Origin of the sequence: Paenibacillus sp. ALJ109b, from assembly GCF_010747435.1 — a bacterium.
Taxonomy (GTDB): domain Bacteria; phylum Bacillota; class Bacilli; order Paenibacillales; family Paenibacillaceae; genus Paenibacillus; species Paenibacillus taichungensis.
The window spans coordinates 115,344-158,022 of sequence record NZ_JAAIFP010000011.1; the positions used below are offsets into that span (position 1 = coordinate 115,344).

The following is a 42,679-nucleotide window of genomic DNA, read 5'->3' on the forward strand; positions in this document are numbered from 1 at the left end:
ACAGGCAATGGTCTGGGAAATGCTTGGCCATCATGGCTGGACAGGGATTACAGTAATCCGAACAGCTTGTCTGTCTATAAATTCGGAAATCCGTCCCAAGGCTCCTTCTTTGGTCAGCCTCTGCTTGCAGGAGGACCAACAGGACCGCAGGAAAAAGGCGCATTAACGAATGATGTTATTTTAGATTAGGCGATGATTAACGAGGGGACTCGCTTTCACATGAAGCGGGTCTCCCATGCTTATTGTTCAAGTAAACAGTACTAACTAAGAATCTAACAACGGAGGCTCAGACAACGATGACTAACCGTAAAAAAGTACATGTTGTTTTTAAAACTCACCTGGATATCGGATTTACGCACTTGGCAAAAAACGTTGTAAAGCAGTACATGGAAGAGTATGTACCCAAAGCTATCGCTTTGTCCGCGCAGTTGGAAGCAGAGGGAGGACGAGAGCAGTTCATATGGACCACAGGTTCCTGGCTGATCCGTCATTATCTGAATCATGCGTCCGAAGAGGGCAAACAGGCCATGGAACAAGCGATCCACAAAGGTCATATCGTATGGCATGGATTACCGTTCACGACGCACACCGAGCTGATGGACCCCTCATTATTTCGCTACGGATTGTCCATCGGATTGGACCTGGATAAACAATTTGGCAAAACGACCATTGCAGCAAAAATGACGGATGTACCCGGGCATACCCTGTCCATGGTGCCTTTGATGAGTGAAGCGGGTCTCCGGTATATGCATCTTGGAGTTAATCCAGCTTCCATGCGCCCGGATGTGCCTAAACTGTTCAGATGGCAGGCAGCGGATGGCAGTGAGATCATTGTCAATTATGCGGACACTTACGGAGAGGCAGTCGAAATTGAAGGTATCGATGATATCTTGTTGTTTGCCCATACGGGCGACAATTGCGGACCGCCAAGCGCAGAAGAGATTCGTGAACAATTCCAGCATATCCAGGAACGATACCCTGATGCAGAGATTATGGCTTCTTCTCTTGATGCATTTGCGGTGCACCTTGATCAGGTTCGGGACCAATTACCTGTTGTACGTGAAGAGCTCGGGGATACTTGGATTCACGGAGGCGGTACCGACCCGCTTAAAATAGCCCGATTCCGCCAGTTGCAGCGGTTAAGAGACAAGTGGTTGACCGAAGGCCGGATCCATCTGGCAAGTGCTGAATATAAAGGCATGAGTGATGCCATGCTGCTGGTTGTGGAGCATACGTGGGGACTTGATGTGAAGAAATGGCTTCCGGATTTCCGGAATTATGCCAAGCCTGACTTCAACCGGGCGCGGGAAATGAATGACGTCGATGTGGAGGATATTCCTGCAAAATTTCAATATATCGGTGCCTTCGCCATGGATGAGTTCGACAGTCATTCCAGCGGACTGTTCTCTTCGGAGACGAGCCGTCGTACCTATTCCATGATAGAGAGCTCTTGGGCGGAACAGCGGGGATATTTGGACACGGCTGTGGCGTGCCTGAGTGAAGACAAGCAGAAGGAAGCGCAGCTAGCTTTTGCACAACTAAATCCAGTTAAAAGTGTATCTTCCGGTACTGTATCTGCGGCATTTCATCAAGTTTATAGCAGTGGCGGATACCAGCTGGCCTTCAATAACAATGGTGCACTGATTCAGCTGACGGACGAGAAGGAAAAGAATTGGGTGGAAGCGAAGCATCCGTTCGGAGCCTATGCCTATGAAACCTTCGGGACGGAGGATTACGCCAGATATTTCCGTACCTATATGCAGAACCTGCCTGTGACGCATCCTTGGGCGGATGCCGACTTCAGCAAACCTGGCTTTGAATTTGTGCGCCCGCTGCCAAGCCATCAGGTGTACTTGCCAATCGTGACCGATATGCACAAGTCAGGCAATGCTCATGGCGATACGTATTGGTTCCGGTTGTCCATGCCAGCAGAAAGTCATGAATTGTACGGAGCACCCAAGGAACTGGAACTGGTATATACGTTTTCACAGGCAGGAGTGGTAGAGGTTAGCTTGCAATGGTTTGGAAAAGAAGCGAATCGTCTTCCGGAGGCTAGTTGGTTTGGATGCGGACTTAAGGTGGATAACCCCAATCTGTGGATGATGGACAAGCTTGGAGGACGAATCTCTCCGTTGAATGTTGTAAAAGATGGCAACCGCAATCTGCATGCTGTAGACAAGGGAGTATTCTATGAGGGCACAGATGGCCAGGCCTCTATTGAAGCATTGGATTCCGCTTTGGTCGCACCTGGACAGAGAAGACTGCTGCAATTCGACAACTCGTTTGTTTCGCTTGAATCCGGATGGCAGTTTAATCTGCATAACAATATTTGGGGTACCAATTTCCCAATGTGGTACGGAGAGGATGCCAAATTCCGCTTTCGACTAAATACAGCTGCAAACCGCAAATAAGAGAAGTTGATGTAGAATTTTACCAAAAATTGATGATCAGATAATAATCCTAGTACAATTGGAACCTATACTTGGATTTGTGAGTGAGGGTGCTGTTTGAGCAGACCTGAACTGTTCGGAACTATTCCTGAAATGAATTTGAAAAAACAGAATTTTTTTGTAAAATCCCTATTGCTTGAACGTAGTCATCCATGTATTATATACAAATAAAGCGTTTACATTTTCCTATATGTCAATTAAACCGGTTTAATTCTATGAGATGTTTTCCCGATTGAGAACCTCTGTTACATAAAAATTAAACCGGTTTAATTGTATCTACATATGTACATAAAGGGTTTATTTCGTTAGGGAGGTGAGCGCCAACCAGAGCATATTTAGGCAAGTTAATGGCAAATCCAAACGTGGAGGGGTTTAGCTTGAAAAGGAAAAGCAACTTGTTAATTGTTCTTGTCCTAATCACGACAATACTGGGGGGATGCTCTGCATCTTCGTCTAACAACGAAAATGAGGAATCAACAGTAAAAGAACCTGTTGTTACGGACAACAGTGCCAAAGAGGCCCCAATGCTGGCAAAGCTTGTCGATGAAGGGAAATTGCCTGCCCTGGCTGAGCGCCTACCGGCTTCCAAAGACATTATGGTTGAAGAGGTCGTCGAGGAAATCGGGCAATATGGTGGGGATTGGAACATGCCTTGGACTGGTGTTCCTGATAAGTGGGGGATAGGCCAACCGACAGAGGAAGCGCTGTTTCGTTTCAACAAGGAAGGAAACAAGGTTGAGCCAAACGTAGCCAAGAGCTATGAAGTGAATGATGATTCCACCGTGTTCACCATCCATTTGCGAGAAGGCATGAAATGGTCCGACGGTGTTCCTTTCACAGCGGATGATGTTCTCTTTTATTGGGAGCATATGTTGACCAAAGAGACCTTTGGTAAAAAGATCTATGACGCTTATTATTCCGTTGACCCTGTTACCGGGGATAGAGCGTTGGCTGAAGTGAAGAAGGTGGATGACTACACGTTTACCGTAACTCACAAATATCCAAGTGTGCTCTTCCTGGAACGTGTGGCCATCGATAACAAGTGGTTCTTCGCTCCTGCACACTTTCACAAAACCATCCTTCCTGAGTTCGTAGGGGATGCCAAAACATTGGAGATTACGAAGCAATGGGGTTATGAAGATCCCAAAGTATTCTTGATGGAAACCGGGTATACCGACTGGCTGCATTACCAGATTCCTACACTCCGGGCATGGGTGCCAACCAATGATCCTAATGGCGATCAGTTTGTCATGGAGCGGAACCCGTACTACTGGAAAACAGATAAAGAAGGCAAACAGCTTCCGTATATTGACCGGATTGTAGCGACTAAGATTCAAGATCCGAGCCAAAAGGTACTTGGAACGCTTGCCGGTGATTACAATCTCGTGATCTTTGATTCCAAAGACTTCACGGTACTGAAAGAGAATGAGAAAAAAGGTGACTACCGTATCATCCCTTGGACACAACCAGCTTGGTCCAGCGCGGGAGTACAGTTAAACCAGACTACCGAAGATCCGAATCTCCGAAAACTTTTCCAGGACATCAAGTTCAGGGAAGCACTCTCCATTGGGGTGGATCGTAACCAGGTGTCTGAGATTGTCACCAGTGGACTGGGAGAACCGATTCAAGCTTCCGTACCCGAAGGCGTAATGGGCTATCAGGAAGGGTGGGCCCAACAGTGGGCGGAATACGATCCTGAACGCGCAAACCAAATTCTTGACGAGTTAGGTTTGAACAAGCGGGATAAAGACAACTTCCGTCTGAACCCTGATGGTTCCGAGTTGACGCTTACGGTGATTGAGAGCACGACCGATACAGCACCATTCCTTGAATTGCTTAAGAAATACTATGAGGATATGGGTCTGCGAACGAACCTGAAAGTGGTTGACGGAGGCACACATTTTGATATGAAATATGCCAACAAGATTCCGATGACTACCGAGAATATTTCCGTCGTCAACGTAGCCTTCAGACCGGATACCATGGTTCCGCTCCGTGTTATCACACCATGGTTCGGCCATTACGGCTTATACAGCCAATCTGGCGGCAAGGAAGGTGTCAAGCCTGAAGGGGATGTCGCTAAAATCCTTGAGTATTGGGAAAAAGTGAAAGCAAGCAAGACACTGGATGAAATCAATCAGTATAGCAATGAGATCGTGAAACTGCACCAGAAGAATCAGTGGGTAATCGGATATGCGGGACCAACTCCGGTGCTGATTACAGCCTCGAATAAAATTCATAACATCCCTACGGATCTTATCTGGTCCGATGAGTATCGCTCGCTGGGTCAAGGCCATCCGGCACAATTTTTCATCAAGCAATAGCTGGTGAAGCATTTAGGTAAACAATAGTGAGGAGAGGACTTATCCTTGCTATTGTTTCCTTTTGTATCATTCACGCGGTGCAGAGGAGAGGAATAGATGTTTGAATACATTTTAAAACGAATCCTGTTGGCCATTCCTGTTGTTATAGTGATCTCCTTTATCGTCTTCTACATTATTCAATTGCCACCTGGCGATTACGTATCCTCCTACTCGGCCAAGATGTCCGCTTCCGGCGATATCATGACCCAGGCTGAGATGGATGACATGCGGGCGAATCTGGGGCTCGATCGGCCAATCTATGAACAATATTTCGTCTGGGTAAAGAAAATCATTCTGCATGGCGACTTTGGTTTCTCGTTCAATTACAACAAACCGGTGATGGCGGTAATCCAGCAGTATATGGGACTGACTCTGGTCGTCTCGCTGGTGACAATGGCCTTCCATTATATAATCGCGATTCCGGTTGGGATCTACACGGCGGTAAAGCAGTATTCTGCGGGCGATTATTTCTTCTCCGGCCTGAGCTTTATCGGAATGGCAACGCCCAACTTTTTGTTAGCCATTATTCTCATGTTCTTTTCCTATAAGTGGTTCGGTAATCCATTGCTCGGCTTATTCTCCAACGAATACGTGAATGCGCCGTGGTCCATGGACAAGGTAAAAGACTTAATGCAGCATATGGTGATTCCGGTTATTGTTATCGGACTTTCGGGTACTGCGGATCTGATTCGGATCATGCGCGGACAAATGCTCGACGAGTTGAACAAACCGAATGTCATTACAGCCCGTGCCAAGGGCTTATCAGAGATGCAAATCCTGTTCAAGTATCCGACACGTGCAGCCTTGAATCCTATTGTCAGTACCTTTGGCTGGTCACTGTCCTCCATCTTTACCGGCGCTACCATTACAGCAATCGTATTGAACCTGCCCATTCAAGGGCCAGTTATGCATAATGCATTACTCGGTCAGGACATGTATCTTGCTGGAACCTTTTTATTGATCATGGCTTTGCTGACGGTTCTCGGAACACTGATTTCCGATATTTTGCTGGCTTGGCTTGATCCCAAAATACGTACAGAGTTCAGAGGATCCTAATGATGAGACCACTACCGTTATTTAAAGGTCAAAGGCCGGCAGTCCCAGTTACAGCAGCACCCAAAGATACTGTATACAGCTCGCAGTGGCGGCTGATATATCAGAAATTCAAGAAACACAAGTTGGCCCGGATCAGCATGTACATTCTGGGCGCATTTTACATCATCGCACTGTTCGCACAGTTTATCGCGCCGTATGGACTGCAAAGCTATGACAGCAAATACGTGAATGCTCCACCAATGGGACTTCGATTCGTTGATGCGGACGGCAAGTTTCACATCAAGCCGTTTGTATATGAATTGAAGAGCGAGCGTGACCCCGAAACATTGCGTAAAATGTTCGTCCCGGATACCGAAAAAAAGCATTTCTTCAAGTTCTTTGTGAAGGGAGAAGAATATAAGTTTCTTGGTCTGATCCCCATGTCGACGCATTTGTTCGCTGTAGATGAGCCAGGGCGGATATTCCTGCTGGGTACGGACGGTATGGGGCGTGACCTGTTCTCCCGGATCGTGCTGGGCAGTCAAATCTCACTAAGCATCCCGCTGGTCGGCGTAGGCATTAGCTTTATTCTGGGTTTGATTATTGGAGGCATCTCCGGGTATTTTGGCGGTTGGATTGATTCCATGATACAGCGCATCATCGAAATCATCCGTTCCTTTCCGACGCTTCCGTTGTGGATGGCACTGTCTGCTGCAATTCCGCCACGTATTCCGGTCGTGACCATGTATTTATACATCGTTATCATCTTCGCTTTTATTGGCTGGACGGATCTGGCACGGGTGGTCAGAGGCAAGTTCATTTCGTTGAAGAATGAAGATTATGTAATAGCTGCAAAGATCGCTGGTGTAGGGGACGCAAAGATTATTGTCAAACATCTGCTGCCAGGATTCATGAGTTATTTGGTCGTGGCGACAACACTGGCGATTCCGAGCATGATTCTGGGTGAGACGGCTATGAGCTTTCTCGGTCTTGGCGTTCGTTCGCCAGCAACAAGTTGGGGCGTGCTGCTTCAGGAGGCTCAGAAAATTGAAAATGTGGCCCTGTATCCATGGAAGCTCATTCCGCTCGCTTTTGTCATTCTGACTGTATTGACCTATAACTTCATCGGCGATGGCTTGCGCGACGCGGCTGATCCGTACAAAAAATAATTGTCCAAATACTAGGCAAGCGAGGGGATAGCATGGCAACTCAAGCTGTTGATAAGGAGCAACCTTTACTGTCCGTTCAAGACCTGAAGATTCGGATTCAGATGGAAAATGGCGTCATGAATGCCGTGGATGGAGTCGACTTCAATATATACAAAGGCAAAACCCTTGGGCTTGTGGGGGAATCGGGCTGCGGCAAAAGCCTGACAAGTCGATCGATCATCAGTATCAATCCCAAGGAATGTGAAACGAGTGGAACAATCACTTACAATTCCGACTCGGAATCGACTCTCCATGGTCTGAATCTTTTGTCTCTTAAGCCGACAGGCAAGCAGATCCGCTCCATCCGTGGCCGCAAAATCTCGATGATCTTTCAGGAGCCGATGACGGCCTTCTCACCGATGTATACCATCGGGAATCAAATCATGGAAGCGATCCGAATTCATCAGACGAGGAATAAGAAAGAGGCCAAAAAAATCGCGTTAGAGATGCTAAGCAAAGTCGGGATTTCCGATCAGGCCAAGCGTTTCGATCAATATCCGCATGAATTCTCGGGAGGTATGCGTCAGCGGGCGATGATCTCCATGGCATTGTCCTGTAACCCCGAAATTCTGATTGCGGATGAGCCCACGACAGCGCTCGATGTGACCATTCAGGCTCAGGTACTGGAACTTATGAAAAGTCTGCAGGCGGAGTTTGGCATGGCCATTCTGCTGGTGACCCATGATCTGGGTATTATCGCCGAGATGTGTGATGAGGTTGCGGTGATGTACCTCGGGAGAATTGTTGAGCAGGCTCCAATGAGGGAAATCTTCAACAATCCGAAGCATCCCTACACGAAAGGGTTACTTAAATCGATGCCCAGACTGGGAGGGAATAAAAGCAAACGGCTGGATTCCATTGAAGGTTCTGTTCCGATGCCGATCAACATGCCTCCGATGTGCGGATTCTATGATCGCTGCAAGGACAGGATTGAAGGTGTATGTAATCAACAAACTGTACCGAAAACCGCGATTTCCGACCAGCATATGGTCAGATGTTTCTTGTACGCGGACCAGAGAGAAGGAGAAGCATAATGACTAAACCCATTCTTGAAGTCCTCAACCTGAACAAAAGCTTTCAGGTCAAATCCAAAAAAGCCCTGTTCAAAAAGCCAAAACCCATTCATATTCTGAACGAAATTTCATTTGAACTTCTTGAAGGGGAGACACTCAGTATTGTCGGCGAATCCGGATGTGGAAAAACGACGCTCGGACGCTGTATCGTCAGAGGTGTGGATGCTTCTTCAGGCAGTGTAGTCTATCATGCGGAAGATGGAAAAGAAGTGAATTACCTAAACTTGAAGGGCAAAGAGATCAAAGCATATCGCAAGGATATCCAGATGATTTTTCAAGACCCGTATTCCTCACTGAGCCCCCGGATGAGCGTATTCGATATTATCGCCGAACCGCTGATTGCGAACTTTAAGCTGAGCAGGACTGAAGTGGAGACGAAGGTGATGGAAATTGCCGAGAAAACAGGTCTGAATGTGAGTTATCTGAAACGATACCCACATGCATTCTCGGGGGGACAGCGGCAGCGGATAGCCATTGCACGTGCGCTGATTACACAACCCAGACTGATTGTCTGTGATGAAGCGGTCTCTGCTCTGGATGTATCGATTCAGGCTCAGATTATCAATCTGCTCAAAGATTTGCAGGAGCAATTCAAGATCACGTATATCTTCATCTCGCATGATCTTTCCATCGTACAGAACATTTCCGACCGGGTAGCAGTCATGCATCTGGGCAGAATTGTGGAACTGGCGACAACGGAATCATTGTTCTCGAATCCTCAGCATCCCTATACGGAGGCGCTAATGTCGGCCGTGCCCCAACCGAATCCGGATTTTAAAAAAGAACGAATTATACTGGAGGGGGAAGTACCGAATCCGGCCAATCCGCCAAGCGGCTGTCATTTTCATCCCCGATGCTCGTATAAGACGGATAAATGCATCCAGCACGTTCCTGAACTCCGTGAAGTAGGATATAATCATTTTGCTGCCTGTCATTATGCAGAGCAGCTTCAGCTTCGCGGCGTTCCAATCGAGACTGAGGATGAGATGCAATCCAGGACATCCTAACCATCGACATGAACCTGACGGTACCATCAGTCATCTTTGAACTCGCGAGGACGAAATCGAACTAGTGTTGAGGAGAGGTTGTTCCTAATGGCAAAGATTGATGATGTAGCCCGTCTGGCGGGTGTATCCAAGGGAACGGTATCCAACGTATTCAGCCAGAAAAGGCCGACGAGCAAAAAGGTAACCGAGAAAGTGCTGCAAATTTCGAAGGAATTGAATTACGTGCCGAATCATATTGCAAGAAGCTTGGTCACCAAGAAAACAATGGCGATCGGGCTTACGATTCCGCACGGCAAATTCTTTTTCAGCGTGTTCCATAATCAGTTCATCAATGGTGTCATTCTGGAAGCTTCCAATTACGGATATCGGGTGCTTCTGGACATGATTGCTGCGGAAGAGGTGAAAACACCTTCACTTGCAAGCTATCCTATTGACGGGGCCATTGTGCTGGGACCAACAGAAGAGGATGACCGGATCAATCTGCTGTATCAGCATGACATTCCGTTCGTCACGATCGGCAAAATCATTAACAAGGGACTCCAGGGTGTTTCTACCGTCAATAATGATAATAAACAGGTTATGCGCGATATTTGTGATTATTTGCTTGGACTGGGGCATCGGAACATCATGTTTCTGAACGCCGGGGAGCAGATGACTGTTTCCATTGAGCGGTCGGAAGAGTTCGTCCGGGTACTGCAGGAGCATGGTGTGACGATCCAGCCCGGAATGATCCATTATAAACCAGGTATTCATTCAGACAAGTATATTAAATACGGCTATGATGAGACCCTTCATAATGTGAAGAATCCTATGGGGAGGGTTACGGCCATTATTGCAGATGACGACCGTACTGCATTTAGCGCTCTTAATGCCATTAACGACGCTGGTATTCGTGTGCCGGAAGATATCTCATTGTTTGTAATCTGTGGTGATCAGTCCATGATGCACCAGGTAAGACCTTCATTGACGGGAATGGATCTGCAACCATCTGAGCTGGGTGTTCAGTCGGTAAGGCTGCTTATGCATAAGCTGGGTATTTTGGAGGGATCGTACGAGAATAACAGGATCGTGCCTAGTAAAATAATAGAAAGAAACTCTTGTTCCTCGATCAAGAATTAGCAAGAATGAGTTTCGGATGTCGTGAGGTTAAAAATGATAACGTTTACATCCTGGATGGGCAACTCTATACCTTTTGAATATTATGTCCGAATTCTGATCAGTGCTGTGCTCGGGCTGTTAATCGGATTCGATCGGACCCATAAGAATAAACCTGCGGGCGTAAAGACGTATACATTTGTCACGGTCGCTTCAGCACTCATTACAATCGTATCCATTGAGAGTGTTGAAGTGTACGGACAACTGCACAACCGAACGATGATGGACCCAATGCGTCTGGCGGCTCAAATCGTCTCTGGCCTTGGTTTTCTCGGAGCAGGACTCATTATGAAGGCCGGATTTGAAGTGAAAGGTTTGACATCTGCAGCGATGATCCTATTTGCAGGTGGGGTCGGTATTGGTACGGGCGCCGGTTTCTACGGAATTGTGACCTTCTCGATGGCGGTAGCTTTCTTTTTCATCCGGGTTGGGGGTTGGATTGAGAAGTGGGAGCACAAGAAGCTGGTGGCAAAGGAAGAAAAGAAAGACTTGAGTGCTTAAATGGTTGAGTATTTTCTGCAAACGAATAAGCGTATTCGATGGAAAGTTTTGAATACGCTTATTTATTCAATTAGCGACGAATGCATAGTTATCCCTATCCTTATTTAAAACACTAATTTATAAATTACATACCCTATCACCAATAATATAATAAGAATTCCAGTGCCTTTCCATCCCAAACCGCCAACTAAATCTGCGAAGCTTCCAAATTGAGCACGATTTATGCCATCACCAAACGTACCCATGGGGTTTCCCTTTAATTCTTCTTGTCTCAGACGTTCTCTTTTTTCTTCAGGTGTTTCTTCTCGAAAATCCATGTAACCACCCCTGCAATATGATTTTTTTGGTAAACAGAACCTATATTCAAAAAGAGCACAGGTGATCCAAAGTAAGTCAGGAACGCTTTGTGCTCTTGTTGTATTCAAATGATGTAGGAGTTATGGTTCGATACTAAGATCGAAATTGGGTTCGCACATATAGTCGATCGGGTAGAGATCGTCTCTCGCCGAGATTAATGCACGGAGTTGAAGGTAGCGATTATGGGGTTGCACCACAACACCACCGACAGAATAGGGGACAAGCTCGGCTACAACGAAAACATCCTCTGCATGGTTACATTTGAAGATTACGTTGTTCGGGTTACACACTTCCTCCATATAACTGTAGGTCATGACATGGAAGGAACGACCTTTCCAATTCGTCTTAATCACTTTATAGGACTGCGTTCGGACAAGATCAAGATAACGCTCCAGTGCAAAGGTATGCTCGAACTGAGTGATATACCCCTTTTTATCCACATCAATCGTAAATTCCACATCATAGCTTACGTGAAATTCTTCCTTGTACGTTCCCTTCATCATCTTCATCGCATCAAAGTATGATCCGAATTCGGGATCTTCCATATAGGGAATGGCAATGAGTTCAGCGTTAATGTGATGAGTAATCTCGCTGTTGCTGGAAACACCCATATTAAACTTGGTAGGCTGAAGGTCTATTGACCCAATCATGCTCCCGAGGAAGCCGGGATTGCAACTTATTCGCATAGTCATCTCCTTCGTTGTTAGTTAATCATTAGACGAAAGAATGAAGGTAAAGTTGCTCCAGAATAAGGAAAGGCATAAGAGTCATATCGATTAGAATTTAGATTTGTTAATTTCGTGTTAACCAGCTTACGAACTATGGAAAGACCATTTCAAGCCCGCGTTCATTGCGGGCTTTTTTTCATGCAAGGGATAGTATAGTGGAGATGAATTCTTACTCTTGTTTGGGGCATTTTGTTATATTCAGAAAAACATAAATACTTTTGATCTTTTATAGTCTAGGTTTCGTTAAATGTTTTAGAGGGGGTGAGGGAGCGTTGAATGATGAAGAGCTTATTCAGGAGATTCGTGAAGGTAGCCGTGCTGCCATGGAAGTGCTGGTAAAGCGGCATTATAAATCGATATTTGCTTACGTGTATCGAAAAACTGGAGAGTACCATACTGCTTATGATCTAACCCAAGAGGTATTTATAAAAATGATGAATTCATTAGATCAGTATCGGGACACTGGGAAATTCAGTCACTGGCTGCTGAAAATTGCTGTTAATCACAGTACGGATTATTTTAGGGGACGCCGATTTAAACAACAACATAGAGAAAGTGAGTTAACGGAAGAGGCGCTTCCTGCCAGTGACCAACACAATGTGTGGAACATCTTTCATAAACGGCTTCAGAATGAACAAGTTAGGCAGGCAGTTATAAGTTTGCCTGAGCACCAGCGAGATGCGGTTATCCTCAATTATTATAACGGACTTAAAATCAGAGAGGTAGCCGAGCTGACGGGGACAAATGAATCGACAGTGAAATCACGAATCCGCTTAGGCATATCGAAATTAAGGGAGATAATTGTAGGAGGTGAACGGGATGAAACGTACAGAAAACAGCGATAAAAGGAATTGGGTTTCTGAGCTTGAGATGGAGGAGTATAACGAGATTGTTCCTTATCTGGATGAATATGCGGTTAACTTTCCATCAGAATTGGAGATCGAAAAGACGATCAAAGCTTTGAATGTCCATATGCCAGCTCAGAAGAGAACTCATTTGAAACATTTAAAGGAGAAATCAATAAGAGAATTGTTTCAACTGGTTTGGGGTGAAGTTGCCATTTTTCGCAAATCCTATTTTCTAATTTGTTTAATACTCCTGTTTATTGGCTTCTGGCTAGGAACCCAGTCTAAGCTTAATCCTTACATGAATTCGTTTATTTTTGTACCTATCCCTTTTGTACTAGGATTACTGGAAGTATTCAAAGGTCGCGATCAGGGACTGATGGAAATAGAACTGACATGCAAAGTTACAGCCCAGCAGCTGATGCTTACACGCCTGATCATAGTATTGGTTGGGAACATGGTATTTATATTGCTACTTATGTTAGTTACATCCGGAGGAACAGGAAATTTAATTTCATGGAGTGCCCTCGGTCTGTGGTATACCCAGCTTATCATTGCGGCAGGGACAAGTTTGTGGTTGGCTATGCGTGTTCGGGGTGGGGTTGCCGTCAGTATCTTTTTGATAGTGTGGTTTGGGCTGGTGTGGCTTGCATTAAGTAATCCAAGATTAGTTTTTTTATTTCAACAGATCCGGCCTTCGTTTCTTATAATGATCACATTATGTGGAGTGCTGTTACTGATCAGTCAGGTCTACCAGATGGCGCGAAAATATACATCACAAACGGAAAGAGGTTATTCCTTTGATATTGACCATGGATAACGTATCCAAGAAGTATAGAAAAAAGTGGGCCGTACAATCGCTCTCGCTGGAGCTGACTAGTGGTGGTGTATATGGTTTACTCGGGCCGAACGGAGCTGGAAAAACAACGTTACTTCGTATGTTGGTAGATATATCGAAGCCAACTTCTGGACAAATTTTGCTGGATGGGCAGTCTATCGAACAGATGGGAGACCGTTACCGCAGTATATTGGGCTACATGCCACAACGCTTTGGATTTTATAATCGATTTACCGCTTATAAATTTCTTATGTATATGTCCTCTTTGAAAGGACTGAATGTGAAGCAAGCTTCTGTCCGTGTAGAGGAGACATTACGTATGGTAGGCCTGGAGAAGCAAGCAGAACATAAAATTCGTACGTTTTCTGGAGGTATGAAGCAGCGACTTGGAATTGCACAAGCATTGCTGAATGATCCACATATTCTGATTCTTGACGAACCCACAACTGGACTGGATCCAAAAGAGCGTATTCGATTCCGCAACATTATCGGCGAGTTGGGAAGAAATCGCATCGTATTATTATCTACCCACATCATTTCCGATTTGGAGTTTTCGTGTAAGGAGATGATCCTGATGAACGAGGGCCAGGTGCTTGTCCGGAACACACCGACAGAGATTATAAAAAGTTTGGAGGGAAATGTGTGGAAAGCGAAATTAACGGAGCCGCAGCTTGCCGAGCTTACATCTCATTTCAAAGTAAGTGGACTGTCCTATCAGTATGACGGAATTGTAGCCAGAGTTCTCTCCAAAGAGCAACCTGTTCCACAAGCAGTGCCAGAGCCCCCTCGACTCGAAGATGTATATATGCACTATTTCGACGAGGAGGCGACAGTTTGATTCGTTTAACCCAATTTGAATTTTATAAAATTATGATGCGTAAAAGTATTTTTATTGCAATCGCTGTACTTCTAGTTTTTTTTGTTCTATACGTTTTTTTAAGACATCCTGGATTAATGGACGGTACTAATTATTACAAGCCTTATGAAGGCCCCATTACAACCGAGAAAGTGAAAATTGCGCATGATCAATTGGATAAATTAAAGTACAGTGCGGAAAATGAGCATAAATATGGTGTTCTGTATGATATTGCTGTTTTTTCGCCAGAAGAGATCAAGAACACCACAAGTTATGATGATCGTGGTAACATCAAGGAGCGAACGGTAAATGTGTCGGGAATTTACTACAATAAACCGTGGGGCTACCTGTTAGAATACATTGATCAATTTGGTGTAGTCTTTATGATCATTATGATATTGCTGGGATTGGCCCCGGTATTTGCAGAGGAGTATGCAATGGGAACAGCGGCATTACTGCGTAGCAGCAAACGTGGTAAGGGCCAGCTCGTATCGGCAAAGTTCATGGCTTCCATGTTATATATTGTGGTATGTGTTGTATTGTTCACTGGTGTTAACTTGCTTGTTTATTGGCTTAGGTTTGGTAACTTGGCTGGGGCAGATACATCTATCCAGAGTGTAGGGATGTATTTTTATAGCTTTGACTATGAGTTTTCACCTTATAGATTCACTGCAATTCAATATTACATGGTTCAGTTAGTTACCCACTTAATAGGAGCCCTTATCTTTGGGTTTATTGTGTTGATGGTATCCGCTCTCAGTTCAACGTCGTTTGTTGCAATGCTCGTAAATGTTGCGATTGTGGGTGTGCCTTACCTAGCATTTGATGTGTTGAATTTAAACCCAGGTTCAATGATGTGGATAAAGAAATTTTCATTCAGTACGGTGGTTCGGGTAACGAAACTTTTTCAAACTCCAACAACCTATTCCATATTCGGATTGGAGTTATCCTATTTAAGCTTATATACAATCGTAATGTTGCTCATTACTGTGGGGGCTGTATTTGCCACATACCGTATATTTCGTAGTCGTGAAGTGTTTGGTTGAGTGGGTATATAATTGATAAATTTTTTGAGAAATGGAGGTCCGCAGTTCCTGCGGGCTTTTTTAGATGGAGGAAAATGAAGTGATATTTCCAATCGTCTTGCTCTTTTGATAAAGTATCTATAGCAAAACCCGGGAGGATATATTGTATATGGAACAATCGCTTCAGGAACTCCTGCGCAATGCGCGTGCGGAGGAGAATACCTTTTTGTACATGCTGCACGAAGAAGCGCGCGTCGACCAGTTGTTATTCTGGAAGTATGTGAACAGTATTGTGGAATTGACCCGTCTTACCGCGAACCAGCCGTTGGATCGGGAAATGGCGAGCGCCGTTAGCTTCACGTATTCCAAAATCATGGAACATCTGCAATGGCATCATTCGGATCGGGATGTGTACGAGATCCAACAGTTTCCCTATGAATATGCAAATCTCATGGTGGATCGTCTGGGCAGAGTGGTTGATGGTTTCTTAAGGGCATCGTGCTGGAAGAAGAGAGATTTGACGAGGAGTTTCCTAATCCGACCTCCACAGGGGAAATGGCAGAAGAACAACCAGCCGTTCTACAGCTGGGTTATTATAAACAAAATACGAATGTGCACGCGATCGGTTTCCGAGAGGAAGATGGGACGTACCGAATTGTTTTGAATGAAGAAGAGGATAGGGAGCTTTTTGATTCCAAGCTGAGCCGCCGAGAGGTGGAGGGAACGTATCTCTTCATGGCTCCGGATACCAGCAGCGCCCACCAATTATTTCATGAATGGGTGATGGGCAACCACACTCCATATCGTTCTGCACTTGATCTGAAAGGAGCCCATTCCATGAATGTGAAAGATAACTTGATTGAACAGCATGCCCTAACTTTCGTAGGCATCAAAAGAACGTTCTCTTGTGTGGATGGCGAGAATTTGAGAGAGATTCCAAAGATGTGGCAGGAAGCTTTGGCGGACGGAATAGAAGATCGTTTAAACGAGTTTAATAACGGGGCCGTGTCCGGTTTGGTCGGCATTTGTATAGACCAAAGGGAATTACACAGCGGTCAAATGGAATACTGGATCGCAACTTCACACTCCGGGGAAGTACCAGAGGGTTTGTTTTCAATAGAGATTCCAGCGTCCCACTGGATGGTGTTTGAAGCCGATGAATTGGCGCCAGAAGCAATACAGAGGTTGTGGAAGTATATTATGAGTGAATGGTTCGGAGCCACCCCTTACAAGCATGCGGGAATTCCGGAACTTGAGGTATACCGTGGTCAGGTTCTTCCTCCTCAAGTATGGATACCTGTTAAACCTTTGTCGTGATTTAACGCATAACAGGCTAGGTTATATCGTTATATAGGTACAGATAAACTAGTACCAGAGGCTTTACTCATCATGGCTGCATCATGTTCGATTCATTAGGAGGCTTAATATGTTATCCAATAAAGTGATTGATTATTGTCAAAATCAGGGCTGGTGGCATGAAGATGTGCCAGCAGAGTATGAAGAAGCTTTACGTAAACTGGGTATTGATCTTGCATCTGATTTTGCACATTTTTATTTGCATGCTGATGATGGTCCGACCTTTTACAGCAGACATCAGGAAATCTATCAGATCTGCTGGGTTATGGAAAACACCGTATATTTGGAGGACATGACGGTGGCTCAACTCACGTTAGGATTGCCAGAAGCCTACATCCCGCTGGACAGCTTTGAGGGCGAGGGTGGATTCTTTTATAACCGCCAAACGGGAGATGTGGCTCTGGTGGAGCTTGGTGAATCGATCGAACGTTTCCTGAGTGGTGAAAGTACACCGCAGTGGACGAACTTCAATAACTTTCTGGAATGGTATTTCGAACTGGAGGAGGAGATTACGGAGTGAAAGATTTGACGCCGGAACATCCCGAACTGGAGAGACAAATTATCGAAACGGTAGAAGCAGGCAATGTTCTGGATGAAACGCAGCAGCATGAGCAAGCCCTGATCTATTATGATCAGGCTTGGGGGATGCTGCCCGAGCCGAAGACGGACTGGGAAATGGCAAGCTGGATCGCTTCCTGTCACGTGAATGCACATATGGACATGAAGCAGTACGCACTGGCGAAGCCGTGGGCTGAAATAGCACTGCAAACACGAAGTTCGGATATTAATACCGGGCCGTGGATTGAGCTGGGTATAGTCTGCATGAGGCTAGAGCAGCATGATGAAGCTTTTGCTAATTTGGACCTGGCGTATGCATATGGCAAGGAAAGAGCGTTTCAAGGCAGTCCGCGTGACGTTTTGCAATATTATAAGGAACAGAAGGCGAAGCGTGAACGAAACTGATTCCATTGGATTTAAAAAAAAGGGTACCCTGTCTGCCAGATCATTGGCTGTGGAGTACCCTTTCTTTCGACTTTATATAGATGAATGGTCCATCATCTATATAGGTTGAACTAAACATTTACACAGAAACGGAGAGGACAGAAAAAACCTGAAAAAGCGAAGCGTTCGCCTTTATCCCCGGATTTCCCCTTTGAGAAAAGGGATAAAAAAAATCTGGGGATAACAGCGATTGGAAGGTTATTCTGTCATCGGAGTGCTTGTGTAAATAATCTTTAGTTCCTTATATGGTTAATCTTTCGATCCGTAAGGGAAAAATTCATCTACGAGATCCTGCGGCGATATGGACACAAAGACGTGATCCAGGTCGGTTTTGCTAGCGAAATCCACGATGTCTCCCGTATAATACCGTGGATCAATTAGGTAAATCTCAGACACGACGGTCGACAGGAAGGAGATCATTGGCACTGCGAGAGAGTCCTTAATGAACAGTACCTTGAGTCCGTTCGGTTTGTCTTTGTTCACCACATGAACGATTCCCTGATTTCCGTACAGGTACGTAAAGTACTTGTCAGCGGTTAGATCATAGGTAGCTCCTTGCACATTCAGCGGATAGGTCGTAAGTAGAGCGTCCTCAAAGCGGCCGTTCAATGTGGCTTCCGTCTCGCCGGTCTTGAAGTAGAAGGAATAGTCCGTTTTGAACTTCGGATAAATCAGGTCAAAGTCATCGTCACCAGCAAAGTATTTCCCGGCTTTTCGACCCTGTGATCCAATGAAAATATCCTGATACGGAACCACATTATAGTTATTTAAGTCCGTGAAATAATGATCTGGGTCCAGCGGTTTGTCGTACATGCCGTCCAGATGATTCACGAGCTGGCCGAAGGCCCAGAACGCGGTCTTGATTTTCCAGTGGTGATCTGTGGTGAAAAAGAGATCCTTTGCCGGAATGCCACTTTCCAACAGACCTTCGCGCAGATCCACCGTATCGATGCCATCCTGCTTGAGATTGGCCAGAAAGCCGTCAGCTGTTTCATTGTTATAATTGTAAGGAATGCCTTTCGGGAACTGGGTATACCCACGTACGTATTTGTCTGGTGTCATCACATAGGTCAGTTTAGTTTTGGGGTCCAAATGTGCTCCCAGCGCTGCAACCCGATCCGACAGATCTTTCGTATCCGTTGGCCCTGTAGCGAAGTAGGTATAGTGCAGCTTGCCCTCCATGTCTTTTACGACCTCGAAGTTGTTCTCCTCGTTCTTCCACATGAGTGACTGCATATATCCATATGCTTCCACGAAGCCGAATTTATCGAAGACATGTTCATTAATGTCGTCATCCAGTTCGTGAATCAGTTCTTTGGCTTCTGAATAATGGTAGTCCGCTGAAGCCAGCGTCTTTTGGATCGGCCCGAAGGATTGAATAATGTTCAGAACAGAGAATGTCACGAGCACGAGAATGAAGAGGAAAGCCGTGATTCTCTTTTTGGCAAAAAAGTTGTGCATGGTTGTGCCTTCTCTCAGAAATTGAAATAAATAAACGGATTGTATGTACCTTTGACCAGATACGATACACAGACCAGGAATAAAACGATGATCGTGACCGGGTACACCAGTTCCAATGGTTTGCTGAAACGGGCGCCGTCGACCATCAGTTTGTTCATTCTCGTGGCAATCGGCATGCAGAACAGAATACCGAGGATGAAGAAGAGTGCGTACTCTTTCAGAAACATCCAGGTTGTATCACTCCAGAATCCATTGCCGTACAGTCCGAACATGTTGCCCAGATAGTTGCCAGCTTGCAGCAGATCCGATGAACGGAAGATCACCCACCCGATGACCACAATAAACATGGCATAGATATGCCGAAGCGGGTTGAAGCGTGTACCTTTATCAAAGTTAGAGATTTTCTCCAGCGCAATGAATGCGAAGTTAATTAATCCCCAGACTACAAATGTCCACTCCGCACCATGCCACACGCCAGTCAATCCCCAGACGATGAGCAGATTGCGAATCATTTTATCCTTGTTAGTGACACGTGATCCCCCGAGTGGGAAATAGACATATTCCTTGAACCAAGTGCCGAGCGAGATATGCCAGCGGCGCCAAAATTCAGTGATGGAGCGGGAGATATACGGATATCTGAAGTTCTCTTCGAACTTGAACCCGAACATGAGGGCGAGGCCAATCGCCATATCGGAGTATCCTGAGAAATCAAAATAAATCTGCAACGTATAGGCAATGGCTCCAAGCCATGCCAGACTTGCCGGAATATCCGAGGTGCCCCCCATGCTAAAGATGTGATCCGCGACAATCGCCATGCTGTTGGATAACAGCACCTTTTTACCCAGACCCACAATGAAGCGGCAGCAGCCCAGTGCGAACTTGTCCCAACTCTCCTTACGGTTGACCATCTGATCTGCAATCGTGTTATAGCGCAGAATCGGTCCGGCAACGAGCTGAGGGAAGAAGGAAATATAAAGCGCCACATAAAAGAGATTTTTCTGCACGGCACCATGTCCACGATACACGTCGATGACGTAGGAAATTCCGTGGAAGGTGAAGAACGAGATCCCTAGCGGTAACGCAATATTCGGGATATTCAAGCCAAAGCTTGTATTTTCATTCACAATACGCAGTGCAAAAGCCATGTATTTAAAGACGAACAGCATACCTAGATTGACGATAAGCATCAACGTAATGATGGTGTAGGCGGCATTCCGTCGTTCCCTGAACTTGTCCACAAGCAGGGCGAAGATATAGTTGAAACAGATGGAGGCCAGCATGATGAGGACAAACCACGGTTCACCCCATGCATAGAAGAACAGGCTAGCCACAAGTAGCAGCATGTTTTTGGCCGTAACCGAGAATCTCAGTATGTAATACAGCCCCAGAACAAGCGGCAGAAAATAAAAAAGAAAGATTACACTGGAAAAGAGCACTGCCTTTCCTCCTTGAGGATCATATAAGGGAGCACGTTGTATCTATTGATGCAACAGGCTCAAGTAAAACAGACAGACACCCGCATCTCAGGATGCGAGTTGGTCTGCAAGGGTGGTTTACATGCGAAAAGGACGCCGTGCTTGTCGATCATCCCGGGAACGTCGCTTTCTGGCGCCCTGGGTATTCCGTTGTCTTCTCCACATCCAGTAGAGAACGAGTCCATGGATTCCGGCAGCTGTTAACAAGAGACGAATAAACCATCCCACCGATGTTTTCATCAGTGGGTCCGCAGGGCTGAGCACCTTGGTAACTTCGGATGGGTCAGGAATAGAACGCGGTGTCCCGTCGTTCTCCTGAACATTCATGGCCGAAGAGCGATCCAGCATGATAGTCTTTGTCAGATTCCATTTGCCATCCACAAGTGCACGTATGGTGGCCTTCTCAGCATCGACATCGGTATGCAGCGTCAACAGTCCATCCGGTGTAATGGATGCTCCCTGCACGGGGGTGTTGAGCTGGAATTTTACATCGGGCATTTCTTCTGAGGAAGATTGAACACCGTATTGGACAATGGATTCACCAGCTACGGGCTTCACCACACGTTCGTCACCAGTCATTTGCAAGGTGGTGAGCCCGTTCTCGACCACAGCTTGCTTCTTGGACAATGGCTTGATGTTGCCGATGCGGAAGCTCAGCCTGGCGTTTTCGGGAGTTGTGGTTGTAATGCCCCAGCCAATTACTTTACCCAAGTTCACCTGACCTGCCGTGCTGGCCTTGTCCTGGACCATTAGGCTGGAAAAGGGGATGCGGATCTGTCCGACAAATCCCGGTTCCAATGCAATCAGGCTGGATACCGGGCGAACCAGTTCAGCCTGTCCGGTTGATTTCTCGACTACGATGACGTTTCGATCATCAGACACAGTAAGGGAGGTTTTATCCGCTCGGGTCAGTACGATATTAAGAGGCAACTTTCGGTCCGATTCATTGCGGATGGAGAATGTCAAAGCTCCATAGCCTGACCAGTCTCGATTCTGCAGCTCATAGACGTAGGCCGAATAGTATCCTTTTTTGAGCCCCTGCGTGGAGGTCTTAATCTGAATACTGCCTTGGTTATCAACGCTGGCGTCTACCTTGGCTCCATTGTTCCATTCATGGAGTGTACTCTCACTCACCTTAAGCTGCTCTGCCTGAACAGCCTGAATGGGATACACGTTCCATAACACAACAAGACTGGCGACAAGCGTTAGTTGTTTCCACTTCTTGATCATGCTTTCTTGCCTCCCTTCTATAGATAAGCCATCTCGTTCAGTTCGTCTGGAGAGATGTTGTTTTTGCCCTGGGATGCAGGGCCTGTTTTACCCAACTGAATATGTTCCTTATTCCACTGTTTCAGCAGAGCTTCCAAGGTTGGCATCTGATGGTTGCGAGCAATATCACGAATATTGGTCACACGGTACAAATTGCCTCGTTTGTTACGCAGGGACTGTACCCACACGCATTTCAGTGAGATGTCTTCGCTAAGCGGAAGTTGGATCTCATTGGCCAAATCATGAGGCTCCATCTCCACCAGCACGAATTCATAGTTGAAATCCATCAATGTCACGATTCCATGATCTGCCGTTGGCAATTCACGATTTAGCACAATTCGTGCCAGCTTCCGGTTGGACATGAATTCACTCTGACCCCGACGCACAAAATTCAAGCGAATGTCTTCAAAGGTACTGATATCCTTGTCCAGCTTCTGTGGCAGCGTAGGTTCGCGATCATAGATGATGTGCAGCAGCTGGCGCTGCTCTTGTTCCATGATATCCTTAACGGTAAAAGCATATTTCCAACGGTTTCCGATCGAAGCGACATGTGCCACCTTGCCTGTAAACTCGCTTGAATACCGGTCATTTACCAGTTTAATGCCAATCTCCATATCACTTGGAATGTACTTCGGTGTATCCAGCATGACGGAAATACCGCCTTCCGAAAGATCATGGGTGGTGCAGGAGATGATCTCCCCTTCCGTTGTGAGCGTGCAATCCACGGCAGCCATTGAGCGCTCGTGATTGCGGAACACTTTGCGTCCAGCCAGGAAGAAGATCGACATCATGATGTTGTAGAAATTAATTAACAACCAGTACAGCACAACGAGGAAACCAATTGTTCCCTGGCTAAATGTCCAGTGGATACAATTAACGATTCCGATAATGGATAGTACCGCCAGAATCAGATGAGGAATCATCTGTTTAATCTGATAGTTCCGATCATCATTTTGCGCACCGTCTTTGCGGGTAACGACGAATTTGTTCATCGTGATGCCCAGAGTTTCTAGAATGACGGCGGGCAAAAGGGAAGGGAACAAAATGGTCTCATATACATTGGTCCATTTGGTGGTTCGAATATTGCCGGATAACATTCGCAGACAGGTGTTGGTCAACAGATACATCGGCAACCAGAACACAAGAATCTCCAGAATGGTACATTTCACAACCAGAACGCCGAACACGGCAAACAGTATGGGTGACATGATGTACAGCAGTCGTTTTAACCCGGAGTACCAGTAGGTAATGGAAGAAATGTAGTTCAGTTTTTGCGCAAAACTAAGTCCCTTTTTGAAGAGAAGGTTCATTTTTTTACCTGTCTGGATACAACCGCGCGCCCAGCGCTGACGCTGTTTGATCAGACTTTTCAGATCACCGGGAGCAAGTCCGGAGGCCAGCACTTTATTGGTAGCGAAGCAGCGATACCCTTTGCTCTGCATTTCAATACCAGTGGCAAAATCCTCTGTAATGGAACCGGTATAGAAACCGCCGACGTCTTCCAGTGCCTGTCTGGAGAGTACGGTATTTGTTCCGCCATAGATGACGGAATTGGATTTGTTGCGTCCCACTTGTACGTCCCGATAGAAATAATCCTGTTCATTCGGTATCCGGTTCTCGGAGTACAGATTGTACTGGAACTGATCCGGATTATAGAAACTTTGTGGTGTCTGCACAAAACCAATTTTTTCTCCGGTCAGAAAATAGGGAACGCACGACGTCAGAAAATCATGTTTTGGAATCATGTCTGCATCAAAGGTGACGATTAGCGGGGAAGACGTATGCTTCATGGCATTGTTCAGGTTACCCGCCTTGGCGTGGACATGCTCTGTTCGCGTAAGGTAGTTGATACCCAGGTGAGCAGCAAGTTCCCGCATCTCGGGACGGTTCGAGTCATCACACAGATGGATATGTACTTTGGAGCGATCAGGATAATCCATGTTCAGACAGCCATTAATCGTTTTGAACAGAAGCGAAGTGGGTTCATTATAAGTTGCGATAAATACATCCACATCCGGATAAAAGGCTTCGTCAACAATGGGAAGTTCGGGATATTCGAGCCGGGTCATATTGTAAAAATGGACGGCGAGTTCGAACATACCTATAAGTTCGACAATGAGGAGGGCAAGACCTGCGGTTACGGCGAGAGGGCCATGTCCAAAAGGAATGGTGAAAAATGTACGCCAAATGACGTAAATACAAGACATAATCACAGTAGCTGTGACAAGTATCTTGTTGCGTGTACTTAAGTAGTTCAAGTGAATACCTCTTCCTGATTTTTCTGAGTAGTGCCGCCTATTGGAATAAAAAGAATGTGATCATTGTACTAAATGATTCTGAACAAATTCTGAAAAAAGAGATAAGACCTCGAAAAATATGGAACCATAGGTTCAATTTTTGATGGTTAATTTTGTCGTATCATAATAATTATTGTAGTTATTTGTCGAAATTTGCGCAATATGTTTATTTGTTTTTTTCGCATAAATGAAAGGTCGGATGTTATCTAAAAACACAAAAATGACGAGCTCAATGTGCAATGTCATTAAGTTAAGTAACTTAATGATATTGCCCCAAGGACTCGTCATTTCTGTTTCAGTCTTCTGCTAATGTGATCAGCAAAAGGCATATATTCATTTCAAATTTAGTCGGAGATGTTGCGCGTATAATACTCAATAATGTCCTTGCGACGGATAATACCGAGGAAGACACGGTCCACATCCACCACAGGCACAAAGTTTTGATCTGCTGCCAGCGTCAGCATATCTTCCATTTCTGCCTTAATAAAGACACATTCATTATATACACGGTTGTCGATCTCATGCACTTGGACCTGATCCATCGTCTCAAATGTCAGTCCAGGAGTGCTCCGCATTTTCCATAACAAATCGCCTTCGGACAGGGTGGCAACATATTTTCCATCCTGGTCAATCACGGGAATGGCGGTATAATGCTGCAATTCAAGCTGCTCGATCGCATCTTTCATGGAAGCGGAAGACTTGATATAGGCCACTTCGGCTTTGGGGAGTAAAAAATAGCTGATTTCCATCATCGGGCTCCTTTACTGTAATCTCACTCTCCTTATTTAAACATATTATGTGAGCTTTCGGCTATTTTTAATGATAAATTCGTCAGATTTGTTCCATTGTTTAATTGAGGCTGAAAATCTATAGTGTATATTAGAGGTGATATGATGAAATCGAAACGTAAAATTATTTATGGACTGCTTCCCATCTTATTTGCCGGTGGAATCGGAATGTACTTATACATGCAGAATAGCAAAACAGAGGAAGTAAAGCCTGAGGTAACCGCTAATCAGTACATAGAGCATTTGCAAAAGAAAGAATTTGATCAACTGTATACCTTGATGACGCCTGCTTCATTGAAAGAGTCCGGTATGAATCGTGAGCAATTTGTGGAAAAATACAATGCAATCTATTCGGGTATGGAGGTTTCTGCAATTAAGGCAGAATTGAAACCGAAAGTAATTGAAGAGACATCGGACGGCACGGGTAATGAAAATAAAAACCAAAACCCGGATGCCTATGATGTGGACTACAGTCTGCAGTTAACGACTTTCCTGGGGGAAGTGGATGAGACACATACACTGAAACTGGTGCGTGAAGAGCTTGAGGAGGGTGGCAAAGTCTGGCGGATCAACTGGAAGCCATCCATGATTCTGACTGACATGGTCAAGGGAAGCAAAGTTCGAGTGAGAACCCTTTTCCCGGAACGTGGAGACATTGTTGATCGTGAAGGGCTGCCCCTCGCAACAAAAGGAAATATATATGAATGGGGTATCATACCTGAGAAGTTGGGAGAAAACCCGGAGCCGATGATCGCCCGGATCGCGGAGCATTACAAAGTAACAGAAGCTATGATTAATACCGCGCTTTCACAGAAATGGGTGAAACCAGAATATTTTGTCCCGATTGCTTCAACAGAAGACTCCCGGGTGCCTACAGCACTGGCTGGTGTGCAAGTTCAATCCAAGGAAATACGATATTATCCTCTTGGTGAGGCTGCTGCTCATCTAATCGGTTATGTGCGCAAGGCCACCAAGGAAGATCTGGAGAAAGATACGGAAGGCTATTATCGTGCGGAAGATTGGATTGGCAAAGCCGGACTGGAGCAATCCCTGGAGAAACAGCTTCGCGGCGAACGAGGTGGCCTGATCGAGATCACCGATGAATCTGGAAACACTCGCTCTGAGCTTATTCGCAAGGATGCAGTGGATGGACAGAATATTCAACTGACAATCAGCTCCGAGCAACAGCGCAAGTTGTATAAGACATTATCGAGTGGCGGTGACGCCGGAGCCATGGTGCTGATGAACCCAACGGATGGTAATTTGCTGGCACTGGCAAGTGCGCCCGCCTATAATCCGAACAAGATGGTTACGGGACTGACACAGGCAGAGTGGGATGCCTATTCAGCAGATGAGAAGCTTCCTTTTATCAATAGGTTTACGAATCGTTATGCACCAGGTTCAACCTTCAAAGCCATTACGGCAGCTGCAGGTCTGATGGAGAAGGTTACCACAGCGGATAAATCGCATGATATCTCTGGTCTACAATGGCGCAAGGATGAGAGCTGGGGCGGTTACTATGTGAAACGTGTGAAAAGTGTATCTCCAGTGAACATGGTTGATGCACTGGTCTACTCGGACAATATTTATTTTGCGAAGGAAGCCGTAGAGATGGGCAGCGCCAAGTTCATAGATGGCATCCAGAAGTTCGGATTTGGAGACAACTTTGGACTGGATGAACTGTATTTGAAACCAAGTCAGTATGCAAACGAGGCCCATCTCGATCTTTCATCCGAGGTGCTGCTGGCTGACACGTCCTATGGACAGGGAGAAATGTTGATGTCGCCGATCCATTTGGCGTCCTCCTTCACTCCTTTTATTAATGAAGGAAAAATGGTGAAGCCTGTACTGATAGAGGAAAAGGAAACCGTCGAACCGGAAGTTGTGATTACGCCTGAAGTGGCAAATACGGTGAAGGATGCCTTGGGCCAGGTTGTGACCCGAACGGGAGGAACGGCTCATTCCTTGAACTCACTCCCTGAAGGACTGGCGGCTAAGACAGGGACTGCGGAGCTGAAGGCCAAGAAGGGGGAGAAGGGACAGGAGAACGGTTTTGTTGTGGTGTTTGATACCGAATCTCCATCCTTCCTTATAGCCGCGGTCATTGAACAAGTGAACGGACGAGGCGGCAGTCATTATGTTTTGGATAAATTAAAGCCTTTCCTGGAGAAAAAAGGAGTAACGCAGTAATTGGATTGCGATTTAGAAGTATCTTTAGTATTTGAAGAGCCCATCCACCATTCATGTTACTAAAATGGCGGATGGGCTTTATTTTGCCTTTATGTTATAAGATTTATTTCCGAGCAGTCAGCATAAAACGTGCCGAGTTCGTTCGAATCCCTTTATCGCAGCGATTTTGCTCAATAAACTGTTGGAAACACTCTAAGTCAGATTCCTTCTCCCCAAAACCGGGAATGATCGGTGCATGGGTCAACAGGAAAAGCAGATCATCAGGCGTGGCGTAATATTCTGTTGCATTATATTCGTGTGCCTCAATGTCTCGAAAACCCGCTTCCAGAAGTTCACGTTTGTATCGTTCCATTAATGTGCCAGGCTGAACGCCCAGCGATTGTTCACGGTCAAAAGCCTTTGAGAGATTATATTTATCATTTTCACTGACTTGTTGGGTAAGGAATACACCGCCATAGTCCAATACCCTGAATACTTCTGTAGCGCAGAAGTCGCAGTGTCTGGAGGACACCACATTAAAGAATTGATCTGGAAATGTCAGTTGCTCTGCATTCATATGCACAAAACGGACATTCGAACGGGAACCAGATGCCTTGAGATTACGCTGGGCAGTCTCAATCATTCCCCGGGAAAGGTCGATTCCAACCAATAACAATGCGGCTTTCGAGATGGAAAGAACAGCTTCTCCCCCACCTGTGCCAATATCAAGCAATAGATCAGACGGTTCGGTGCAGCGTATAACTTCCTCGTAGAAATTCCATTCGATGCCTTCTGAAGTCACTTTCAGGGAGCTGAAGTCCCAGCCATTCAATCGCCCAATACGTTCGTAAAAAGTAGTATAGTCCATCTTTTTCTTCATTATATGATTCCTCCAATGTGAGTTCTTGATTCTAGACAGATGTTGTGCCAAATCGTTACGATTAGATGCCGAACAGGCTCAAAAGGGCAAACGTATCCCATGTTAGCTGGTACGCGTTTTGACCCAGCCCGACGACTAATTACTTCGAACGATTCGGAATAACATCCGTTTCACCTCACAGTTTGGAATATCGTTATTATAATGAATTGACAGCGTATACGCGAGATGTTATTTTGAGGTGAAATCCATTCTATTAGATTGAGGTGATCGATGGTGGCTGTTCGCGCTAAGCAGATTTTTGTTAATTTGCCCGTTAAGGATTTGAAGAGGTCCGTTGATTTTTTTACCAAAGTAGGGTTTGAGTTCAATGTGAAATTTACAGACGAGTCTGCGACTTGCATGATCATTGGAGAGAACATCTATGCGATGCTGCTGGTGGAGGATCGTTTTCAATCTTTTATTTCCAAAAAAATATCCAATGCAGCGGATACGGCAGAAGTCATCGTAGCCTTGTCGGTGGAGAGTCGTGAACAGGTCGATCTGATTGTACAAGCTGCCCTAGATGCTGGCGCCAAGCCGTATAACGATCCTCAAGATCATGGGTTTATGTATGGGTGGAGTTTTCAGGACCCGGATGATCATCTGTGGGAAGTTTCCTATATGGATCTAAGTAGCTTTCCTACGCAAGAATAGAATACATTAGTCAGTGCAGTGCCTTCCCATTAACAGGGAGGCACTTTTTGCGTTCATATATCCCAATAACATATGGTGTAATTTACCTTTTTACTATATGATAAGTGTCGATTCATGTAAAAATAGCATAGTATACATACGTTCTTTTTGATGGAGGGATCAGGGTGTATTGTCACGTATGTGGGACCAAAAGCAATCCAGGGGACAGCACATGTAGAAAGTGTAGAACGAAATTAAAAGATTCAAGCTCTACAGATGAACAGATTTGGGCAGAAACAGCAGTTGGTCTGGAAAGTGGATCAGGAGAAGCATTAGATCAGTTATCCAGACAGCAGCAGTCTGCACCGAAGCAGAGCAACACGGCACAAGGCCGAGCATTTAGCTGGATTATTCCACTGCTTCTGGCAGCGGTGATGGGGGCCTTGTTGACTTATTATTACAAACAGGAGATAGGGATCAATGCGGAGGTAAAATCACTGCATCAACAGGCGGAGCAGGCGGCCTTAGACGGTAAATATCAAGAGGCGCTTCAACTTCTGGATTCGGCTCTTGTGAAACGGCCCAATGTTGATGGACTTGTGAAGGATCGCCAAATTACAGCCAAGGCCTTCAATCTGATGAATCAGCTGAACGAAGCTGCGACAAGCTTGAAAACGGGGAAACTTGCTGCTGGTGACAAGACACTTCAGGCTGTAGCAAAAGTGTTGAAAGAGCGAGAAGAACCGGTATTTGCCAAGGTGCGTACGACTCTAAACAACAACAAGGTGACACTGGCTGTCCTGAAGGTGAAGAAAGAAATCGATAGTTTGACAACCGTACAGGCACTTGCTGAGAAATTGGACACGGTATCGAAATTGAAAGGCAAGGAAGCAGAGGCGGTTCAGAAACAAATTATCGATAAGCTGGCTGGACTTAGCTATAAACAAGCTGAACAGCAAGTGAAGAAAAAGGATTTTACGGCTGCATTGCAAACCGTTGATCAGGGACTGTCCTACGCGCCCGAGGATGACAAACTGACAGCATATCGCGAAAGGGTGCTGAGCGAGAAGAAGGCTTTTGAAAAAGCAGAAGCTGAACGAATTCAACTTGCTGAGCAACAAGCGGCAGAAGAAGACCTGAAAAACCGCACAGCAGCGGTGAGCATTGTAGACGTAGAAGCGACGCTTGATATGTATGGCGACCTGTATATTAGCGGCTCAATCGTGAATAATGCCACTCGGCCTATCTCTTCCGTGACGGTTATGTTGGACATCTACAGCTCAGACGGGGCATATCTCGGTCAAACCTATGCGGATGTGTACCCGAGCTGGCTGGATGTAGGGGATCAGGGATTTTTTGAAACGTATTATTACGGTGTGTACGAGGAAGCTGAAGTTTCTGTAGTGAACGCAACGTGGTATCTGGAATAGGAGGACAGGTTGGAATGGCCAAACGAACATGGAGTACGATTATATCCAGTGCAATCATTATTGGAGCAGGAGCAGGAGGGGTGTTCTGGATTCATCAGTATTCAGCAGATCAACTGCAGGATGGACCAAGACTGGCTGTTGTCACTACGAAGGAAACGGCAACTACAGCGTCTAAACCGTCCTCCCAGACAACCGTGAAGAAAACACGTAAACAGATTATTGAAGAGAGTCAGAAGAAAGTGGTTACGATTGAGAGCAGCAGCGGACTGGGTTCTGGTTTTCTCTACAATGATCAGGGGGATGTGGTAACCAATGCTCACGTGGTGGAGGGCTCGAAAGAAGTAACGATTCGAACCCTGAATCATGAGGAGTATAAGGGAACCGTTATCGGGATTGGAGAAGAGACGGATGTCGCTGTCGTCAGGGTGCCTGATTTGAAAAAAGTTAACCCGCTGCCTATCGCCAAATCCAAAGCGGAGACGGGAGATGAGATTCTCGCTCTGGGCAGTCCGCTAGGTCTGGAGAACACCGTAACTACAGGCATTATCAGCGGTGTTGGTCGCAGCTTCGAAATTGCCCCGTATATCTATAGTAATCTGTATCAAATCTCGGCGCCCATTACACACGGCAATAGTGGTGGCCCACTGATCAGTGCGGACACCGGTGAAGTATTGGGCATTAATTCAGCCGTTGTGGAGCAGGAAGGCGGAATCGGGTTCAGCATTCCGATCACCAGCGTATTGAAGCAGGTCCAGGCCTGGTCTGAGAAACCATCATCTAAAACGGCGGTTCAGACGAGTGGCAGTCAGGGAGCGGGAGCAGACTCAGCTTCTTTGGAAGCGGAGGGTCTGGTGACCGAATTTTATATGAACCTGAATCTGAATGACTATGTTACCGCCTATGCCTTGCTTGGCAGTGAGTGGCAGAGCGGTATAAGTTATGCCAAGTTCCGTGAAGGTTACATCAACACCAGTTATGTTACCATCGCCGAAGTTTCGTCCTCGGATAAGTCAAATGATGAAATAGAGGTCACTGCGGTTATTACAGCGGATGAACGAAAAGATGGTGAATTGGTCACCACGAAATATAAAGTTACGTATCAAGTCGGTTATGAAAATGGACAACTGAAAATACTTCATGGCCAAGGGAAAAAAGTGAAATAAAGTTGTGGAGGGAGAATGGGCGCCAAGCCGATTCTCCTTTTTGATTGCTTAAGTTTGATGGTTCTGTTAAAATACAGAACGAACGTTCAGTATGCAAGAGGTGGAGTGAAATGTATGAGTATGAATAAAAAGCAAATTCAAACCGAGCAGACCAAGAAGAAACTTGCGGATGCCTCAAGAGCTCTTTTTGTGCAAAAAGGGTATAAAGCAACTTCCATTGAAGATATTGTGACTGCGACAGGCAGCAGCAAAGGCAATATCTATTACCATTTTAAAAGTAAAGAAGGCCTCTTTCTGTATCTGATTGATGAGTGGGACCGGGAATGGGAAGAAAATTGGGCGGCCAAGGAACATCTGTATCATACTTCTACGGAGAAGATCTACGGCTTGGCAGAACAATTAATCCTCGACGATATGAATCACCCGCTAACCAAGGCGGCAGATGAGTTCTTTACGGGGGAAAAGAAAGAAAATGATATTGAAGAACGAATAGCTTTGATGTTTGAGCGGCATATTCAATTTAACAAACAATTGGTGGAACAGGGGATAGAGAGCGGAGAGTTCAAGGCGGACAACGCTGACAATCTTGCTCTCATTCTGGAAAGTACCATTATTGGACTTAGTCAGCTGTCGCGCGGAATGGAGCCAGAACAGGCTCTTGCCTTGTACCGCCAAGCGGCTAGCGTATTCTTGTATGGAATAGCAAAAGATAAAGCTTAAGGCAACATTTTGACAACTACGGAGGATGGAATCATGGCATTACTTACACGGAACAGGGGCGCATTGCTGCTGTTAATGTTTAATATTTTTCTCGTTTTTACAGGTATAGGTCTTGTGGTACCTATTATGCCTGCGTACATGGATCTACTGCATATCACCGGGTTCACGGTTGGTTTGCTGGTAGCAGCATTCTCCTTCACTCAGTTTCTATTTTCTCCAGTTGCGGGCCGTTGGTCTGACATCTTGGGACGTAAAAAAATTATTGTTGGCGGGATGTTAATCTTTGCTGTATCGGAGTTTATGTTTGGTGCTGTGAATGCACCATCGCTGCTCTTTGCAGCCCGGATGCTTGGAGGGATCGGTGCAGCGATGATCTTCCCAGCAGTAATGGCCTATACCGCAGATATTACGACAGAAGAAGAACGCGGTAAAGGCATGGGATTAATCAATGCCGCAATTACTACAGGATTTATCATTGGTCCGGGGATCGGCGGATATATCGCTGACTTTGGTATTCGGATTCCTTTCTATGCCGCAGGTATTGCGGGTTTGCTGGCATCTATCATTACGTTGATTATTTTGCCGGAATCGACCAGAATTACCGGAGAGCAAACCAAACCTGTTGCGGGTGCACCGAAGGTCAAAAGCCCGGGTATGGTTTCCCAGTTGCTGCATTCGTACCGGGAGCCTTACTTTTTCAGCTTGATTATCGTGTTTGTTATGGCATTTGGTCTGGCGAACTATGAGACGGTATTTTCACTGTTTGTGGATCACAAATTTGGCTTCACCACCAAGGATATTGCATTCATTATTACGTTTGGTTCCATTGCGGGAGCCGTGGTGCAGGTCTCACTGATTGGCTGGCTGTTAAACCGGTTTGGTGAGAAAAAAGTCATTTCGGTCTGCTTGCTTTTTGTAGCTGTATTTGTACTGTTAACCTTGTTTGTGAACACCTACTGGATGATTCTTGTCGTAACGTTTATCGTTTTCCTTGGTATGGATATATTGCGTCCGGCAATCAGTACGCAGATGTCCAAACTGGCGGAAGAACAGCAAGGCTTTGTGGCCGGATTGAACTCAGCCTACACAAGTTTGGGGAATATCGCAGGTCCCATTGTAGCGGGAGCATTGTTTGATGTGAATATCAACTATCCTTACGTTTCAGCAGCTTTTGTTCTGGCAATCTGTTTCCTATTATCTCTGCGGGTGTTAAGAGGAGTTAACTCCACAGGCAACGCCAAAGCAGAAATGTAATCCTGATTTGAATAAGAATGCGTGAGTGAACCAACACAAAAAGCCAGTCGGCTACACATGAACCATGTGTAACCGACTGGCTTTTTAATTTACAGTATTAACGGACTTCTCCATTGGTTTCAATCAGTTTTTGATACCAGTGGAAGCTCTGTTTGCGGATACGTCTTAATTCCTTGATATCGAATTCTTCCCGATCCACGTAGATGAATCCATAACGTTTGCTTGATCCTTGATGTGTGCTGACCAGGTCAATCGCAGACCAAGGGCAGAAGCCGAATACATCTACACCGTCTGTAATAGCCAGTTGAATTTGTTCGATATGTTTATTGAAAAACTCGATGCGGTAAGGGTCGTTGACCACGTCGCCTTCCTCCAGTTTATCAAATGCACCCAGACCATTCTCGGTAACGATCAATGGCAGATGATAACGGGAGTAGATCTGACGAAGGGTAGAGCGGAAGCCGACCGGATCAATTTCCCAACCAAACTCCGTTTTTTGCAGGTTCGGATTCACAGATCCTCTATATGCGCCCGGTTCTCCTACGATTTCGTGCTGATCTCCTGTATGAGAGAAGTCATTACCATCATTCAGACTTTCACCGACGGTTTGGGAAGTATAGTAGTTGAACGCAATAAAGTCAGGGTCTCCTTGAGCCAGGATATCCATGTCTCCATCTTCAATGACAGGGGTATATCCTTTTTCTTCGAGATAACTCCAGGCAATATGATTGTAGCGTCCATATACCGCCATATCGAGATATAGCCAGTTGCGAATGGCAGCATAGTTATCAGCAGCGAGCGTATCTTCAGGTTTGGAGCTCGCGGGATAGATAACACCGATATTGGGAGCCGGGCCGATTTTGGCTTCAGGAAGCATCTCATGACACAGGACCATGGCTTTGGCTTGAGCGACCAGCATGTGGTGATTTTGCTGATACAGTGTTTTTTGCGGATCAACAAGCGTTGTATCCAGTGTACCCAGAGAGCCAGGATGTAGGATCAGCATATTTTGTTCGTTGATGGTCAGCCAATATTTGACCCGGTCACCGTAGTTCCCATAAAGTGTTTTGGCATATTGTTCAAAGGCATCTATCGTTGCGCGGTTGGACCAGCCCCCTTTTTCTTCAAGCGCATAAGGAAGATCAAAGTGATACATGGTCACGATGGGCTCAATGCCATATTTAATCAACTCATCAATCAAGGAATCATAAAATGCCAGACCCTTTGGATTTACTTCACCTGCGCCTTGCGGATAGATGCGAGTCCAGGCGATGGAGAAACGGTAAGCTTTGAAGCCCATTTCGGCCATCAGGGCCACATCTTCTTTGTACATATGATAGTGATCACTGGTTACCTTGAAGTCGGTTACGCCTTCCACATGATTGCCCATGTCGATGACAGAAGGGCCTTTGCCATCTTCATTCCAGGCTCCCTCAATTTGATAGGCAGAGGTTGAACCTCCCCAGAAGAAATCTTTAGGAAATGGTTTAAGTTGAGTATGCTTCATTGTTAGTTCCTCCTAAATTGAATACATATGATATAAGTTGAGTTAGACAACCAAAGTCAACAGGACATCGTTTTTCTGTACGTGCTCTTGAGTCGTTTCGAATACATCCACTTCCTGCTGCGTAAGAGTAACAATGACAGGAGTCACCGTTTCGTATCCGGCCTCTTTAATTTTATCGATTTCAAATTGGATCAACAGATCGCCTTGTCTAACGATATCGCCTTCCTGAACGACAGGATTGAAATGTTTTCCCTTCAGCGCCACCGTGTTAATACCAATGTGAATCAAAATCTCGGTACCTGCGTTGGTCGTTAATCCAATGGCATGTCCAGTTGGGAAGAGTGAAGTTACAACGCCATCCACGGGAGCGACGACTTCACCAATCTCAGGAACAATCGCCAATCCTTTACCCATGGCACCTGTTGAGAAAGCAGGGTCGTTAATGGTGCTTAAGGCTACAGCTTTACCTGTAAGAGGACTATAAATTTGTTCCTTTTTGATTTCAGTTGTTTTTGCCTCAGGTACGACAGGAAGTTCTTCCGGTGTACTTTCAGTCGATGTATTGGAAACAGATTCATTTTTGTCGGAAGCTGTGTCTTTGCTTTTGCTTTCATATCCGAACATCACGGTTAATACCGCTGCTACAGCAAAGGAGCAGGCGATCGCAATCACGTATACAACCGTTGGTGTATAGACAGGAATGGCAAATATATTGTGGAACACATAAGCAGTCATTTTAACACCGAAGTGACCATTAATGGCACCGCCGATCGCACCTGCAATGACAACGATAGGAATCACTCGTTTATAACGCAAGATCAGACCGTATACGATCGGTTCAGTGACACCTGCAAGTAAACCGGTGAGGCTGGTGGAGCCTGCAAGGGTTCTCAGGGTTTTGTTCTTTTTGGCTTTCAGGAAAATACCAAATGCTACACCAATTTGTGCAAACACGGCTGCAGCAGCCATAGCTTCAATTGGATCGCCGCCAACCCCGATATTCTGAATCGTGATTGGTGTGAAGCCCCAGTGGAGTCCGAAGACAACCATGAAGGTCATGAATCCACCCAGTACAATTCCTGACAAAATACCGCTGACGCCAATAAGCCAAGTTACGCCGGAGGAAATCCAGTCACCTACCGTGGTGCCAAATGGTCCGAAGGCCATTGCGGACAAAGGAACCATAATCATCAGTGCAATCATTGGTACCAGGAACAATTGCAGATCTTTCAAAATGATTTTCTTCAGTAGTTTGTCAAGTACAGCGTAGATGCTGATCGATATGAAGATCGGGAACACGCTGGCTGAATAATTCATCATGACAACCGGTATGCCGAGGAACGATACATCCGAGCCTTTATCCATCAGTCCGGTGAAGTTCGGCTCCATCAGAGCGGCACCAATTACACCGGCTACATAAGGATTGGCTTTCAGTTTCATACCAAGTGTGATACCGAGGAAGATAGGTAAGAAATAAAAGACTGCGTTGCCGGCAGCAGATAGAATCAGGTACGTGTCACTTGTATCAGACATCCATCCAAGCATGGTCAGGACAGTCAGCAAAGCTTTTAACATACCTGATCCTGCCATGGCCGGGATTAACGGTGAGAAACTTCCGGATATAATTTCAAAGACTTTGGATAATACTGAGGTTTTTTCTCCTGTGGACTCAGCGGATGAGGAAGAATCTCCTCCAAAATCTCTGTTCTTCATGATCTCTGCATATACATGAGCCACATTGCTGCCAATGACGACCTGGAATTGTCCACCGCTTTCGACAACGGTAATGATCCCATCGTGTTTCTCGAGCGTTTCTCGTTCTGCCTTTTTCGAATCCTTCAGATCGAATCTCAGCCGGGTTGCACAGTGGACAAGCCCGTTAATATTGGCTTCTCCGCCGACGAGGCGAACGATGTCATCCCCCATTTTTTTATGATCCATGTTCATTCTCCTTTGTTGTTAAGATTGCCTGAAAACAAAAAAATACCTAAACGAATGGCTATGATCATCGGAAAAATGACCCGTTGCCAATCATTTAGGTATCGCCTGCTTTACCAGTAACAATCCTTGTCGTTAAGTTGTGAGACCTACTATAAATGACGCCGAAATCGTTTGCAAGCTTTTTTTATTCAGCGTCCAGCATTTCGTTACGTGAAGTGACACGGTGGATGTGGATCGTCAAATACACTTTTTCATCAATGGACATGGCGCTTTCAAACTTCTCTTCAAGGTATTGATTAATCAATTGTGTACACTGAAAAGCCTTGGCATATTTGTCTTTAACCTGCTCATACAGGAAGTTATCACCCGATGCAAATTGCTCTTGTTCATTACTCAGCATTCTTTGTACAAAGTATTGCAGATGGGTAATAAACCGGGAATAATTAAATGAATTTTCATCCAGGGCAATGTGGTAATGATTGGTGACAATGTTGAAAATATCATCAATAACCTCGGTAATTTCAACCGTTTGTTTCATACCCTGACCATCTTGCCGGGCGTTGACAAAGTGCATGGCAATAAAGCTGGCCTCATGCTCATCCATTTGGATGCCGAATTGTTCCTGAATCAGATTCACGGCATTCATGCCAATCCAAAATTCCTTTTTGTAAAATTTCTTGATTTGCCATAAAAGGGAATTCTTCAGCCCGACGGATTTACGGTACCGGGTAATGGCAAACTGAATATGATCGATCAATGATATATAGATATTATCACTAAAAATATCGCCCATTTCCTTTTTGGCATAGCCTACAATTTCGTCAGCCAATTTTAAATATTCAACCGATGTTTCACCGATCAGGTCAATCAATTTTTGCGGTATTTTATCCGATTTCAGCACAAAGGTTTTCTCGATTTTATCCTCATCCACGGGCTGTCCATTCTTCTTCTTGAAGCCCAGACCGTTGCCGATGACAACAAACTCTTGGCCTACCTGATTCTCGGCGCGAATGACGTTGTTGTTGAAAATCTGTCGGATGATCATGTATGTGTTCACCTCAATAGCTCGTAATAATAACAAAAAACCCAAACAAAGGCTTATTAGACAGCCTTTTGTTTGGGTATCGCCTGCTTACCAGTAACAATCCCGAAGAAGACACAGCTTCCTCTTTCAATTATGTCCACTATACCGCTTTCATAACAGAATAACAATACAATGATTTATGGAAATGAACGTAAAGACGTCAATTTTTGTTATAATAAGAAAGCTGGAAGTGAAGAAGATGGGCTGGGTTGCATAATAAGTTACCGAGGACGGTCATTTTTAAGCATATACAGGATTATTGGAGTGATAACATGAGCAAAGCAAAAGGAAAAGGTGGCACCGGCCGTGGTACTGGCAAAAAGGGCTGGAACCGTTGGCAAGCCGCCGCTAACCGGGCGAAAAGTGCCCCGAAGCCTTATAAAAGTAAAGGTACAAAGAATAAAACCGATGCTGAAACGCCAAGTGACAAGTCCGTGTAAATGGGCACGAGATAAGTTGGAGAAGAGATCTGACCTGAAACAGGGCAGATCTCTTTTTTTGGTTTGATGCGTTAAAAAAATTATGCTTAACAGAGCCTAATAAGTGATATCCAAATTGCCGATATAAATGGTAAATTACCCCTGTGTAGTGTCGACATACTACCTAGAACAAAGGAGATTTGTCATTGTCCAATAAAAGAATGATACTCACAATTAATCTGTTTATGGTTGTTACGCTTACTGCGTGCAGTTCTTCGTCTGGTATTCCCAATACTCCTGCGGTCTCCAAATCCATTTCTTCGGAAAAGACGGTTAATGAAACACCTGTAACAATGTTTTCTAAGAACAAGGAAGTGGAGATAACCCTCTCTTCGGATTGGAAGGTTTCAACAGAACTTACTAATCCATCACTATTGAAGTTAGCGACAGTGGATCGAACGAAGTCCATCCGAATCGACCGAGTGAACCGGGCAGACTACTTACCGGATACGTCATTGACTGATTACATGGCAATCCACAAGAAAAATATTGAATCCACACAAGGCCCAAAGAGAAAGAAAGATGAGATCATCAGAACCAGCAATCTAACTATTGATAAAAAGGAGGCTTACGTAAAAGAAGGAAGAACCAGTTATGAGAGGAATCAATTCGGGTACATTACAGCATACCTAGAAAGTAACCACCATTTTTATATCATTACATATACATCGATGTATGAATTTACGTTAGCAGACCGGGAATTTTTCGAAAAAATGTCTCAACAATTTCGGATATTGAATGATGAACCATCAGACCTTGTCCTTTCATCGACGGATCTTACATCGCATCTGGGGAAATATTCTCAATTCCAGATCAGTACTCCATCTAATTGGGAAGTTCAAAATTTTGAATTACGGGGTTCAGATCTGGATATCTCTCTGGAGGCAAACAATGATTACATGTCGATATATCTCGAACCAAAGGAAGAATCTGATTCCGATCTAACGTTAGAGGAGTATGGACGTTATGTCGCTGAAACGTATGCTGATCCAGAGAACTCCATTCTCGTTCCAGAACGCACGTCTGTTGAAATCAATGGTTTGAAGGGGATTCAGATGGAAGGGTACCAAGTTGTAAATAAACGTAAGATTGTCCAGCTACACACCATTTTAGAAGCTCAGGATCATTTTGTAGAGATCGTGTTCTATACGGGTGAGGGTCGATATGATCGGGTAAAGAATGAGTATCAGAGATATACAAGTACCTACAAGGAAAATAAAAGGTGAAGTTATAAAGGTATAAGAGATCTGCCCACCCGATATCTGGATAAGATCTCTTAAATCTGTAATACAGTCTATTATATAGCAGCTTGAATGAAAGAAGATGACTCCGAAACTTCAAGTGACAAGTCCGTTTAAATGGGCACGAGATAGAGTAGAGAAGGGAATTGACCTGAATACAGGGATGGTCTCTTTTTTATTTTATCGCAAGCGCATCATATTAAACGAATAACAAAAAAAACCAAGACGCAGAGGTACCCTCAAGCATCTTGGTTTTTTGTTATTAACGTTCTTATTGTTTACTTGGTATTCAGCTCTAGTTGGCCCTTACTTTAAAGAAGGAGATCAGTTCTTGCAATTGGCCCGATACAGCCGAGAGTTCATCAGAGGCTGCAACAATGGAAGCCATGGATGATTCCTGTTCGGCAATGGATTGCTCAATCTGTTTGCTGCTATGTGCTGCTTTGCTGACGCTCGCAGACAACTCATCCGCAGTAGCGGACATTTCCTGTGTGCTGGCGGATATTTCTTCGGTGGAGCTGGAGATATCCTGAATTTGGTTAGCGACTTTGTTCGTAGCTGTCAGAATATCTTCAAAGAATTGCCCCGTCTCCATAGTGACCTGAGATCCCTTCTCCACTTCTTGGGAGCCAAGCTGCATGGCTTCGGCAGATTGAAGGATATCGCGCTGAATGCCGTCAATTAAGGTACGGATTTGTTTGGCAGAATCCTGGGACTGTTCAGCGAGTTTGCGTACTTCCCCTGCAACCACCGCGAACCCTTTTCCTTCCTCACCAACACGAGCCGCCTCAATGGAAGCATTCAGGGCGAGCAAATTAGTCTGATCTGCAATTTGCGTAATCATATTTACGATGCTGCTAATTTCGTTGGAGCGGCTTTCCAAAGACTGTATCGATTCCGACGTGTGCTTCACAGCACCGGAGATCAGTCTCATCTGCTCAACCACTTGTTGCATAATCTCATGGCCTGAATTGGAGCGTTGTTCCATACTTAATGCTTCATCCGCTACATCTGCAGAACTGCTGGCAATTGTCTGCACAACGGTAGACATTTCTGTCATTGCTCGTGCACTTTCCACGCTCGCCTGATCTTGGGAGCGAAGGCCGTGAGAGATGTCCCGGATATTGCTGCTGATCATCTGGATATTATCATTATTTTTCTCGGAAATATCTAATAATTTCTTGGATGAGTCAGAGAGGTGATAGGATGTCGTTTGGACTTTGAACATCGTGTCATTGAATCGCTGAATCATCGTATTGAATTTTTCATTGATAATTCCCAGATCATCCCGGCCGGTTTGGATGGTTACATCCAGATTGCCTGCGCTTGCAGTCTCAATCCCCTTCATAAGGTCACGGATTGGCTTAAGTGTTTTCTTCAATAGGATATACTGCAGTACCATAAACAGGATCAGGAAACCGATAAGGAAAATACTACTGTATGTAATCAGCTTATGAAGTCCTTTTGGAACTGCGTTTGCATCAACGTCGAAGTAAAGTGCGGCGTACATTTTTCCTTCGGCATTTTTAATAGGGTACATAATCGTAGTCCAAGTACCGTATTCGTCCGTATAAAAGCTGCTTAATGCAGGTTCCTCGTCGTTTTTCATACCTTCAAGAGCTATAACATTCTTCTGTGGTAATGGATACATTGAACCTGCTGCCATATTGCTTTCTTCAAAAGGCCCTAACAAATTAGTAGGAATCGCAATGATGGACGTTTGATTTCCTTCCTTCAGTTCAGTGCCGAAGATATAGGCTTGTGCAATATTAGGATATAGCTCGTGGATGGAATCCAGGTAATCTCTTAATTCTTTCTGAACAGGTCCAGAGTAACTTTTCTCTTTTACTGCTTCAAGTACTTTGTCTGTATCCAGATCATCAAACCATTTCTGTGTTGTAACTTCAGCCTGCTCGTACAATTGTTGACTCAAAATATTCTTTTGCAGTTGATATCCCGCAGTAATCAGAATAACCCCAATCAACATAATGCTGCCGAATGAAATAACGAGATTTTTAGCAAAGAAGGGAAGAGTACTCCATCTTATCTTATCTAACAACATAGTTCACTCCTTTTTCTAATTGTGACCATCTGGATGCGTGTTCGCTCTACGTATGGTACTTTGTATCCATGTGATATATCGTAATAGGGTCAGACTAATGTTAGTTTTTGAATGAAAATGATGCTTTAGTACCAAGGTTTTCAGAATTTTTCTCATTACTTTCATTATTGTGTTCATTATTAAAAAATGCGCAAATTCATAAGGGGAATTTCATTAAAGATTGTGGAAATTAAATGCCTGAAAGAATAGGGCCCCTTCATTTTAAAAAGTGAATTGTGCCTAACATGTATATACATAAAGGAAAGAGGGATTTATGCGGAAATAAAGATATGCGCATATATGAAATACATTAATACGCAAAAATGACTCTAAACGAGGCTTTACGAATATCGGAAAGATCACTGAACGATATCCTATTACTGTAATGAAAGACAGCAGTATATAGATGAAGCTAACTTAATAAGTAATGACACTAATGAAGAAAAGTTTTCTCGGCACTACGAAACAAACTGTTCATTAGAGCTTAGGCGTTAGGATTACAACCAATATAGGCTGTCCCATAAAACTCAAAGAGCGGTTCTGTAGATTCCGTTAGCTTAACAACTGCTGGAGTGCATTTATAATTAGGAGAGTAGATCAACTCAATGTAGTGAATATAATTAATTTTATATTATGGGTTGTAATTAGTATTAGAACATGATATATTATTAATCCGGCTAAGAAAACACGAGAAACACGGTGCGGCAAGCGAACGAAATAAGCTTCGAAAGAAACTTAAAAAAAGAGCTTGCAAAGTTGGTTCGGACATGATAATATATAAGAGTTGCTGAAGAAAACAACGACGGCAACATAAACAAGTTTGATCTTTGAAAACTGAACAACGAGTGAGTAACGATCTTGCTTGCAAGATCGACGCTGAGAAGTTGGTACACGTCTTCGGACTGTATGATTTCGAAGCGAAATAAATGAGATTTTTAATCTCGTCAGT

Annotated in this window: 37 protein-coding genes (1 of these 37 running past the window's edge); 25 read left to right on the forward strand and 12 right to left on the reverse strand. The window is 44.9% G+C overall.

Annotated features, from left to right (window positions below; genetic code table 11):
* The 9 genes from G3352_RS13575 to G3352_RS13615 form a co-directional block, all read left to right on the forward strand.
* Positions 1-189, forward strand: partial view of a Vps62-related protein gene (locus G3352_RS13575; protein WP_163757215.1) — the 3' portion only. The gene continues 1,299 nt to the left of window position 1, outside the view; 189 of the gene's 1,488 nt are visible here — the last part of the coding sequence; its start codon lies off the left edge, out of view; the stop codon is at positions 187-189.
* Positions 190-296: 107 nt separating this feature from the next.
* Positions 297-2,411: a DUF5054 domain-containing protein gene (locus G3352_RS13580; RefSeq protein ID WP_163757217.1), complete on the forward strand. Its 2,115-nt coding sequence runs from the start codon at positions 297-299 to the stop codon at positions 2,409-2,411.
* Positions 2,412-2,827: 416 nt separating this feature from the next.
* Positions 2,828-4,774: an ABC transporter substrate-binding protein gene (locus G3352_RS13585; protein ID WP_240343067.1), complete on the forward strand. Its 1,947-nt coding sequence runs from the start codon at positions 2,828-2,830 to the stop codon at positions 4,772-4,774.
* Positions 4,775-4,870: 96 nt separating this feature from the next.
* Positions 4,871-5,869 (forward strand): ABC transporter permease, encoded by a 999-nt coding sequence (locus G3352_RS13590; protein ID WP_163757219.1) that lies wholly within the window; start codon positions 4,871-4,873, stop codon positions 5,867-5,869.
* On the forward strand, positions 5,869-7,017 hold the full coding sequence (locus tag G3352_RS13595; RefSeq protein ID WP_240343068.1) for an ABC transporter permease: 1,149 nt from the start codon (positions 5,869-5,871) through the stop codon (positions 7,015-7,017). The genes G3352_RS13590 and G3352_RS13595 overlap by 1 nt, the downstream gene beginning before the upstream one ends.
* Before the next feature lie 32 nt (positions 7,018-7,049).
* The gene (locus tag G3352_RS13600) at positions 7,050-8,090 is read left to right on the forward strand and encodes an ABC transporter ATP-binding protein (protein WP_163757221.1); all 1,041 of its coding nucleotides are present in this window, start codon (positions 7,050-7,052) and stop codon (positions 8,088-8,090) included.
* The gene (locus tag G3352_RS13605) at positions 8,090-9,136 is read left to right on the forward strand and encodes an ABC transporter ATP-binding protein (protein ID WP_163757223.1); all 1,047 of its coding nucleotides are present in this window, start codon (positions 8,090-8,092) and stop codon (positions 9,134-9,136) included. The genes G3352_RS13600 and G3352_RS13605 overlap by 1 nt, the downstream gene beginning before the upstream one ends.
* An 87-nt stretch (positions 9,137-9,223) precedes the next feature.
* Positions 9,224-10,255: a LacI family DNA-binding transcriptional regulator gene (locus G3352_RS13610; RefSeq protein WP_163757225.1), complete on the forward strand. Its 1,032-nt coding sequence runs from the start codon at positions 9,224-9,226 to the stop codon at positions 10,253-10,255.
* A gap of 54 nt (positions 10,256-10,309) precedes the next feature.
* Complete coding sequence (locus G3352_RS13615; RefSeq protein ID WP_240343069.1) at positions 10,310-10,792, forward strand: MgtC/SapB family protein; 483 nt, start codon at positions 10,310-10,312, stop codon at positions 10,790-10,792.
* Between the two features lie 104 nt (positions 10,793-10,896).
* Here G3352_RS13615 and G3352_RS13620 read toward each other — a convergent pair whose 3' ends face one another.
* Together G3352_RS13620 and G3352_RS13625 are read right to left on the reverse strand one after the other, a co-directional pair.
* Entirely contained in the window at positions 10,897-11,109 is a 213-nt protein-coding gene (locus G3352_RS13620) for a DUF6366 family protein (RefSeq protein ID WP_064642138.1), read from the reverse strand.
* A 120-nt stretch (positions 11,110-11,229) separates the two neighbouring features.
* Positions 11,230-11,835 (reverse strand): hypothetical protein, encoded by a 606-nt coding sequence (locus tag G3352_RS13625; RefSeq protein WP_205524864.1) that lies wholly within the window; start codon positions 11,833-11,835, stop codon positions 11,230-11,232.
* A gap of 314 nt (positions 11,836-12,149) precedes the next feature.
* On the opposite strand from G3352_RS13625, the gene G3352_RS13630 reads away from it, so the two are divergent.
* The 8 genes from G3352_RS13630 (at position 12,150) to G3352_RS13665 (ending at position 17,760) form a co-directional block, all read left to right on the forward strand.
* A complete protein-coding gene (locus tag G3352_RS13630; RefSeq protein ID WP_240343070.1) occupies positions 12,150-12,722 on the forward strand; it encodes an RNA polymerase sigma factor in 573 nt (190 codons plus the stop codon).
* Positions 12,697-13,542: a hypothetical protein gene (locus G3352_RS13635; protein ID WP_163757231.1), complete on the forward strand. Its 846-nt coding sequence runs from the start codon at positions 12,697-12,699 to the stop codon at positions 13,540-13,542. The genes G3352_RS13630 and G3352_RS13635 overlap by 26 nt, the downstream gene beginning before the upstream one ends.
* Positions 13,523-14,398, forward strand: a complete 876-nt coding sequence (locus G3352_RS13640) for an ABC transporter ATP-binding protein (protein WP_163757232.1) — start codon at positions 13,523-13,525, stop codon at positions 14,396-14,398. Before G3352_RS13635 ends, G3352_RS13640 begins: the two co-directional genes overlap by 20 nt.
* A complete protein-coding gene (locus G3352_RS13645) occupies positions 14,395-15,462 on the forward strand; it encodes an ABC transporter permease subunit (RefSeq protein WP_163757234.1) in 1,068 nt (355 codons plus the stop codon). The genes G3352_RS13640 and G3352_RS13645 overlap by 4 nt, the downstream gene beginning before the upstream one ends.
* Before the next feature lie 148 nt (positions 15,463-15,610).
* Entirely contained in the window at positions 15,611-16,105 is a 495-nt protein-coding gene (locus tag G3352_RS13650; RefSeq protein WP_163757236.1) for an Imm41 family immunity protein, read from the forward strand.
* Entirely contained in the window at positions 15,997-16,758 is a 762-nt protein-coding gene (locus tag G3352_RS31170) for a GyrI-like domain-containing protein (RefSeq protein WP_240343071.1), read from the forward strand. Before G3352_RS13650 ends, G3352_RS31170 begins: the two co-directional genes overlap by 109 nt.
* 109 nt (positions 16,759-16,867) lie before the next feature.
* Positions 16,868-17,317 (forward strand): hypothetical protein, encoded by a 450-nt coding sequence (locus tag G3352_RS13660; protein ID WP_163757238.1) that lies wholly within the window; start codon positions 16,868-16,870, stop codon positions 17,315-17,317.
* The gene (locus G3352_RS13665) at positions 17,314-17,760 is read left to right on the forward strand and encodes a hypothetical protein (RefSeq protein WP_163757240.1); all 447 of its coding nucleotides are present in this window, start codon (positions 17,314-17,316) and stop codon (positions 17,758-17,760) included. Before G3352_RS13660 ends, G3352_RS13665 begins: the two co-directional genes overlap by 4 nt.
* A gap of 288 nt (positions 17,761-18,048) precedes the next feature.
* Here G3352_RS13665 and G3352_RS13670 read toward each other — a convergent pair whose 3' ends face one another.
* The 5 genes from G3352_RS13670 to G3352_RS13690 form a co-directional block, all read right to left on the reverse strand.
* Positions 18,049-19,260, reverse strand: a complete 1,212-nt coding sequence (locus tag G3352_RS13670; protein ID WP_163757241.1) for an alginate O-acetyltransferase AlgX-related protein — start codon at positions 19,258-19,260, stop codon at positions 18,049-18,051.
* A gap of 14 nt (positions 19,261-19,274) precedes the next feature.
* Positions 19,275-20,696: an MBOAT family O-acyltransferase gene (locus G3352_RS13675; RefSeq protein ID WP_163757243.1), complete on the reverse strand. Its 1,422-nt coding sequence runs from the start codon at positions 20,694-20,696 to the stop codon at positions 19,275-19,277.
* A gap of 117 nt (positions 20,697-20,813) precedes the next feature.
* Positions 20,814-21,965 (reverse strand): hypothetical protein, encoded by a 1,152-nt coding sequence (locus G3352_RS13680; RefSeq protein ID WP_163757245.1) that lies wholly within the window; start codon positions 21,963-21,965, stop codon positions 20,814-20,816.
* Between the two features lie 17 nt (positions 21,966-21,982).
* Positions 21,983-24,262, reverse strand: coding sequence for a glycosyltransferase (locus G3352_RS13685; protein WP_163757246.1), 2,280 nt, complete (start codon positions 24,260-24,262; stop codon positions 21,983-21,985).
* 383 nt (positions 24,263-24,645) lie between these two features.
* Positions 24,646-25,050 carry a CBS domain-containing protein gene (locus G3352_RS13690; protein ID WP_024631266.1) on the reverse strand — a complete coding sequence of 135 codons (405 nt, stop codon included), beginning with the start codon at positions 25,048-25,050 and terminating at the stop codon, positions 24,646-24,648.
* Between the two features lie 141 nt (positions 25,051-25,191).
* Here G3352_RS13690 and pbp4 point away from each other — a divergent pair, with 141 nt between their 5' ends.
* Entirely contained in the window at positions 25,192-27,279 is a 2,088-nt protein-coding gene (gene pbp4, locus G3352_RS13695) for a penicillin-binding protein PBP4(5) (RefSeq protein WP_205524866.1), read from the forward strand.
* A gap of 103 nt (positions 27,280-27,382) precedes the next feature.
* On the opposite strand, the gene G3352_RS13700 is transcribed toward pbp4, so the two are convergent.
* Positions 27,383-28,138 carry a class I SAM-dependent methyltransferase gene (locus G3352_RS13700; protein WP_163757250.1) on the reverse strand — a complete coding sequence of 252 codons (756 nt, stop codon included), beginning with the start codon at positions 28,136-28,138 and terminating at the stop codon, positions 27,383-27,385.
* A gap of 273 nt (positions 28,139-28,411) precedes the next feature.
* Between G3352_RS13700 and G3352_RS13705 the strand changes: the two genes are divergently transcribed.
* From G3352_RS13705 to G3352_RS13725, 5 genes are all read left to right on the forward strand, one after another.
* Positions 28,412-28,831, forward strand: coding sequence for a VOC family protein (locus G3352_RS13705; protein WP_163757252.1), 420 nt, complete (start codon positions 28,412-28,414; stop codon positions 28,829-28,831).
* A 164-nt stretch (positions 28,832-28,995) separates the two neighbouring features.
* Positions 28,996-30,240, forward strand: a complete 1,245-nt coding sequence (locus G3352_RS31575) for an FxLYD domain-containing protein (RefSeq protein ID WP_163757254.1) — start codon at positions 28,996-28,998, stop codon at positions 30,238-30,240.
* A gap of 14 nt (positions 30,241-30,254) precedes the next feature.
* Complete coding sequence (locus G3352_RS13715) at positions 30,255-31,403, forward strand: trypsin-like peptidase domain-containing protein (protein WP_163757256.1); 1,149 nt, start codon at positions 30,255-30,257, stop codon at positions 31,401-31,403.
* Positions 31,404-31,523: 120 nt separating this feature from the next.
* Positions 31,524-32,123, forward strand: a complete 600-nt coding sequence (locus tag G3352_RS13720) for a TetR/AcrR family transcriptional regulator (RefSeq protein WP_113055696.1) — start codon at positions 31,524-31,526, stop codon at positions 32,121-32,123.
* A gap of 33 nt (positions 32,124-32,156) precedes the next feature.
* Positions 32,157-33,377, forward strand: a complete 1,221-nt coding sequence (locus G3352_RS13725; protein WP_076291675.1) for an MFS transporter — start codon at positions 32,157-32,159, stop codon at positions 33,375-33,377.
* 97 nt (positions 33,378-33,474) lie between these two features.
* Here the strand turns inward: G3352_RS13725 and G3352_RS13730 are convergent, their stop codons facing one another.
* The 3 genes from G3352_RS13730 to licT form a co-directional block, all read right to left on the reverse strand.
* Positions 33,475-34,884, reverse strand: a complete 1,410-nt coding sequence (locus G3352_RS13730) for a glycoside hydrolase family 1 protein (protein WP_163757258.1) — start codon at positions 34,882-34,884, stop codon at positions 33,475-33,477.
* A gap of 42 nt (positions 34,885-34,926) precedes the next feature.
* Positions 34,927-36,825, reverse strand: coding sequence for a beta-glucoside-specific PTS transporter subunit IIABC (locus tag G3352_RS13735; RefSeq protein ID WP_163757260.1), 1,899 nt, complete (start codon positions 36,823-36,825; stop codon positions 34,927-34,929).
* Positions 36,826-37,009: 184 nt separating this feature from the next.
* Positions 37,010-37,870: a BglG family transcription antiterminator LicT gene (licT, locus tag G3352_RS13740; protein WP_076291678.1), complete on the reverse strand. Its 861-nt coding sequence runs from the start codon at positions 37,868-37,870 to the stop codon at positions 37,010-37,012.
* Positions 37,871-38,181: 311 nt separating this feature from the next.
* On the opposite strand from licT, the gene G3352_RS13745 reads away from it, so the two are divergent.
* The gene (locus tag G3352_RS13745; RefSeq protein WP_064642109.1) at positions 38,182-38,349 is read left to right on the forward strand and encodes a DUF3934 family protein; all 168 of its coding nucleotides are present in this window, start codon (positions 38,182-38,184) and stop codon (positions 38,347-38,349) included.
* 185 nt (positions 38,350-38,534) lie between these two features.
* Positions 38,535-39,614 carry a hypothetical protein gene (locus G3352_RS13750; RefSeq protein ID WP_163757262.1) on the forward strand — a complete coding sequence of 360 codons (1,080 nt, stop codon included), beginning with the start codon at positions 38,535-38,537 and terminating at the stop codon, positions 39,612-39,614.
* A gap of 310 nt (positions 39,615-39,924) precedes the next feature.
* Here the strand turns inward: G3352_RS13750 and G3352_RS13755 are convergent, their stop codons facing one another.
* Positions 39,925-41,691, reverse strand: a complete 1,767-nt coding sequence (locus G3352_RS13755) for a methyl-accepting chemotaxis protein (protein WP_163757264.1) — start codon at positions 41,689-41,691, stop codon at positions 39,925-39,927.
* Positions 41,692-42,679 lie beyond the last annotated feature (988 nt).

Coding starts and splice junctions, on each gene's coding strand:
- G3352_RS13610 (WP_163757225.1), top strand. CDS start 9,224: ATGGCAAAGATTGATGATGTAGCCCGTCTGGCGGGTGTATCCAAGGGA.
- G3352_RS13720 (WP_113055696.1), top strand. CDS start 31,524: ATGAATAAAAAGCAAATTCAAACCGAGCAGACCAAGAAGAAACTTGCG.
- G3352_RS13600 (WP_163757221.1), top strand. CDS start 7,050: ATGGCAACTCAAGCTGTTGATAAGGAGCAACCTTTACTGTCCGTTCAA.
- G3352_RS13690 (WP_024631266.1), bottom strand. CDS start 25,050: ATGGAAATCAGCTATTTTTTACTCCCCAAAGCCGAAGTGGCCTATATC.
- G3352_RS13580 (WP_163757217.1), top strand. CDS start 297: ATGACTAACCGTAAAAAAGTACATGTTGTTTTTAAAACTCACCTGGAT.
- G3352_RS13620 (WP_064642138.1), bottom strand. CDS start 11,109: ATGGATTTTCGAGAAGAAACACCTGAAGAAAAAAGAGAACGTCTGAGA.
- G3352_RS13660 (WP_163757238.1), top strand. CDS start 16,868: ATGTTATCCAATAAAGTGATTGATTATTGTCAAAATCAGGGCTGGTGG.
- licT (WP_076291678.1), bottom strand. CDS start 37,870: ATGATCATCCGACAGATTTTCAACAACAACGTCATTCGCGCCGAGAAT.
- G3352_RS13670 (WP_163757241.1), bottom strand. CDS start 19,260: ATGCACAACTTTTTTGCCAAAAAGAGAATCACGGCTTTCCTCTTCATT.
- pbp4 (WP_205524866.1), top strand. CDS start 25,192: ATGATGAAATCGAAACGTAAAATTATTTATGGACTGCTTCCCATCTTA.
- G3352_RS13650 (WP_163757236.1), top strand. CDS start 15,611: ATGGAACAATCGCTTCAGGAACTCCTGCGCAATGCGCGTGCGGAGGAG.
- G3352_RS13625 (WP_205524864.1), bottom strand. CDS start 11,835: ATGCGAATAAGTTGCAATCCCGGCTTCCTCGGGAGCATGATTGGGTCA.
- G3352_RS13730 (WP_163757258.1), bottom strand. CDS start 34,884: ATGAAGCATACTCAACTTAAACCATTTCCTAAAGATTTCTTCTGGGGA.
- G3352_RS13735 (WP_163757260.1), bottom strand. CDS start 36,825: ATGGATCATAAAAAAATGGGGGATGACATCGTTCGCCTCGTCGGCGGA.
- G3352_RS13725 (WP_076291675.1), top strand. CDS start 32,157: ATGGCATTACTTACACGGAACAGGGGCGCATTGCTGCTGTTAATGTTT.
- G3352_RS13680 (WP_163757245.1), bottom strand. CDS start 21,965: ATGATCAAGAAGTGGAAACAACTAACGCTTGTCGCCAGTCTTGTTGTG.
- G3352_RS13595 (WP_240343068.1), top strand. CDS start 5,869: ATGATGAGACCACTACCGTTATTTAAAGGTCAAAGGCCGGCAGTCCCA.
- G3352_RS13715 (WP_163757256.1), top strand. CDS start 30,255: ATGGCCAAACGAACATGGAGTACGATTATATCCAGTGCAATCATTATT.
- G3352_RS13745 (WP_064642109.1), top strand. CDS start 38,182: ATGAGCAAAGCAAAAGGAAAAGGTGGCACCGGCCGTGGTACTGGCAAA.
- G3352_RS13615 (WP_240343069.1), top strand. CDS start 10,310: ATGGGCAACTCTATACCTTTTGAATATTATGTCCGAATTCTGATCAGT.
- G3352_RS31170 (WP_240343071.1), top strand. CDS start 15,997: ATGGCAGAAGAACAACCAGCCGTTCTACAGCTGGGTTATTATAAACAA.
- G3352_RS13605 (WP_163757223.1), top strand. CDS start 8,090: ATGACTAAACCCATTCTTGAAGTCCTCAACCTGAACAAAAGCTTTCAG.
- G3352_RS13700 (WP_163757250.1), bottom strand. CDS start 28,138: ATGAAGAAAAAGATGGACTATACTACTTTTTACGAACGTATTGGGCGA.
- G3352_RS13590 (WP_163757219.1), top strand. CDS start 4,871: ATGTTTGAATACATTTTAAAACGAATCCTGTTGGCCATTCCTGTTGTT.
- G3352_RS13635 (WP_163757231.1), top strand. CDS start 12,697: ATGAAACGTACAGAAAACAGCGATAAAAGGAATTGGGTTTCTGAGCTT.
- G3352_RS13755 (WP_163757264.1), bottom strand. CDS start 41,691: ATGTTGTTAGATAAGATAAGATGGAGTACTCTTCCCTTCTTTGCTAAA.